Source organism: Marinobacter salexigens, assembly GCF_002806945.1.
Classification (GTDB): Bacteria; Pseudomonadota; Gammaproteobacteria; order Pseudomonadales; family Oleiphilaceae; genus Marinobacter; species Marinobacter salexigens.
Map to the genome: position 1 here is coordinate 230,687 of NZ_NIHC01000004.1, position 57,671 is coordinate 288,357.

Annotated in this window: 49 protein-coding genes and 4 tRNA genes (1 of these 53 cut by a window edge); 36 read left to right on the forward strand and 17 right to left on the reverse strand. The window is 53.4% G+C overall.

Translation table 11 applies throughout. The annotated features are described in order from the left end of the window. Positions 1–2,028, forward strand: the 3' portion of a protein-coding gene (gene ppsA, locus CDH47_RS08980; protein ID WP_100639547.1) for a phosphoenolpyruvate synthase. Its footprint begins 345 nt before the window's first position; the window shows 2,028 of its 2,373 coding nt (coding positions 346–2,373); its start codon lies off the left edge, out of view; the stop codon is at positions 2,026–2,028. Between the two features lie 32 nt (positions 2,029–2,060). Further along, positions 2,061–2,540: a ribonuclease E activity regulator RraA gene (gene rraA / locus CDH47_RS08985; protein ID WP_100639548.1), complete on the forward strand. Its 480-nt coding sequence runs from the start codon at positions 2,061–2,063 to the stop codon at positions 2,538–2,540. 16 nt (positions 2,541–2,556) lie between these two features. Here rraA and CDH47_RS08990 read toward each other — a convergent pair whose 3' ends face one another. The 3 genes from CDH47_RS08990 to CDH47_RS09000 all read right to left on the reverse strand — a co-directional run bounded on the left by CDH47_RS08990 (position 2,557) and on the right by CDH47_RS09000 (position 3,949). After that, a complete protein-coding gene (locus CDH47_RS08990; RefSeq protein WP_100639549.1) occupies positions 2,557–2,847 on the reverse strand; it encodes a PilZ domain-containing protein in 291 nt (96 codons plus the stop codon). Positions 2,848–2,852: 5 nt separating this feature from the next. After that, the gene (locus tag CDH47_RS08995; RefSeq protein ID WP_100639550.1) at positions 2,853–3,524 is read right to left on the reverse strand and encodes a TIGR04211 family SH3 domain-containing protein; all 672 of its coding nucleotides are present in this window, start codon (positions 3,522–3,524) and stop codon (positions 2,853–2,855) included. A gap of 125 nt (positions 3,525–3,649) precedes the next feature. Continuing rightward, positions 3,650–3,949, reverse strand: coding sequence for a YciI family protein (locus CDH47_RS09000; RefSeq protein ID WP_100639775.1), 300 nt, complete (start codon positions 3,947–3,949; stop codon positions 3,650–3,652). A gap of 140 nt (positions 3,950–4,089) precedes the next feature. Here CDH47_RS09000 and CDH47_RS09005 point away from each other — a divergent pair, with 140 nt between their 5' ends. Beyond that, positions 4,090–4,968: a PHP domain-containing protein gene (locus CDH47_RS09005; RefSeq protein ID WP_100639551.1), complete on the forward strand. Its 879-nt coding sequence runs from the start codon at positions 4,090–4,092 to the stop codon at positions 4,966–4,968. Here the strand turns inward: CDH47_RS09005 and CDH47_RS09010 are convergent. Both CDH47_RS09010 and rne read right to left on the reverse strand, forming a co-directional pair. Next, complete coding sequence (locus CDH47_RS09010; protein ID WP_100639552.1) at positions 4,965–5,507, reverse strand: YecA/YgfB family protein; 543 nt, start codon at positions 5,505–5,507, stop codon at positions 4,965–4,967. The genes CDH47_RS09005 and CDH47_RS09010 overlap by 4 nt on opposite strands. A gap of 3 nt (positions 5,508–5,510) precedes the next feature. Next, positions 5,511–8,795: a ribonuclease E gene (gene rne, locus CDH47_RS09015; protein WP_100639553.1), complete on the reverse strand. Its 3,285-nt coding sequence runs from the start codon at positions 8,793–8,795 to the stop codon at positions 5,511–5,513. 610 nt (positions 8,796–9,405) lie between these two features. Between rne and rluC the strand changes: the two genes are divergently transcribed. The 3 genes from rluC to CDH47_RS09030 are packed head-to-tail and all read left to right on the forward strand — an operon-like array spanning position 9,406 to position 12,182. Next, positions 9,406–10,470 (forward strand): 23S rRNA pseudouridine(955/2504/2580) synthase RluC, encoded by a 1,065-nt coding sequence (gene rluC, locus CDH47_RS09020; protein WP_100639554.1) that lies wholly within the window; start codon positions 9,406–9,408, stop codon positions 10,468–10,470. Beyond that, complete coding sequence (locus CDH47_RS09025; RefSeq protein ID WP_100639555.1) at positions 10,470–11,117, forward strand: HAD family hydrolase; 648 nt, start codon at positions 10,470–10,472, stop codon at positions 11,115–11,117. The genes rluC and CDH47_RS09025 overlap by 1 nt, the downstream gene beginning before the upstream one ends. A gap of 39 nt (positions 11,118–11,156) precedes the next feature. Beyond that, on the forward strand, positions 11,157–12,182 hold the full coding sequence (locus tag CDH47_RS09030) for a S49 family peptidase (RefSeq protein ID WP_100639556.1): 1,026 nt from the start codon (positions 11,157–11,159) through the stop codon (positions 12,180–12,182). 24 nt (positions 12,183–12,206) lie between these two features. Here CDH47_RS09030 and CDH47_RS09035 read toward each other — a convergent pair whose 3' ends face one another. Then, positions 12,207–12,803 carry a Maf family protein gene (locus CDH47_RS09035; protein WP_100639557.1) on the reverse strand — a complete coding sequence of 199 codons (597 nt, stop codon included), beginning with the start codon at positions 12,801–12,803 and terminating at the stop codon, positions 12,207–12,209. Between the two features lie 137 nt (positions 12,804–12,940). Between CDH47_RS09035 and CDH47_RS09040 the strand changes: the two genes are divergently transcribed. From CDH47_RS09040 to CDH47_RS09100, 13 genes are all read left to right on the forward strand, one after another. Then, on the forward strand, positions 12,941–13,495 hold the full coding sequence (locus CDH47_RS09040; protein ID WP_100639558.1) for a YceD family protein: 555 nt from the start codon (positions 12,941–12,943) through the stop codon (positions 13,493–13,495). A gap of 104 nt (positions 13,496–13,599) precedes the next feature. Beyond that, on the forward strand, positions 13,600–13,779 hold the full coding sequence (gene rpmF, locus CDH47_RS09045; protein ID WP_100639559.1) for a 50S ribosomal protein L32: 180 nt from the start codon (positions 13,600–13,602) through the stop codon (positions 13,777–13,779). A gap of 43 nt (positions 13,780–13,822) precedes the next feature. Beyond that, positions 13,823–14,824 carry a phosphate acyltransferase PlsX gene (plsX, locus tag CDH47_RS09050; RefSeq protein WP_100639560.1) on the forward strand — a complete coding sequence of 334 codons (1,002 nt, stop codon included), beginning with the start codon at positions 13,823–13,825 and terminating at the stop codon, positions 14,822–14,824. 126 nt (positions 14,825–14,950) lie between these two features. Then, positions 14,951–15,889 carry an ACP S-malonyltransferase gene (gene fabD, locus CDH47_RS09055; protein ID WP_100639561.1) on the forward strand — a complete coding sequence of 313 codons (939 nt, stop codon included), beginning with the start codon at positions 14,951–14,953 and terminating at the stop codon, positions 15,887–15,889. A 17-nt stretch (positions 15,890–15,906) separates the two neighbouring features. Then, entirely contained in the window at positions 15,907–16,650 is a 744-nt protein-coding gene (fabG, locus tag CDH47_RS09060; RefSeq protein ID WP_100639562.1) for a 3-oxoacyl-ACP reductase FabG, read from the forward strand. Positions 16,651–16,787: 137 nt separating this feature from the next. Next, positions 16,788–17,021 (forward strand): acyl carrier protein, encoded by a 234-nt coding sequence (gene acpP / locus CDH47_RS09065; RefSeq protein ID WP_012136033.1) that lies wholly within the window; start codon positions 16,788–16,790, stop codon positions 17,019–17,021. A 139-nt stretch (positions 17,022–17,160) separates the two neighbouring features. Continuing rightward, positions 17,161–18,408, forward strand: coding sequence for a beta-ketoacyl-ACP synthase II (gene fabF, locus CDH47_RS09070; RefSeq protein WP_100639563.1), 1,248 nt, complete (start codon positions 17,161–17,163; stop codon positions 18,406–18,408). A gap of 5 nt (positions 18,409–18,413) precedes the next feature. Then, positions 18,414–19,244: an aminotransferase class IV gene (locus CDH47_RS09075; protein ID WP_100639564.1), complete on the forward strand. Its 831-nt coding sequence runs from the start codon at positions 18,414–18,416 to the stop codon at positions 19,242–19,244. Positions 19,245–19,249: 5 nt separating this feature from the next. Beyond that, entirely contained in the window at positions 19,250–20,302 is a 1,053-nt protein-coding gene (mltG, locus tag CDH47_RS09080; protein ID WP_193601624.1) for an endolytic transglycosylase MltG, read from the forward strand. Continuing rightward, complete coding sequence (gene tmk, locus CDH47_RS09085; RefSeq protein WP_100639566.1) at positions 20,299–20,937, forward strand: dTMP kinase; 639 nt, start codon at positions 20,299–20,301, stop codon at positions 20,935–20,937. Before mltG ends, tmk begins: the two co-directional genes overlap by 4 nt. A gap of 37 nt (positions 20,938–20,974) precedes the next feature. After that, on the forward strand, positions 20,975–21,754 hold the full coding sequence (locus CDH47_RS09090; protein WP_100639567.1) for a helix-turn-helix domain-containing protein: 780 nt from the start codon (positions 20,975–20,977) through the stop codon (positions 21,752–21,754). Between the two features lie 301 nt (positions 21,755–22,055). Beyond that, positions 22,056–23,549, forward strand: a complete 1,494-nt coding sequence (gene putP, locus CDH47_RS09095) for a sodium/proline symporter PutP (RefSeq protein WP_100639568.1) — start codon at positions 22,056–22,058, stop codon at positions 23,547–23,549. 134 nt (positions 23,550–23,683) lie between these two features. Beyond that, complete coding sequence (locus CDH47_RS09100; protein ID WP_100639569.1) at positions 23,684–24,676, forward strand: zinc-dependent alcohol dehydrogenase family protein; 993 nt, start codon at positions 23,684–23,686, stop codon at positions 24,674–24,676. A 95-nt stretch (positions 24,677–24,771) separates the two neighbouring features. Here the strand turns inward: CDH47_RS09100 and CDH47_RS09105 are convergent, their stop codons facing one another. Then, positions 24,772–27,366 (reverse strand): bifunctional aconitate hydratase 2/2-methylisocitrate dehydratase, encoded by a 2,595-nt coding sequence (locus tag CDH47_RS09105; protein ID WP_100639776.1) that lies wholly within the window; start codon positions 27,364–27,366, stop codon positions 24,772–24,774. A gap of 192 nt (positions 27,367–27,558) precedes the next feature. Between CDH47_RS09105 and CDH47_RS09110 the strand changes: the two genes are divergently transcribed. Continuing rightward, a complete protein-coding gene (locus CDH47_RS09110) occupies positions 27,559–28,185 on the forward strand; it encodes a MiaE family protein (protein ID WP_193601626.1) in 627 nt (208 codons plus the stop codon). 4 nt (positions 28,186–28,189) lie between these two features. Here CDH47_RS09110 and CDH47_RS09115 read toward each other — a convergent pair whose 3' ends face one another. Further along, entirely contained in the window at positions 28,190–29,074 is an 885-nt protein-coding gene (locus CDH47_RS09115) for a LysR family transcriptional regulator (protein ID WP_100639570.1), read from the reverse strand. Between the two features lie 144 nt (positions 29,075–29,218). On the opposite strand from CDH47_RS09115, the gene CDH47_RS09120 reads away from it, so the two are divergent. Next, positions 29,219–29,989, forward strand: coding sequence for a ferredoxin--NADP reductase (locus tag CDH47_RS09120; protein ID WP_100639571.1), 771 nt, complete (start codon positions 29,219–29,221; stop codon positions 29,987–29,989). Between the two features lie 141 nt (positions 29,990–30,130). On the opposite strand, the gene CDH47_RS09125 is transcribed toward CDH47_RS09120, so the two are convergent. Genes CDH47_RS09125 through CDH47_RS09140 form a run of 4 tightly spaced genes read right to left on the reverse strand, consistent with a single transcriptional unit; the run spans position 30,131 to position 35,509 of the window. Then, positions 30,131–31,552 carry an NAD-dependent succinate-semialdehyde dehydrogenase gene (locus CDH47_RS09125; RefSeq protein ID WP_100639572.1) on the reverse strand — a complete coding sequence of 474 codons (1,422 nt, stop codon included), beginning with the start codon at positions 31,550–31,552 and terminating at the stop codon, positions 30,131–30,133. Between the two features lie 23 nt (positions 31,553–31,575). After that, complete coding sequence (locus CDH47_RS09130) at positions 31,576–33,354, reverse strand: acyl-CoA dehydrogenase family protein (protein ID WP_100639573.1); 1,779 nt, start codon at positions 33,352–33,354, stop codon at positions 31,576–31,578. 11 nt (positions 33,355–33,365) lie between these two features. Further along, positions 33,366–34,115, reverse strand: a complete 750-nt coding sequence (phbB, locus tag CDH47_RS09135; protein ID WP_100639574.1) for an acetoacetyl-CoA reductase — start codon at positions 34,113–34,115, stop codon at positions 33,366–33,368. 26 nt (positions 34,116–34,141) lie between these two features. After that, positions 34,142–35,509, reverse strand: coding sequence for a malonyl-CoA decarboxylase (locus CDH47_RS09140; protein ID WP_100639575.1), 1,368 nt, complete (start codon positions 35,507–35,509; stop codon positions 34,142–34,144). A gap of 149 nt (positions 35,510–35,658) precedes the next feature. Between CDH47_RS09140 and CDH47_RS09145 the strand changes: the two genes are divergently transcribed. From CDH47_RS09145 to CDH47_RS09160, 4 genes are all read left to right on the forward strand, one after another. Further along, positions 35,659–36,090, forward strand: a complete 432-nt coding sequence (locus tag CDH47_RS09145) for a MaoC family dehydratase (RefSeq protein ID WP_100639576.1) — start codon at positions 35,659–35,661, stop codon at positions 36,088–36,090. A gap of 14 nt (positions 36,091–36,104) precedes the next feature. After that, on the forward strand, positions 36,105–36,650 hold the full coding sequence (locus CDH47_RS09150) for an isochorismatase family protein (RefSeq protein WP_100639577.1): 546 nt from the start codon (positions 36,105–36,107) through the stop codon (positions 36,648–36,650). Positions 36,651–36,753: 103 nt separating this feature from the next. Then, positions 36,754–38,280, forward strand: a complete 1,527-nt coding sequence (locus CDH47_RS09155; RefSeq protein ID WP_100639578.1) for a PAS domain-containing sensor histidine kinase — start codon at positions 36,754–36,756, stop codon at positions 38,278–38,280. Between the two features lie 6 nt (positions 38,281–38,286). Next, the gene (locus tag CDH47_RS09160) at positions 38,287–38,925 is read left to right on the forward strand and encodes a response regulator transcription factor (RefSeq protein ID WP_100639579.1); all 639 of its coding nucleotides are present in this window, start codon (positions 38,287–38,289) and stop codon (positions 38,923–38,925) included. Positions 38,926–38,943: 18 nt separating this feature from the next. Here CDH47_RS09160 and CDH47_RS09165 read toward each other — a convergent pair whose 3' ends face one another. Next, positions 38,944–39,369: an acyl-CoA thioesterase gene (locus CDH47_RS09165; RefSeq protein WP_100639580.1), complete on the reverse strand. Its 426-nt coding sequence runs from the start codon at positions 39,367–39,369 to the stop codon at positions 38,944–38,946. A 252-nt stretch (positions 39,370–39,621) separates the two neighbouring features. Here CDH47_RS09165 and CDH47_RS09170 point away from each other — a divergent pair, with 252 nt between their 5' ends. From CDH47_RS09170 to CDH47_RS09185, 4 genes are all read left to right on the forward strand, one after another. Continuing rightward, positions 39,622–41,964 carry a molybdopterin-dependent oxidoreductase gene (locus tag CDH47_RS09170; protein WP_100639581.1) on the forward strand — a complete coding sequence of 781 codons (2,343 nt, stop codon included), beginning with the start codon at positions 39,622–39,624 and terminating at the stop codon, positions 41,962–41,964. Between the two features lie 198 nt (positions 41,965–42,162). Continuing rightward, the gene (locus CDH47_RS09175) at positions 42,163–43,566 is read left to right on the forward strand and encodes a hypothetical protein (protein ID WP_100639582.1); all 1,404 of its coding nucleotides are present in this window, start codon (positions 42,163–42,165) and stop codon (positions 43,564–43,566) included. 48 nt (positions 43,567–43,614) lie between these two features. Then, entirely contained in the window at positions 43,615–45,240 is a 1,626-nt protein-coding gene (locus CDH47_RS09180; RefSeq protein ID WP_100639583.1) for an AMP-binding protein, read from the forward strand. Between the two features lie 186 nt (positions 45,241–45,426). Next, positions 45,427–46,371 carry a hypothetical protein gene (locus CDH47_RS09185; RefSeq protein WP_100639778.1) on the forward strand — a complete coding sequence of 315 codons (945 nt, stop codon included), beginning with the start codon at positions 45,427–45,429 and terminating at the stop codon, positions 46,369–46,371. A 19-nt stretch (positions 46,372–46,390) separates the two neighbouring features. Here CDH47_RS09185 and CDH47_RS09190 read toward each other — a convergent pair whose 3' ends face one another. The 3 genes from CDH47_RS09190 to CDH47_RS09200 all read right to left on the reverse strand — a co-directional run bounded on the left by CDH47_RS09190 (position 46,391) and on the right by CDH47_RS09200 (position 50,374). Next, on the reverse strand, positions 46,391–49,072 hold the full coding sequence (locus CDH47_RS09190) for a mechanosensitive ion channel domain-containing protein (RefSeq protein ID WP_100639584.1): 2,682 nt from the start codon (positions 49,070–49,072) through the stop codon (positions 46,391–46,393). Positions 49,073–49,133: 61 nt separating this feature from the next. Continuing rightward, positions 49,134–49,868, reverse strand: coding sequence for a UDP-2,3-diacylglucosamine diphosphatase (locus CDH47_RS09195; protein ID WP_100639585.1), 735 nt, complete (start codon positions 49,866–49,868; stop codon positions 49,134–49,136). Continuing rightward, the gene (locus tag CDH47_RS09200) at positions 49,865–50,374 is read right to left on the reverse strand and encodes a peptidylprolyl isomerase (RefSeq protein WP_100639586.1); all 510 of its coding nucleotides are present in this window, start codon (positions 50,372–50,374) and stop codon (positions 49,865–49,867) included. The genes CDH47_RS09195 and CDH47_RS09200 overlap by 4 nt, the downstream gene beginning before the upstream one ends. 136 nt (positions 50,375–50,510) lie before the next feature. On the opposite strand from CDH47_RS09200, the gene CDH47_RS09205 reads away from it, so the two are divergent. The 3 genes from CDH47_RS09205 (at position 50,511) to CDH47_RS09215 (ending at position 55,922) form a co-directional block, all read left to right on the forward strand. Continuing rightward, the gene (locus CDH47_RS09205; RefSeq protein WP_100639587.1) at positions 50,511–52,181 is read left to right on the forward strand and encodes a glutamine--tRNA ligase/YqeY domain fusion protein; all 1,671 of its coding nucleotides are present in this window, start codon (positions 50,511–50,513) and stop codon (positions 52,179–52,181) included. 35 nt (positions 52,182–52,216) lie between these two features. After that, positions 52,217–53,605 carry a cysteine--tRNA ligase gene (gene cysS, locus CDH47_RS09210; RefSeq protein WP_100639588.1) on the forward strand — a complete coding sequence of 463 codons (1,389 nt, stop codon included), beginning with the start codon at positions 52,217–52,219 and terminating at the stop codon, positions 53,603–53,605. A 136-nt stretch (positions 53,606–53,741) separates the two neighbouring features. Further along, positions 53,742–55,922 carry a malate synthase G gene (locus CDH47_RS09215; protein ID WP_100639589.1) on the forward strand — a complete coding sequence of 727 codons (2,181 nt, stop codon included), beginning with the start codon at positions 53,742–53,744 and terminating at the stop codon, positions 55,920–55,922. A gap of 84 nt (positions 55,923–56,006) precedes the next feature. Here the strand turns inward: CDH47_RS09215 and folD are convergent, their stop codons facing one another. Continuing rightward, entirely contained in the window at positions 56,007–56,864 is an 858-nt protein-coding gene (folD, locus tag CDH47_RS09220) for a bifunctional methylenetetrahydrofolate dehydrogenase/methenyltetrahydrofolate cyclohydrolase FolD (RefSeq protein ID WP_100639590.1), read from the reverse strand. A gap of 226 nt (positions 56,865–57,090) precedes the next feature. Here folD and CDH47_RS09225 point away from each other — a divergent pair. From CDH47_RS09225 to CDH47_RS09240, 4 genes are all read left to right on the forward strand, one after another. Next, positions 57,091–57,167 (forward strand) — tRNA-Pro (locus CDH47_RS09225). 33 nt (positions 57,168–57,200) lie between these two features. Beyond that, positions 57,201–57,277: transfer RNA gene (locus CDH47_RS09230), tRNA-Arg, on the forward strand. A 125-nt stretch (positions 57,278–57,402) separates the two neighbouring features. Continuing rightward, positions 57,403–57,478 (forward strand) — tRNA-His (locus tag CDH47_RS09235). A 107-nt stretch (positions 57,479–57,585) separates the two neighbouring features. Beyond that, positions 57,586–57,670: transfer RNA gene (locus CDH47_RS09240), tRNA-Leu, on the forward strand. Position 57,671 lies beyond the last annotated feature (1 nt).

Genomic DNA, 57,671 nt, shown 5'->3' on the forward strand with positions numbered 1-57,671 from the left:
AATATGGCCGTAGCAGTGCGTTCTTCTGCAACGGCCGAAGATCTGCCAGATGCATCCTTCGCGGGCCAGCAGGAAACTTTCCTGAACGTGGTTGGTCTGGAGCAGGTACGTACGTCCGTAAAAGAAGTGTTTGCCTCGTTGTTTAACGATCGTGCTATTTCATATCGTGTGCACCACGGCTTCGATCACAAATTGGTGGCTTTGTCTGCCGGCATTCAAAAAATGGTGCGCAGTGAAACCGCATCGAGCGGCGTGATGTTTACTCTGGATACCGAGTCGGGTTTCCGTGACGTTGTGTTTATCACCGGCTCTTATGGCCTGGGTGAAACGGTGGTTCAGGGCGCGGTTAACCCCGATGAGTTTTATGTGCACAAGCCCACGCTTGCTGCAGGCAGGCCAGCTGTGTTGCGGCGCAACCTGGGCAGCAAGGCCATCAAGATGATTTACCACTCAGAGCCGAGCAGTGGCCAGCTTGTAGAAACCGTTAAGGTGGACCCGGAAGAGCGCGGATTGTTCTGTATTGCTGATGCAGAAGTAGAAGAGTTGGCCAAGCAGGCCATGATCATTGAGAAGCACTATCAGCGGCCCATGGATATCGAATGGGCTAAAGACGGTGATGATGGCAAGATCTACATTGTTCAGGCGCGTCCTGAAACGGTTAAAAGCCGGGCGTCTGCAAACGTGATGGAGCGCTACCTGCTCAACGAAACAGGCACAGTGCTGGTGGAAGGCCGGAGTATTGGTCACAAGATTGGCGCCGGCCCGGTGAAGATTATTACCAGTATCAAGGAAATGGACCGCGTTCAGGACGGTGATGTACTGGTAACAGACATGACAGACCCGGACTGGGAGCCTGTTATGAAGCGGGCTTCTGCAATTATTACCGATCGTGGCGGCCGCACTTGCCACGCGGCTATCATAGCTCGTGAACTGGGTATTCCGGCGGTTGTAGGCTGCGGCGATGCAACAGAGGTTTTGAAAGACGGCCAGGAAGTAACTGTTTCCTGCGCCGAAGGCGACACCGGCCTTATTTACGAAGGCGCACTGGACTTTGAGCTGCGGGAAAATACCGTCGATTCCATGCCTAATATTCCGTTCAAAATCATGATGAACGTGGGCAACCCGGATCGCGCGTTTGATTTCCAGTCGCTGCCTAATGAAGGCGTTGGCCTGGCGCGCCTTGAGTTCATTATTAATCGTATGATTGGTGTGCACCCCAAGGCTCTTCTTAATTTTGAAGGCCTGCCCCGGGACATCAAACAGACTGTAGAGAAGCGCATCTCTGGCTACAGTTCGCCGGTTGATTTTTATGTGGACAAACTGGTTGAAGGGATTTCTACCCTGGCCGCCGCGTTTTCACCAAAGAAGGTGATTGTGCGCTTGTCTGACTTTAAATCCAACGAATACGCCAACCTGATTGGCGGTACGTTGTATGAGCCAGACGAAGAAAACCCCATGTTGGGCTTTCGTGGCGCTTCCCGCTATATCTCTGAAACCTTCCGTGACTGTTTCGAGCTGGAGTGCCGTGCGCTCAAGCGAGTGCGCAATGAAATGGGTCTGACCAACGTAGAGATCATGGTGCCCTTCGTGCGTACCGTGGGTGAAGCCGAGCAGGTGGTCAAGTTGCTGGCTGAAAACGGCCTTAAGCGCGGCGAGAACGGCCTGCGTGTGATCATGATGTGTGAGCTTCCGGGCAATGCGTTGTTGGCTGATCAGTTCCTTGAGCACTTTGATGGTTTCTCTATTGGCTCCAACGATCTTACCCAGCTGACCCTTGGCCTGGATCGTGACTCGGGCATTATCGCGCATCTGTTCGATGAGCGGGACGAGGCCGTTAAAGTACTTCTGTCCAACGCTATCCAGGCATGCAGGAAGGCAGGTAAATACATCGGTATCTGTGGTCAAGGTCCATCTGATCATCCGGATCTGGCGAAATGGCTGATGGATCAGGGCATCGATAGCGTATCCCTGAACCCCGATTCGGTTCTGGATACCTGGTTCTTCCTGGCGGACGAGAAAATCGACTGAGTATATTCCAACACCTAAGGAGAGCGACGAAGGTGGCAACGATAATTACCCCGGATTTGTGTGATGACTTCCCGGAAGTCGAAGTGGCTGCACCCGGCTTTAACAACTATGGCGGAATCAGGGCCTTCGGTGGCGAGATCGTCACAGTAAAGTGCTTTGAGGATAACTCGGTGGTCAAGGAACAGGTTGGCTTGCCGGGTAAAGGCCGTGTGATGGTGGTGGATGGTGGTGGCTCGATGCGCCACGCACTGCTAGGCGACATGTTGGCCGAGAAGGCTGCCAGTAACGGTTGGGCTGGGCTGATCATCTATGGCTGCGTGCGGGATGTGGACGAGATCGGTAAAACGAACTTGGGGGTTCAGGCGTTGGCTACCTATCCCCGTAAAAGTGAAAAGCGTGGCCTCGGTGATCTGGATGTGCCGGTGACCTTCCATGGCGTGACGTTCCGCCCGGGCCATTACGTGTACGCTGACAACAACGGTATTCTTGTGTCAGAAAAGCCCCTGGTCTAGAGCCAGGGGGGTGAACCTAACGGGTGACTTCGCTGATGTTGGCCCCCAACAAAAAGCCGTCGCCCTCCGGTTCGCACCGGATGATTTCACAGATTGTCTCCAGTGGAGGGAACTGATCGTTGCTCGGATGCAGCACTGTGCTCAGTTCTTCTCCAATGGCCACTGGCTCCCGTACAAGTAGCTGCATCCCTGTGGCGCTAAGATTCCGGCAGGTACCCGCAAAGGTGTTGCCTTTGCTGTCAGTGATTTCAATTTCTGATTCAACTTGCATGCGATGAAAATCGCGCTTCTCCGAATAGTCCTTCATAAGATTCACGCCCAGTTATCGGTTTTTCTTGTGGGTTTGAGCATCGGTATAATCAGTGCAAGAAGAACACCTCCAAGAACCAGGCCGGCACCGACCAGCATGAAATCAGATTCCTTGCCGGCCTCCAGTCGCTCGTTCTCGGCGGTCAACACTTCCAGATCGTTGCGTAGCTTTTGATTGTCCTCCAGTAGCTCGCGATTCCGGCGCACCAGGTTAATTGAGTCTGAGGCTATGCTTTTGATGCGCCTGAGTTCCTGCTGCAATTCTTCAGAACGAGTAGAGAGAGTCGATTCTGCATTACTCAACGTGTCCCGTTCACTGGATATGTCTTTCAGTTGCTCTTTCAGCGAGGCCAGCTCAGTCTGCGCCTGCTCAAGCTGACGGCTTACTGTTTTCAGCCTGTCAGCGGCTATAGGTGTGTCGCTCAGGTATTGTGTGGACACCCAGCCGTCATTGCCTTTTGGCGTACGCACACGAGTATAGCCGGTATCAGAGGTTTCGATAACTTGCAGGGCGGTCCCGCTGGGTACAGCATTCTCAATAATGCGGTATTGAGTGCCGGCACCGGAACGGACCGGAAGATAGAGTTGGTCATCAACCCAGACGGTTTTCGCCTGAGCCATGGCGATGGAAGACAATACAAAAAGCGCACTGATGGCAAGGCGAAAAAGTGTCACTGGCTGGGTTCCCACGATGTTCGGTTAAAAAACGCGTTAATATCAGGCCCGCAATTTTGTCACAGATATGCGGTGGTTCAAGCGAGCTGTCATTACAATAAGCTCATGGAATTCTATCTATAGCTTCAGGGTAGAGCCACCTTAAACGGCTTAACGGTTACTTTGCTGTAAACGCCGGCGTCCATATAGGGGTCGCTGGCAGCCCAGGTTTCAGCGGCGACAAGAGAGTCGAATTCCGCTACAACGAGGCTACCCGAAAAGCCGGCTTCGCCCGGGTCTGGTGTATCGATAGCCGGATGCGGCCCTGCAATCAACAATCTGCCCTCATTTTTCAGCTTCTGCAGTCGCTCAATGTGCGCCGGCCTTGTGGCCTGGCGCAATGGGAGGCTGTTGTCGACATCTTCACTGATAATTGCGTAATACATCGGGGTCTCCAAATCCTTGGCTGCCTTGTAAAGTAATGCATGGAGTTGCGGGGCTGGTACACTGTGATCTCCAGCCAGCGCAAGCTGACCAGTGCCTGTGTCGTTATTCGCACAGTTACTCATTTTATTTAGGAATTTTTGTGACTATACCGCAAGACCCTGGTTTGTGCATTGATCTGCATTGCCACAGCACCGCTTCAGACGGGGCGCTTTCGCCTACAGAGCTCCTTGCTCGTGCTGCGGAGAACAAGGTCACGCACCTTGCGCTGACGGACCACGATACAATTAGTGGGCTTCCAGAGGCGCATGCTGCCGCCATAGCTAACGGTGTGGTGCTGATTCCCGGTATTGAGCTCTCCTGCTTATGGCGCAGCCGAACAATACACATAGTGGGGCTGGATTTTGATATTGAGAACGGCGGCTTTCTCAAAGCGTTGGAACAGCAGAATCGTAACCGGTGGGACAGGGCCGCTATGATTGCTGACCGCCAGAGCAAGCTTGCAATACCTGATCTGCTTGAGCGCGCTACGGTTGAGGCGGGAGGTGACGTTCCAGGGCGCCCGCATTTTGCTCGGATTATGGTGGAATCAGGTGTGGTCAAGAATGCTGCACAGGCTTTCAAGAGGCATTTGGGGGCTGGGAAGCCCGGCGATGTTAAAGCGTATTGGCCAGAGTTACCGGAAGTTGTGCAGTGGATCAATTCGGCGGGCGGGATTGCCGTGCTGGCGCATCCTCGTAAATACCAGCTTACGGCGACCAAATTACGGGAACTGACTGCGGATTTTCGCCGTGCCGGTGGGCAGGCTATTGAGGTGGTAACCTCAGGGCAATCCAGTGGGGATCTCGGTTTTTTGGCTGAACTCTGTGTGCGGGAAAAGCTACTGGCATCTCAGGGTAGCGATTTTCACTTCCCCGGTGCGCCTTGGTGTGAGCTGGGGCGGATTATGAAAATGCCAGACGGGCTGGAGCCGGTCTGGCATCATTTCAAGCAGGTTCCTGGCGCTAACGCACTGGTTTAATCCGGTGCGTGGAACAACAGGTACAGATCAGTCAGGGAGTCGGGGATAGCATCCGCCATCTGGCCTGATAACTTTTCACTGTTTCGAACGTTCTGGAAGTCCTCATCATCGAATAACCCTGACAGTGTCAGCATTGGCACCATCAGGTCAGCGGTTTCCTCTTCGCTTGCCGCGTCCATCCACTTGTCTTCATGCTCCAGAAAGCAGTCCACAAAGCCCGCACACCAGTTTTCCAGTGCATTCATGGGGTCACCGTCTTCCGGTTCCGGAAGCTCGAGAGCCTGACCCATGTCGAGCGCTTTGGTCATGTCTCCCGCCAATTGCGTAACGCACTGGCGGAAGGTTTCCGGAATTCCGCCGCCGGGTGTCTGATCGGTGCCTGTCACAAGGCGGAAAATCGCTTCCATATTTAGTGTGACAGGCCCGACGACGCTGGCACATACAACGCCGTGAAAGCCAAAGAAATCCAGGGCCTCGTCACCCCATGGCTCCGCGAACAGTATGTCTTCCAGTGCTTCGATGTCGGAATTAGACAGCATGGATTAATTGCTCCCCGGCTTTTTAGCGGCTTCGGCTGCTCGTTGGCGCTTGCGCACTTCGCGAGGGTCGTTGTAAGCGCGTCCAGGTGTAACCGGAAGGCCTGTTTCAGCGGCTGATTTGTCTTCGGTCTTCGGTGTCGAAGCGCTCTCTGAAGCCTCTGGCTTTTCTGCAGTTGCTTTGTCCACAGGCTTGTTTGCCGCAGGAGCTTTGGCACGACTTCTGGCAGGAGTCTGTCTCGGTTTCCTGGCAGGTGTTTCCTGGCTTGACTCCTCAGGTGAGGCTGGCTCACCGCTGGCTACAGGGGCTTCTGCAGATGCTGGCGTTTTAGCGTCTTTGTTTGCAGGCTTATCTGTTTTAGCAGCAGGCTCTTCAACTTCTTTCGCAGAAGGCTGTTTAGTTTCCTTGGTAGAGGGCTCTTTAGCCTCTTTGGCCGAAGGTTCTTTAATCTCCTTGGTTGAAGGCTCTTTAACATCCTTCGTTGAGGGCTCTTTAACATCCTTGGCTGCTGGCTCTCTAGCTTCTTTAGCTGAGGGCTCTCTAACCTCTTTAGCCGAGGGCTCTTTATCTTCTTTAACCAAAGCTTCTTTGCTTTCCTTGGCTGAGGGTGCTGCATCTACTTTGACAGCGCTGTCGGCGGGCGTTTGCTCTGCCTTGGGGGCAGCGGATGCGATGCTCAGCTCAGCTTCAGGCGTTGAGGCTTTTGGTTTTGCAGCAGGAGCTACTGCTTTCCCTGTTGCTTCATCTGTAGCCTGGGGCTTTTGAGCCACCAGAGGCATCTGCTCTTTCTGTTCCGGAGTAGGAGCTTCTTCAGTCTTCTTGGCGACCGGCTCCATTTTCTCTGGGGCAGAAGGCGTTTTCTGGGCTGCCTTGGTCTCGGCTACGGCCTTATGCTCAGGCTGTTTCTGTTCACTTTGTTGAGCCGCTGAAGCTTTGGTAGCAGCCTCATCTGCGCTCTTTACAGCTACAGCTGCAGCTTTTACATCAGTGTTGTCGCTATTAGCTTCCGGCTGAGTATCCTTCTGGTGCCTCTCGTTGCGAGCATTCTTGCGGGCAGCTGGAGTAGATGCAGGGCTTTCGGAAGGCGAGCCGTCCCGGTTGCGTGGGCGGCGCGGCTTACGGCGACTGTCGTCAGAGCTCGGCTTTTCAGCAGATGTCTTTTGCTGAGTAGTGTCTTTTTGATCGGCAGTGTTTCTGTTGTCGCGCTGGGGGCGATTGCGATTCTGGCCGCGACTCTGGCCGTCTTTGCGATTGTCCCGGCGACTATCTGCCTTTTTACTGTCAGCGCCGTTGTTCTCTGTGCCTTTTTCGGCCGTTTGACGATTCTGTGCCTGTGGCGGGCGGCTTTGATCGTCGTTGCGGTTGCGGCCTCTTGAGCGATTGTCGTCGGCCCGGCTTTTCTGGTTGTTGCTTTGGCGGCGTTCGCTGCCGTTGCGATTGCTGCGGCTCGCGTTTTGGTCTTCGCGGGCAACACGTGTTTTGCGCCGATCCTGCCGAACCTGATTGCGTTGATCTTCGCGCTTGGCACCTGCCTTTGACGTGTCGCGGCTTTCGCTCTGGGGCTCTTCTTCGCCGCCAAAGAAAAATGCAATCTTGCGACCGATCCGGCGGAACAGGCCATCATCCTGCTCAGCTGCATGCTGAGTCTCAGCGGCCTTCGGAGCTGCAGTGGGCGCGGGGGCTCTCGGGCGGACAGCCCTTACTGCGGCCTGTTCGCGAACTGGTTTGTCAGCAGCTGGAGTTTCAAACACCTCTTCTTCACGCTCGCTGTATTCCTGAGCTACCTGGTGGCTGGATACATGTTCTGGTGTGGTTTCGTCATCCCGCATGCGCAGGATTTCAAAGTGTGGCGTTTCCATATGTGGAACCGGCACGACCACAATTGTCACTTCCTGGCTGGCTTCAATATCTGCCAGCTGCTTACGCTTTTCGTTAAGCAGGAAGGTGGCTACTGACACCGGGACTACGGCGCGAACCTCGCCAGTTTTATCCTTGGACGATTCTTCGTAAATCAGGCGCATGATGCTCAGTGCCAGGGATTCGATGCCGCGGATAGTGCCTTGACCTTCGCAGCGGGGGCAGACTTCACTTCGGGTTTCGCCAAGGGAAGGGCGCAGCCGTTGGCGGGACATTTCAAGAAGGCCAAAGCGTGAGATTTTGCCAACTTGAACTCGTGCCCTGTCGATTTCCAGGGCTTCGCGCATTTTTTGCTCAACTTCGCGCTGATGCCTGGCCGGTGTCATGTCGATAAAGTCGATGACGATGAGGCCGCCCATGTCCCGCAAGCGGAGCTGACGGGCAATTTCTTCTGCCGCTTCCAGGTTTGTCTGGTACGCGGTTTCTTCGATATCCTGGCCCTTGGTGGCGCGGGATGAGTTGATGTCAATGGACACCAGCGCCTCAGTAGGGTCAATAACAATAGAGCCGCCAGAGGGGAGTTTGACTTCCCGCTGGAACGCGGTCTCGATCTGGCCTTCAATCTGATACCGGCTGAACAGGGGGATTTCGTCCTTGTACAGCTTGATCTTGTTCTCGAACGTGGGCATAACGGCGCGCACGAAGTTCAATACGTCCTCGTAAACACCTTCCGCGTCGATCAGCACCTCGCCGATATCCTGACGAAGATAGTCACGGACGGCACGGATAATAACGTTGCTTTCCTGGTGAATCAGGAAGGGGGCTTTGCGCTCGCCGGCGGCCTGGGTAATGGCTTCCCAGAATTGCACCAGGTAGTCGAGATCCCACTGCAGCTCCTCAGCAGTGCGCCCAATACCGGCCGTGCGGACGATAATGCCCATGGACTTGGGCACTTGCACGTCGTTCATGGCATCTTTCAGTTGCGCCCGTTCTTCACCTTCAATGCGGCGGGAAATGCCGCCAGCACGGGGGTTGTTGGGCATCAAAACAAGATATCGACCGGCAAGGGAGATAAACGTTGTAAGGGCGGCGCCTTTGTTGCCACGTTCTTCCTTGTCAACCTGAACGATGACTTCCTGGCCTTCGGCAACGACTTCTTTGATATTCACCTTGCCTTCAATCTGGCCTGGTGATTTTTTGAAGTAGTCCCGGGAGATTTCCTTTAACGGAAGAAAGCCGTGGCGGTCGGCGCCAAAGTCAACAAACGCGGCTTCCAGGCTCGGTTCTACACGGGTGATGCGTCCTTTGTAGATGTTGGCTTTTTTCTGCTCGCGGGAGCTGGATTCTATGTCTAGGTCAAACAGGCGTTGGCCGTCAACCAGGGCGACGCGCAACTCTTCTGGGTGAGTTGCATTGATGAGCATTCTTTTCATGGAAAAAAGGTTTTCCTGTCGTTAGATTTTGACAGAAAACCGACAGGCGTCGCATCTGCGAAGCAGGATGTGCGTGCCGCAGGCCCTGAGAAACAAGGGATGTGCGGCGGACAGACGAATCACTCCCTGTCAGGGAGTGGTCCTGTTGATCTGGTTCCACCGACAACGCATCGCCTGCCTGCTGGCAGTGAAAGGTCGTGCAGGGTTCGTGTCTGTAGACGCATATAATCCGTTTTCAGGTTCACTCAAGTGCTTGGGTCTCACGTCGTATTCCTAAGCTGGACGGCCCGGCCTTGCGTGGCAGTGATTCTTCGCGATTTCGCCCGGCGGTTTCCGCGCGGTTTTATTTTTCCTGTTGCCAGCTCCCCGAATCGTTTTACGGGTATGCTCTGGCACTCCGGAAGCATTTCTTACGCCGAGCTCAATAGTAGTTGAACACTCGACGTTCAAACTCTTGAATAGTGTCGGTATACTCTTCTGCCGCTCCGGCTTCTGACTAGAGTAGGTCAGGCCGTAGACAAACGACAAATCACGCTGGAATATAACAGTATTCAAGCAACCGTTCAATGCTGCTTGTGTCGCGCGTTACACCACCCGTTAAAGGAACCTTATGTCCCGCAAAACCGCTACCGGAAAGCCCGCCAAACCACGGGTTAAAAAATCGGTGTCTCGCCCGGCAAGCGAAATCGAGGCCGGGCCAGCTGGCCCGGGTCGAGACGCAATACAGCAGGGGGTTGTGTGGGTGACGGTTGACGAGGATAACCATGGGCAGCGGCTGGATAATTTTTTGTTGGCCCAGCTTCGAGGCGTGCCCAGAAGCATCGTGTATCGCATTGTGCGTAAAGGCGAAGTGCGGGTTAACAAGGGTAGGGTTAAGCCAGATACTCGCCTGGCAACAGGCGATCAGGTGCGCATCCCACCGGTAATCCGTAAGGAGAAAACCCCTCAGACTGCACCTGGTAGTCGTGTCCAGGGTGTTGTGGAGGCAGCCGTAGTATTTGAAAACGAACAGATGTTGGTGGTTAACAAGCCTTCTGGTATTGCAGTGCACGGTGGCAGTGGTCTCAATTTCGGGTTGATTGAAGTGTTGCGTTCAGCGCGCCCGGACGCAAGGTTTCTTGAGCTGGTCCATCGGTTGGACAGGGATACCTCTGGCTTGGTTATGGTGGCAAAGAAGCGGTCCGCTTTGCGTTACCTGCAGGATGAGCTCCGGCAAAGGCGTATTCGTAAGTATTACCATGCTCTGGTGGCCGGAGACTGGCCAGATAAGCTGGGCCGGGTTCACGAGCCATTGCTGCGCTATGAAATGTCTAATGGCGAGCGCAGGGTGCGGGTGGATGAGGCTGGAAAACCTTCCCTGACAACCTTCCGCTGCCTGATGCGCTACAAAGGCTACAGTCTGGTGGAGGCTTCTCCGGTTACGGGTCGAACCCACCAGATTCGTGTGCACAGTCTGTGTGCCGGTCATCCGATAGCCGGGGATGACAAGTATATGGATGATGGAAGTCTCAAGGCTTTCCGGGCTGCTGGCGGCCAGCGGTTAATGCTGCACGCCCGGGCTCTCGAGCTTGCCTTGCCTGTTACAGGGGAGGCGGTTCGATTTGAGGCTCCCTACGATGAAGCGTTCAGTTACGTACTAGCTCGGCTTGAAGTACGTGCAGCGGGAGAGAATTAATGGATGTTAAAGCAGTGATTTTTGATTGGGACGGGACCCTGGTGGATTCCGTAGAGCATATCGCGGAAAGTCTGCACCAGGCTGCAACCGATCTGGGTTATCCGGCGCTGGAGAGGGAAGCTTACCGTGACATCATTGGTCTGGGAATGGTTGAAGCTCTTGGAAAGTTGTACCCGGGTCTTTCTCACGAAGAAATAACCACCATAAGGGAGGGGTATGCTAATTATTTCTTCCGTAAAATAACAACGCCTCAGAATCTGTTTGAAGGTATGGGGGATGTTGTGCTGGATCTTCAAAGTTCCGGTCGTGGGTGTTCAGTGGCAACCGGTAAGAGTCGCAAAGGACTGGATCCGGCGCTGGTTTCCAGTGGGCTGGGGCCATATTTTGATACTACTCGCTGTGCGGACGAAACCCGTTCCAAGCCAGATCCCCGCATGCTCGAAGAGATCCTTCATTTTTACGGGATTAAGCCGTCCGAAGCTGTGATGATCGGAGACACCCGCTACGATCTCGAAATGGCCCAGCGTATTGGGATGCCTTCAATTGGGGTTGAGTGGGGCGTGCACAAACGTGATGTGCTTGGTAACTATGCGCCTCACGCCATCGTCGATACTGTGGCGGATCTTCGCGATGTGCTCGGTTTGTGAGCAAGCTTTTTGTAAAACCATTTCTGACAGGAAAACTGCATGAGTGACTGGGATTCCGATAAAACTCCGGAATGGGGTGACAAGCCTGTTGAATCAGGTTCCAAGCGAAGCAAGCCGCGGCTGCCGCCGGAGTCTGGACGTGATTGGCGGTTGATTGAAAAACTGGTGATGTCTCTGCAGTCTGAACAGCGCCGTAGCCGCCGCTGGGGTATTTTTTTCAAGTTGCTCACGTTTGCTTATCTGTTTGCCTTGCTGGCGATCGTATGGTCGCCGTTCGGTGACAGTTTTGAGGCAACAACGGGCAAGCACACAGCAGTTGTTGAAATTAATGGGCCAATCTCTGCGGATGAGCTTGCCAGTGCCGATAATATTGTCGGCTCCTTGCGCTCTGCCTTTGAGCAGGAGAACGCCGTGGCAGTGATCTTGCGTATCAACAGCCCCGGAGGGAGTCCGGTTCAGTCCGGTTATGTGTACGATGAAATAAAACGGCTGCGAGAAGAGTATCCGCAAAAGAAAGTCTATGCTGTCATTTCAGATATTGGAGCCTCCGGGGCATACTACATCGCAGCTGCCGCTGATGAGATCTACGCAAACCGCGCCAGCCTGGTCGGGTCCATTGGTGTTGTAGCCGGCGGTTTCGGGTTTACAGGCACCATGGACAAGTTGGGGGTTGAGCGCAGGCTTTATACCGCTGGTGATAACAAAGCGTTTCTGGATCCTTTTTCCCCTGAGCAAGAGCGGGAAGTGGAGTTCTGGCAAGGCGTGCTTGAGAGCACTCATCAGCAGTTTATAGAGGCTGTCATGAAGGGACGCGGTGATCGACTGGCCGATGATGAGCGACTGTTCAGTGGTCTGGTTTGGAGCGGTGAGCAGGCTCTGGAGCTTGGGTTGATCGACGGGTTGGGCAGTACCTCCCATGTTGCCCGGCAAATTGTCGGCCAGGAAGATCTGATCGATTACAGTCGTCGCAAAGGGCCGCTGAGGGATCTTGTTGATCAGCTCGGCGTGTCATTTGGTCGCGGTGTCGCCGGGCAGCTTGTCGAGTCCCGTCTGGAGCTGCGATAAGCATTCCGGGGAGATAGAAAGCCGCTAAGGTTCCAGTAGTGGGTTTCTGCCCCAGCTTGTCAGCATGTTGTTAAGGGCAATCAAGGGCAGGCCGATCAGGCTGTTAGGGTCTCGGCCTTGCAGTTCCCGGAAAAGAGTAATGCCCAGGCCTTCCATTTTGAAGCTGCCAGCGCAGTCGTAGGGTTCTTCCTTGTGCAGGTATGCCTCGATTTCCCGGGTATTCAGGTTGCGGAAGTGCACGATAAACAGTTCGCAGCAGGTTTGCATTTCTCCTGAGTCTGCATCGAGAAGGGTGAGCCCGGTGTGGAAGTTGACGCTGCTGTTGCTGCTTTGCTCAAGCTGCCGGAAGGCTTTTGAATAAGTTTCGGGTTTGCTTAGCAAGGTTCCGTCGGGCAGGGTGGCAACTTGGTCTGAGCCGATGATCCAATGGTTCGGGTATGCGGGCGCTAGCGCTTTGGCTTTGCTTTCTGCCAGGCGAATGGCCAGCTCCTCAGGCCTCTCTCCTGCTATGGGGGATTCATCAATATCGGGGCTGGCGCTGGTAAAAGCCAGGCCGAGCCTGGACAAAAGCGCCCTGCGATAGGGGGATGAGGACGCCAGTAGCAAACGTTTTTGGGGCATGTAAGGGCGCTCCTTCGATATTGTTGGTAATTTTTTGTGCGCGTATCGTAGAATACACCTACGAAAACCGGAAGCCTCCGGTAAAAGCCGACGAAGTCTTTGACAGAAGCGAGCTTCGCCCCTAGAATTGCGCGCCTATGTCTAATGCGTCGAGTGCCGAATTACCTAAAATAGTCGACCCTTACAAGTTGGCGGAGCACAACAGCGTGCTGGAAGGGCAAATCCCTCTCAGTGCATTGCCGCGTTTCCGTGAAGCCGTTTTGGGATTTGATGAAGGAGCTGTCTGTCGCGTAAAGCTTTCCTTTTACAAGGATAGTGAGCGCCGCCGCATTGTCTCTGGCGAGCTGGAAGCTCCGGTAAATCTGGAGTGCCAGCGTTGCATGGGGGCCATGAAGTCTGTGTTGGTTTCTCAGTTTTTGCTGGGCCTCGTAACCAGTGACGATCAGGCGCAGGGGTTGCCAAAAGACCTTGAGCCATTTTTGACTGATGATTTCAGCGCGGATCTGTGGTCGATGACAGAGGATGAGTTGCTCTTGGTTTTGGCTCCGTATCCCCTTCATGAGCGGGGCGAATGTCCGGCCAGTGAGGATCTTAAAGCCTATGAGCCAGACAGCTCTTCTGAAAAACCAGAGAAGAAGCCGGGCGACAACCCGTTCAGTGTGCTGGCAGGGCTCAAGAACACAAAGCATTAATCAGGGCGTGGGCGTCCTTATGGGAGCCGGCGCAATTTAACGAAAGCACGTTATTCGTAACCCAGCTCAAGCAAAGTTTACGTTAACAGGTCAGGAGTAGAACCATGGCTGTACAGAAGAACCGCAAGACTCGTTCCAAGCGTGGCATGCGCCGTGCCCACGATGCTCTCAGTGCTACAACTCTGAGCACAGATTCAACAACTGGCGAGGTTCATCGTCGCCACCACGTATCCCCAGACGGATTCTACCGTGGTAAGCAGGTAATCGAAGCTAACGACGAGTAATTTCGTTGTATAACCGCGCAAACCTCAATCGAGTGGGTAAGCGGTGAGCCCGGTTACCATAGCGATTGATGCTATGAGTGGCGATCGCGGCCCTGCAGTGGTAGTTGCTGCGGCCCTCGAAGCACTGCGTGAAAACAAAGCCTTGAGTTTTATTCTGGTGGGAATCCGGAGTGAGCTTGAGGCTTTGTTGCATGAGGATCACCCACGAATCCGCATTGTTGAGGCTGCGGATGTTGTGCGCATGAATGAGCGTCCCTCTCATGTGCTGCGACGAAAAAAAAACTCGTCGATGGCGATTGCTCTTGGTCTGGTTCGTGATGGCGAAGCCCAGGGGTGTGTCAGTGCGGGTAATACTGGTGCCTTGATGGCGTTTGGTCGCTCTATTATTCGTATGTATCCGGGTATTGAGCGACCTGCAATCGCTAAACTTATCCCTTCACTTCGGGGGCGCTGCCATGTTCTGGATCTTGGCGCCAACGTAGACTCCAGCGCTGAAAACCTTTACCAGTACGCTCTGATGGGCTCTCTTATGGCGTCAGCCATCTGTCGTCAGAGCGAGCCGCGCGTGGCCTTGCTGAACGTGGGCGAAGAGGAAATAAAGGGCAACGAGCAGGTTCGGCTGGCCTCTCACATGCTTGCACAGTGCGACTCCATTAATTATATCGGCTATGTGGAAGGCAGTGATTTGTTCCGCGATGTTGCCGATGTGGTGGTTTGCGATGGTTTTGTGGGCAATATTGCGCTGAAAACCGGTGAGGGTGTTGCAGGGTTGCTGATTGAGCTTCTTGAGCAGGCATTCACCCGGACTCTATATGGTCGCTTTGTGGGCTTTCTTGCCCGGCCCATTCTGGGGCGGCTTCTTCTGCTGATGGATCCGTCCCGTCACAATGGCGCCAGTCTTCTTGGGCTTCAGGGCGTGGTCATTAAAAGTCACGGCAATGCCAATGAGCGCGCTATGCTGGCTGCTATTCGCCAAGCTGTTCGTGAGGTTGAGCTGGACGTGCCGATGCGTATCAATGAGCGCCTGGACGATCTGATGCTTTGATCATCTGATCTTTTGCCTTTAGATATTCAACAGACTTCAAATTATTTGGCTTGCTCGCGCTAAATTACTTCAGCTTGTACTATTGGCTAATCTCCTGAAACCCTTAATGACGATAAGATCCCGCTTATGAAATCAGCATTTATTTTTCCCGGACAGGGTTCCCAATCGGTTGGCATGCTTGCGGCTGCCGCCGAAACTTGGCCCATGATCAATAAAACCTTTGCCGAGGCCAGCAATGTGCTTGGCTATGACCTATGGCACCTGTGTCAGAAAGGACCGGCAGAAGAACTTAATCAAACCATGATTACCCAGCCTGCAATGCTGACAGCAAGCATCGCCCTGTGGCGGGAGTGGTGTGTGGCCGGCGGGCCGCGGCCCGATTTTCTGGCGGGTCATAGCCTGGGTGAGTACAGTGCGCTTGTTGCTGCTGAAAGCCTCGACTTTGTAGAGGCCGTTAAGTTGGTGCGCCTGCGCGGCGAGCTGATGCAAGAGGCGGTTCCTGCTGGTGAAGGCAAAATGGCGGCAATTCTTGGTTTGGAAGACACTGATGTTGTCGCAGCCTGCGAAGAGGCGGCTAACGGCGATGTCGTGGCTGCTGTAAATTTCAATGCTCCCGGCCAGGTAGTTATTGCCGGTTCAGTTGCAGCGGTTGATCGCGCGATTGAGGCCTGTAAAGCCAGAGGTGCCCGTAAAGCCATGCCTCTGCCGGTTAGTGTTCCTTCCCACTGTGCACTGATGAAGGGCGCGGCGGCAGAACTGGCTGAAGCTCTGGATGAAGTACGCTTTAACGATGCTGTCGTCCCGGTTATACAGAATGTTAACGCTGCAGCGGAGACAGATTCGGCTACACTGAAGGCAAATCTTCTCAAGCAGCTATACTCACCGGTGTATTGGGCGGATTCAGTTCGCACTTTGGTGAGTAGTGAGGTTAGTGTTGCTGTTGAGTGCGGTACTGGCAAAGTGCTTGCCGGATTGGCTAAGCGAATTGATCGGGGGCTTGCTGTTCATGGCATCGAAGACCCCGAGGCATTGGCTGCTGCACTTGCGGCATTTGAACCGTCTTGATGTAAAGGGAGTTGTGCATGTCTCTGGAAGGTAAAACAGCGCTGGTAACTGGTGCTACCCGTGGAATCGGAAAAGCTATCGCTCTGGCACTCGCAAAGCAGGGTGTAGAGGTTGTAGGTACAGCCACAACCGCAGAGGGGGCGGCAACCATTACCGGTAATCTCCAGGCGGCGGATGCAAACGGCTATGGCATAGTGATGAATGTGGCCGATGCTGAAAGCATCGAAGCTGGACTTAAAGAGATAGCCAGTAAATCTTCTGCGCCTCTGATTCTTGTTAATAATGCTGGCATAACCCGTGATAATCTGCTGATGCGGTTGAAAGATGATGATTGGGCGGCAGTTCTCGAAACCAATCTCTCAAGCGTGTACCGTACCACTAAAGCTGTGTTACGCGGCATGGCCAAGGCTCGCTGGGGGCGCGTTATTAACGTGAGTTCTGTGGTGGCCAGTATGGGCAATGCCGGCCAGGCGAATTATTGTGCAGCAAAGGCTGGTGTTGAGGGGTTTACCCGTAGCCTGGCCAAAGAGATGTCGAATCGCGGTATCACAGCGAATTGTGTGGCGCCCGGATTTATCGACACAGATATGACGAAAAAACTGGACGACAAGCAGCGTGAAGCTATGCTGGAAATCATACCCGCGGGTCGTTTGGGGGAGCCGGAAGAGGTGGCAGCGCTTGTTGCTTTCCTGGCATCGGATGTTGCCGGTTACGTGACAGGGGAAACCATTCATGTGAACGGCGGAATGTACATGGGATAAGCTCCATTTCAGGAGCTCATGCGCAACTCATTGTCGCGCAACATGTTTGACCGGATCCCTGCTTGTTTGCAGGTGGGGTTTACACTAAACTGGCAGCACTTGAGTTGCTTGGTAGATACACAATAAGTGAGGACATTATGAGTACAGTTGAAGAGCGCGTTAAGAAGATCGTTTGTGAACAGTTGGGCGTTAAAGAGTCCGAGGTTCAGAACTCATCTTCGTTTGTAGAGGATCTTGGCGCTGACTCACTGGACACCGTTGAGCTGGTGATGGCACTGGAAGAGGAATTTGAAACTGAAATTCCTGATGAAGAAGCCGAGAAGCTGGCCAGTGTTCAGGACGCGATCGACTACATTGTCGCGCATACCTGATACTCTGCATTGTAGTTAGCCAGGCTAAAAGCCGTCCTTGTCATTCAGTGAAGGACGGCTTTTTTATTGGCTGAAAAAGGCCCGAGCTTCGGGGACATTCAGTAACACTGACCTATGACATGATCAGGTGAGCGCAGTTATGAGTAAACGACGGGTTGTTATCACTGGTATGGGAATGTTGTCGCCATTGGGAAACGATGTGGCAACGTCCTGGGAGGCGATTCTGGCCGGGCGCAGCGGAATCGGGATGATCGATCGTTTTGACGCATCCGGGTACAACACCCGCATCGGTGGTGCAATCAAGGATCTGGATCTGGACTCCTATCTTTCCACCAAGGAAGCCAGAAAGCTTGATGCGTTTATTCATTATGGCCTGATTGCAGCCCAGCAAGCCGTGGATGACAGTGGGCTCGCCGAATATGGAGCACTGGATCGAGATCGGGTTGGTGTTGCTATCGGCTCCGGTATTGGTGGTCTGGAGTATATCGAAAAGAGTGTGCTGACTATGGATAAGTCTGGCCCGCGTAAAGTGTCGCCATTCTTTGTTCCGGCATCGGTAATCAACATGATCTCCGGTAACGCAGCCATTCGCTTCGGATATCGTGGGCCGAATATTGCCATTGTGACCGCCTGCACCACGGGTACTCATAATATCGGCTATGCTGCCCGCACCATTGCCTATGGTGATGCGGATGTCATGCTTGCCGGTGGCTCTGAAATGGCAACAACCCGCACGGCTGTTGCAGCCTTCTCGTCCGCTCGGGCGCTTTCAACCCGCAATGATGAACCGGGGAAAGCCAGCCGCCCCTGGGATAAGGATCGGGATGGCTTTGTGCTCAGCGACGGAGCCGGAGTTGTGGTGATGGAAGAGCTGGAGCATGCCAAAAAGCGTGGTGCGACTATTTATGGCGAGCTGGTGGGCTTTGGCATGAGTGATGACGCCCATCACATTACAGCGCCGCCAGAGAACGGTGAGGGTGCTGCACGGTCAATGCAAAATGCTCTGCGCGACGCGGGCCTGACGCCAGAGGCTGTTGACTACATCAATGCCCATGGAACCTCAACGCAAGTGGGCGATGTCGCAGAAGTGGCTGCTGCCAAGCGTGTTTTTGGTAGCCACGCCAGCAAGCTGGCCATAAGCAGCACAAAATCCATGACCGGGCATTTGCTCGGGGCCGCCGGTGCCGTTGAGGCTATTTTTTCGTTGCTTGCCATCCGCGATGGAGTGCTACCGCCAACTATTAACCTGGATAACCCGGATGAAGGCTGCGATCTGGATCTGGTGCCCAACATCTGTCGCAAGTCGGATGTTCGCGTGGCCTTGTCCAACTCCTTCGGTTTTGGTGGTACCAACGGCACCCTGATTCTGAGCCGCTACGAAGGCTGAGGGACATGTTCAACCTGTATTGGGCTGATGAGGGAGGCCTTCCTGCCGGAGACCGGGGTGCTGCATACGGTGACGGCCTGTTCGAAACCATAAGGATGTACGGAGGGCGGGGAGTGCTTATATCCCGCCACCTTGATCGAATGGCTCGTGATGCGGGCAGGCTGGGCATTCCCATTACGCTGATGGAGCTTCGCAAGGCATGCACTGCAGCTGTCAGTCGTTACGCCCGCCGTTATGCCACCAAGGAGCGCGACGGTAGCTGGGTGCTCAAGCTTACCCTTACCCGAGGCGAGGGTGGTCGCGGTTACCAGCCAAGTGCAGGCATCCGTCCGAACCTGATAGTGTCTGCCAGCCCCATGCCTGCACCACCGGCAAGCTCGGGTGTTGTTGCCGATTTTTCCCGGGTTCCGCTTACAGTTAACCCACTGCTTACCGGTATTAAATCACTGAACCGTTTGGAGCAGGTTATGGCCGCCAGGGAAATTGAGGGCGAACTCTTTGAAGTTATCATGGCTGACAGCACCGGCAATCTGGTTGAAGGTACCCGCACCAACTTGCTTGTCAAAGTGCTTGATGGCTGGGTAACACCGCCCGTCAAGAGTCTGGCCGTTGCCGGAATACTGCGTCAGTGGCTGCTTGAAAGGCTCCGGGCCAGAGGCGAACCTGTGGTGGAGCGTGCCGTGAGTATTGGGGATGTCATGGGTTCTGATTGCCGGGGGTTATACCTTCTGAACAGCGTTATCGGTATTGTTCCTGTGGGGCGCCTTGCCGGTCAGGATTTACCTGTAGATAATGGACTTGCGACAATCTTTAATCCTCTCGAGCTGCTGGAATAATTCATTTGTTCAAGAAACTGTTAATTGCAGGAATATGCACTGCCGTGCTCGTTGGTGCCGGCACCGGGCTGTGGGTCTGGCAAGGGCTGGGGTCACTTTCAAAGCCGGTCGCCATGGCGGAGCCGGTACTGTTTGATGTTCCGGGTGGCACAGCTTTCAATGATCTTGCCAGGCAGTTGCAGGTCCGTGGGCTGGTGGAAAATAGCCTTTGGGTGCGGGTCTATGGCCGCTTGTTTCCAGATCAGGCGAGGATCAAGGCAGGAGAGTACGAATTTACGAACGGCATGAGTGCTGAATCCATGCTTGCGAAAATGGTCGCAGGTGATACCAAACACTGGGCGGTGCAGTTTATTGAGGGCTGGACTTTCCGCGATATGCGCGCGGCCCTTGCAGCCACTGACCGCCTTGAAAAGCTTACATCGGATTGGTCAGACGCCCAAATCATGAAGGCCGTCGGTGCAGAAGGTGAGCATCCCGAAGGGCGGTTTTTCCCGGATACCTACCTTTTTACCAGCAATGAGTCGGATCTTGACCTGCTCCGGCGTTCATTCCGGCGCATGGAGACTGTTCTCGCTGAAGAGTGGGGAAGTCGGGCAGAGGGTCTTCCGTACGATAACACCTATGAAGCTCTGATAATGGCCTCCATTGTTGAGCGGGAAACTGGCGCCCCCCATGAGCGGGACCAGGTGGCAGGGGTGTTTGTCCGGCGCTTGCAAAAAGGCATGAGATTACAGACAGACCCGACTGTCATTTACGGTATGGGTGACAAGTACAAAGGCCGCATCGGCAGTCGGGATCTGCGTACCCACACTCCGTATAACACATACCGCATTAGCGGGTTGCCGCCCACGCCCATCGCTTTGCCCGGTCGTGAGGCGATACACGCATCCCTGCATCCTGCCACCGGAAAGGCTCTGTATTTTGTAGCTCGCGGTGACGGCACCCACAAGTTCTCCAATACGCTGGCGGAGCACCAGAAGGCGGTCCGGGCTTTTCAGCTGAATCGTCGGTCGGATTACCGCTCTTCACCTGCTCCCGACAAGGATTATAAAGAATGACTGTTGTCCGTGGTCGGTTTATTACCTTTGAGGGAACCGAGGGAGTGGGTAAATCCACCCAGATCGCCAATGCTGCTGAAACCCTGAAAGACTTGGGCATAGATTGCATTGTTACCCGTGAACCCGGTGGAACGCCCATGGCCGAGAGCATTCGCGAGCTGCTTTTGGCGCCAAGGGACGAACCGGTGAGCGAAATTACTGAGTTACTCCTGATGTTTGCCGCCCGTGCGCAACACCTGCACACGCTCATTCTTCCTGCGCTGGAGAAAGGGCAGTGGGTGCTTTGTGATCGTTTTACCGATGCGACTTTTGCTTACCAAGGGGGTGGGCGTGGGGTTCCGGTTGAGAGGATTGCATTGCTGGAAAACCTGGTTCAGGGCGAGGTGCGCCCGGATCATGTAGTTCTGCTGGATGCGCCTGTTGAAACCGGGATGACCCGGGCCAGGCATCGCGGGCAGTTGGACCGTTTTGAGCAGGAGGCGGTGGCTTTTTTCCAGCGCATCCGCGATACCTACCTGGCTCGCGCCGAGGCTGCGCCTTCCCGCTACAGCATTGTGAATGCAGCTGACTCGCTTGAGCACGTGAGCGCTCATATTCGCGAACTTATGTGCAAGTTCCAGTCAGATCTGCTTTAATTGAGTTACATTCTCATTATAGGTTGCGGTTACGTCTATGCTGGATACCCGCCTGCTTAAACTGCCAATGTCAGCTCACCAACATCGTCATGAGCATCACCAGATTGTAATTGGCGTTCAGGGTGAGGCAGATTTGAGCGTTGACGGAACCGACTCCCATCTGGACACCTGGAAAGCCTGCCTTGTGCCAACAGATGCAAGGCACGACTATTGCGGTGACCATCAGAATCACGTGATGGTCATTAATCTTGACCCCTCCACTCCCGCTATCTCTACACCAAACCATGCTGACTACGAGCGCATGGTGCGGGTGTTCGAAAAACCCCGTACCGTTCACATGGATAGCCGTATGCAGGGGCTGGTCCAGTTTGCTGCCGGCGAGTTTGACCGGTCGCCGAGCAATCTGGCCATGCATGGCCATCTTGCCGCCAGCATACTCTATTGCATGGCTGACAGAGTGGTCCAGAGGAAGGTAAGGGCGCTTAATCGTAATAGCCTCAGCCCGGACGCCATGCAGCGCTATGTCCGGGCCAACCTGCACCGCAAAATCAGCGTGCAGGATCTGGCCAGTGAGGCCTGCCTGAGCGTGAGCCGCTTTCATGAAGTATTTCGTGAGGTGGTTGGAACCACGCCCCACCAGTTTTTGTTACAAGCTCGCCTTGATCAGGCTATTAATCTTCTGGCCTCGACCACTCTTTCAGTGTCGGAAATCAGCTACCGGGTCGGTTTCTCTTCCCAGAGCGCGTTGACCAATGCACTGCGCAAACACAAGGGGACTACCCCAACGAAGCTGCAGTCTCGTGATAGTTTTGCTTGAACTGCTTTGACGTTGGGCCACTCCCGTAGAATTCCATAAAAAGATCGTAGGATTTTGTAAGCCGATAATACGTAGTAATACTAGGCTGGTTGAGTCGAAGCTCATCCTGACGATCTATGGCTTGATGCAGTCGCAAACTGGGTATTCTTAACTATAGTTAAGCCTGAGTGTGCGATACCGTGTCTTGCCTGGATTCGTAAGGCATACCAGTAAACAAGAAGAATGACACAGTCATCTGGCGCCTGCGCCGAGCTGTGCTTTGCGAGCGGATACTATCCGCTCATTAAACCGGAGGAGCCCCATGGCTATTGGTGTTTGGATTAGTCTAATTGGTTACTTTGCGCTCATGATCGCCATTGGCCTTTATGCGATGCGCACGTCTACGTCTTCATCCGAAGATTATATGCTTGGTGGCAGGGGGCTGAGCCCAAAGGTAGCTGCCTTGTCTGCCGGCGCTTCCGATATGAGCGGGTGGTTGCTTCTGGGCCTACCGGGGGCTATGTATGTATCGGGACTGGCTTCGGCCTGGATCGGTATCGGTCTGTTTGTGGGTGCGTTTATAAACTGGGTTCTCGTTGCTCCCAGGTTGCGCGCGCAAACTGTTCATTACGGTAACGCACTGACTATTCCAGCTTTCCTGGCTAACCGCTTTCCTACGCAGGCATTACCGCTGCGTACCGTGTCTGCAATCGTCATTGTTGTATTCTTCTCGGTATACACGGCTTCAGGCCTGGTAGCGGGCGGCAAGCTATTTGAAAGCGCCTTTGCCGGTATTTTCAACTTCGGTGGCCTGAGCGACTATGGTGTAGGTATTGTTATCACGCTAGGCGTTGTACTGGCTTACACCGTTGTGGGCGGGTTCCTGGCCGTGAGCATGACTGACTTTGTTCAGGGGTGCATCATGATGGTAGCGCTTGTTCTGATGCCAGCGGTTGTGCTGTTTGGCGAAGGCGGTGGTGGTTTTGCGCAAGCGACACAAACGTTGAATGAAGTAGACCCAACTCTGCTTTCCTGGACGGACGGCCTGACAATTATAGGGTGGCTCTCAGCTGTAACCTGGGGTCTGGGTTATTTCGGTCAACCCCACATCATCGTGCGTTTTATGGCGATCCGCTCGGTGAAAGAGGTTCCGGTTGCCCGCAATATCGGTATGTCCTGGATGGGTATTTCCCTGATTGGTGCAATTGGCTTGGGTATTTTCGGGCGGGCTTATGCCGTGAGAAACAACCTGCCGATTGAAGATCCGGAAACCATCTTCATTATTCTGGCAGATTTGCTGTTCCATCCGTTGATTACCGGCTTCCTGTATGCGGCTTTGTTGGCGGCAGTAATGAGTACCATCTCCAGTCAGCTGCTGGTTGCGTCTTCTTCCCTGACCGAGGACTTCTATCGTCTGTTCCTGCGCAAGGAAGCTGGCGACAAGGAGTGCGTTAATGTGGGCCGTGTCTGTGTTGTTATGGTTGGTCTGGTTGCGGCGGTTATCGCCTCGGATCCCGATTCACAGGTTCTCGGCTTGGTCAGTAACGCTTGGGCTGGGTTTGGCTCGGCATTTGGTCCACTGATCATTCTCGGCTTGATGTGGTCGCGCACCAATGGTGCGGGTGCATTGGCAGGTTTGATTGCAGGTGCCGGCACCGCATTGATCTGGGTATCCCTCGGTTGGAACTCGGAGTTCATGGGTGGCCCGGGTGTTTACGAAATAATGCCAGGTTTTGTAGCGTCCTTCATTGCTATCGTCGTGGTGAGCCTTGCTACCTCCGATGCTAATGAGTACCAAGCGGTTGATCATAGTTAATCGCTAACGTGCAAAATGTTTGAAAGACAGAAAAGGGCTCCTGCGGGAGCCTTTTTTTGTATGTTCCTGGTTCTGGCCGGTACGATACTGATTCGCCTTATGATTTATTAATTCGGGACAGGGGGAAAAATACAATGAAAGCCATGGTGATTGAGGAGTTCGGTGGCCCTGAGGTTTTTGTGGAGCGAGAGGTGAAGACTCCGGAACCCGCGGCGGGGCAAGTGCGGATTAAAGTCGTGGCGTCCAGCGTCAACCCAATTGAAGCCAAAATTCGTTCGGGATTGGTAAAGGCTGGGCCTGATATGCCCGCTATTCTGAACGGTGATGTGGCAGGCATTGTGGACAAGGTCGGGCCCGGGGTTACCGATTTTGCTCCGGGAGATGAGGTGTTCGGGTGCCCGGGCGGCACCAAAGGCTGGCAAGGTGCACTGGCAGATTTTATGGTCGCCGATGCCCGTATGCTGGCCAAACGCACACCGTCTATGGGTTTGTCACTGGAGGATTGTGCAGCCCTCCCTCTGGTTTTTCTTACAGCCTGGGCGGCTTTGGTAGAGCGGGCCAACATTCAAGCCGGCGAGCATGTTTTGATTCATGCGGGTACGGGTGGTGTTGGTCATGTTGCTATTCAGATAGCGAAGCATCTGGGTGCCCGTGTGGCCACCACGGTGTCGACCCCTGAAAAAGCAGAGTTGGCAAAGCAGCTAGGGGCCGACGATGTTATTTTTTACCGTGACGAGTCGGTTGATGCCTATAAGCAGCGACTGACCAACGGGCAAGGCTTCAGCCTGGTATTTGATACCGTAGGGCAAGAGAATCTGGATCTGGCCATTGAGGCAACAGCCATTTCAGGGCGGCTCTGCTCCATCAATACCCGCTCTACCCATGACCTTAGTCTGCTGCATGCCAAAGGTCTGACTCTGCATGTGATTTTTCGCGCAATCCCGCTGCTCCACGGTGTCGGTATGGATGACCAGCCGCGATTGGTCTCGGCCATGAGCGAGATGCTGGAAAAGGGAGCCGTGCGGCCATTACTGGATAATAAACGCTACCCGTTTGTTCAGGTTGCCGAGGCTCATCGCCGCCTTGAGTCCGGTCTTGCAGTGGGCAAAATCCTGTTGCTGAGATAACACCAAAGCACCATCAAGTGGGACTTACGGCCATAAAAAAAACGCCAACCCTAAGGTTGGCGTTTTTCGTGGAGCTAAACCTTCAATCTCAGTGCTTAAGCGACTGTCGCTTCAGCAGCCTTCTTGGTGTAGTTCTCCATCTGATCAAAGTTCAGATACTTGTAGATCTCAGCAGACATGCTGTCCAGATCCTTGGCGTATTCCATGTACTCCTCAGGAGTTGGAAGCTTGCCCAGAATCGCACCCACAGCAGCCAGTTCCGCAGAGGTCAGGTACACGTTGGCACCATCACCCAAACGGTTCGGGAAGTTACGGGTAGAGGTAGACAGAACGGTAGACTTGGGAGCTACACGCGCCTGGTTACCCATGCACAGGGAACAGCCCGGCATCTCGGTGCGAACACCGGCGGTACCGTAGATGTTGAAGTAACCTTCTTCCATCAACTGCGCCTGATCCATCTTGGTAGGTGGAGACATCCACAGACGGGTGTTGAGACCGCCTTTGTGCTGCTCAAGCAGTTTACCAGCGGCACGGAAGTGGCCGATGTTGGTCATGCAAGAGCCGATGAACACTTCGTCTACCTTGTCGCCAGCCACTTCAGACAGGAATCGGGCGTCGTCAGGATCATTCGGGCAGCACACGATTGGCTCTTTGATGTCTGCCAGATCGATTTCAATCACGTGGGCGTACTCGGCGTCTTTGTCGGCACGCATCAGCTTCGGATCAGCCAGCCATGCTTCCATCTGCTGGGCACGGCGCTCCAGAGTACGGGCATCGCCGTAACCTTCGGCAATCATCCAGCGCAGCATGGTGATGTTAGAGCTCAGGTACTCAGCAACCGAATCTTCCGACAGGTTGATGGTGCAACCGGCAGCAGAGCGCTCGGCAGATGCGTCTGACAGTTCGAATGCCTGCTCAACAGTCAGTTGCTCGAGGCCTTCAATCTCAAGGATGCGACCAGAGAATTCGTTGATTTTTCCTTTCTTTTCTACGGTCAGAAGACCCTGCTTGATGCCGTACAGCGGAATGGCGTGTACCAGATCGCGCAGGGTGATGCCTGGCTGCATTTCGCCTTTGAAGCGAACCAGAACAGATTCAGGCATATCCAGTGGCATAACACCGGTAGCCGCAGCAAACGCAACCAGACCAGAACCGGCCGGGAAGGAGATGCCCATCGGGAAACGGGTGTGAGAGTCACCACCAGTACCAACAGTGTCGGGCAGCAGCATGCGGTTCAACCAGGAGTGGATGATACCGTCGCCTGGGCGCAGGGATACACCACCGCGGTTGCGGATAAAGTCTGGCATGGTGTGCTGCATTTCAACGTCAACCGGCTTTGGGTAAGCCGCAGTGTGACAGAAAGACTGCATAACCAGATCAGCCTGGAAGCCCAGGCAAGCCAGATCCTTCAGTTCATCCCGGGTCATAGGGCCAGTGGTGTCCTGAGAACCCACAGTTGTCATGTGAGGCTCACAGTAGGTACCGGGGCGAACGCCTTGGCCTTCTTCCAGCCCGCATGCCTTACCAACCATCTTCTGACCCAGGGTGAAGCCCTTGGTGCCAGCAGCAGGATCGTTTGGCAGACGGAACAGATCCGTTGCGCCCAGATTCAGAGCAGTGCGGGCCTTGGCAGTCAAACCACGGCCGATGATCAGAGGAATACGGCCGCCAGCCTGAACTTCGTCCAGGATAACGTCAGACTTGAATTCAAACTCAGAGATGGTCTCTCCGGCTTCGTTCAGAATCTTGCCTTCGTATGGGCGGATTTCGATTACGTCACCCATGTTCATGTTGTCTACAGGTGCTTCGAATACCAAAGCGCCGGCATCTTCCATGGTGTTGAAGAAGATTGGAGCAACCTTGCTACCGATACACACACCGCCGGCACGCTTGTTTGGTACGCCCGGGATATCGTCACCGAAGAACCAAAGTACAGAGTTGGTGGCAGATTTACGTGAAGAGCCGGTACCAACTACGTCGCCAACAAAAGCAACAGGTAAGCCTTTTGCCTTGATTTCGTCAATTTGGCTCATTGGGCCAGTTACGCCAGGCTCTTCCGGGTTCAGACCATCGCGTTCCATTTTATAGGCAGCGCGGGCGTGCAGCGGAATGTCAGGGCGTGACCATGCATCGGGTGCAGGAGAAAGATCATCAGTGTTGGTTTCGCCGGTAACCTTGAAAACCACCATCTTGGTGCTTTCAGGAACCTTGTCTTTCTTGGTGAACCACTCAGCATTGGCCCAGGACTCAACAACAGACTTGGCCACGGCATTGCCGGCGTCCATCTTGTCTTTAACGTCGTTGAATGCGTCGAACATCAGCAGAGTGTGCTTCAGCTGTTCGCCAGCCAGTTCTGCCAGGTCGCTGTCGTCGAGCAGATCTACCAGAGTTTCAATGTTGTAGCCGCCTTGCATCATACCCAGCAGTTGAACGGCTTTAGGCTTGTCCAGCAGGGGGGATTGTGCGTCGCCCTTAACAATGGCGGTCAGGAACGCAGCTTTAACATATGCAGCTTCATCTACGCCTGGTGGGATGCGGTTCTCGAGCAGGTCAACCAGAGTTTCCTCTTCGCCTGCAGGTGGGTTCTTCAGCAACTCAACCAGCGCTGCAGTTTGCTCAGCGTTCAGTGGCTTTGGGGGAATATTCAGAGCCGCACGTTCTGCAACGTGTTCGCGATAGGCTTCTAACACTATTTGTACCCTCATCAGTTGGTGTGTCCCGCGCCTTTAGCACACGCCTGGCGGGAGTTTTATGGCGGATGGACTTTAAGTTGGCGCTGTATTCTATAGGAAACCCCCTATAAAGTTAAGCTGGCCAGTGGTCGGAGAACGCTGATAGCTGCGCTATAATGCCCCATCCTTTGAATTGACCTGTTGCCTGACATGAACCAAAAATCAGATTCCATAGACCAAGCCTTGCAAGAGATTCACGACTTTCTACCCTGCGCAACGCCCAAGCAGTGGATTGATAATGCGTTAGCTAATCAGGACTTGATGCTTATTGATCACGCTCACTGCGAGAAAAAAGCAGCATCGACTGCGCTAAGCCTGATGTACCGCTATGTAGACAACAGCGATCTGCTCAACAAAATGTCCCGATTGGCCAGGGAAGAGTTGCGCCATTTCGAGCAGGTGTTGGCCATAATTGATAAGCGCAACATCACATATTGCCACCTTACCCCGGCCCGTTATGCGGCTGGGCTGCGAAAAGAAGTACGTACCGATGATCCGGGTCGGCTGGTCGATGTGATGGTTGTGGGCGCGATCATTGAAGCCCGCTCGTGCGAACGGTTTGCTGCCGTGGTGCCCTATCTGGATAAAGAGCTGGCGGGCTTTTACAGCAGCCTTCTAAAGTCGGAAGCACGTCATTATCGAGACTACCTGGCGCTGGCGGTTCAGGCTAATCAGGGGCCGGTTGATGATCGGGTCGCCGATTTTCTAACTATTGAAAAGCAACTGATCCTCGAGCCAGACAGTGAATTCCGTTTCCACAGTGGGCCTGTAGTCTGAGCGCTCAGGTTAGCGCTCGGCACAGGTCAATCCAGGCATCGATTCCCGCACTGCGGTACTTCTGTTTGTGCAAAATGAAGTAAAACTGGCGCTCAAAGCTTCGGTTCCTCGGTACTTTCAGCGGAACCAGGCTGCCTCGTTTGAACGCATCCTCCAGAACCACCTCCGACAGGCACCCTATGCCCAGGTCGGCTTCCACCGCGCGCTTGATGGCTTCGGTGTGTTCCAGTTCCAGCAGCACGTTAATTTCGGGCAGCAAGCCGTGCATACCGCGTTCAAAACTTTGCCGGGTTCCAGACCCTTGCTCTCTCATTATCCAGGTGGCATCCCGAAGATCCTCGTCTGTCAGAGAGCCTTTTTTGGCGAGCGGGTGTGTAGGTGAGCAAAACACAACCAGTTGGTCCCCGCGCCAGGGAATAACTTCAAGCTCTGAAGATTGCAGTTCGCCTTCAATGAGCCCGATATCCAGCTCGTAATCCTTGACTCTGCGCACGATGGTGCTGGTATTTGCCACTTCCAGCGACACACGGGGCCGTGTAGGGGTATTCATGTATTGGGCCATTACGCCTACGGCCAGATAGTTCCCTATAGTAAGTGTGGCACCAACTTTGAGAGCACCTATTTCAGAATTTTTGCTGAAAGCCTGTTCCAGCTCCGTTGCCTGAGCGAGAACAGCTTCCACCTTGGGGCGGTAGAGGCGCCCGAGCTCATTCAGTTGCAGACGTTTGCCAACGCGGTCGAACAGCTGGATGTCGAACTGGTTTTCCAGTTCCTTGAGCGCGCTGCTCGCAGCAGATTGAGACATCGCCAGTGATTCTGCGGCACGGGTAATGTTCTGAAAATGTGCAGCCGCCAGGAAGACTTCAAGTTGCCTGAAACTGTATTTCATAACAGAAGGTTCTTAATCGATGTAGTCGAATAGGGTTATGGGAATATCCCGTTTCATCGATAGGTTAGCGTTGGAGTAAACTTTAGGCAATCCATATTTGCAACATTCGCTGTAGATAGCGATCCAGGTAGGCAAGAGGTTTCAATGAGCAATCTTATAAAAGAAACAGTCACCAGCGTACATCACTGGAACGATACCCTGTTTAGCTTCAAAACCAGTCGTGACCCTGGTTTTCGCTTCAAGAATGGTCATTTTGTGATGATTGGATTGGAGTCTGAAGGCAAGCCTTTAATGCGAGCCTACAGTATTGCCAGCGCAAACTATGAAGAAGAGCTGGAGTTCTTCTCCATCAAGGTTCAGGACGGTCCGCTGACATCCCGCCTGCAGAAAATTCAGGTGGGTGATGAGATTCTGGTAAGTCGTAAGCCCACAGGAACCCTGATTCTGGATAACCTGCTACCCGGGAAGAACCTTTGGCTGATCAGTACCGGCACCGGGCTGGCGCCGTTCATGAGCATTATCAAGGATCCTGAGGTTTACGAAGCTTTTGACAAGGTTATCCTGACTCATGGGGTGCGCTATGTGTCTGAGCTTGCCTATCAGCATGAGATTGAAGAGTTACCGGAAAACGAGTTCTTCGGCGAGATGGTTAAAGGCAAACTTGAATACTACCCAACGGTTACCCGTGAGCCTTTCCGCAACGAGGGCCGGCTTACCCGTGCCATGCAGAGCGGCAAGATAACCCGTGAGTTCGGCTTGCCCGACTTAAATCCGGAAGATGATCGGTTCATGATCTGCGGTAGCCCAAGCATGCTTAAAGACACCTGTGCAATTCTTGATAGCATGGGGTTCAAGGAGGCACGGGGTGGCGATATGGGCCATTATGTGATTGAGCGGGCATTTGTTGAGAAGTAGGGAGAAGACTCGGTAGGTAGATTTTCGGTGGCAGCTAAGTGTGTTCATCTCCTTCGAGCTGCCAGGTTGGGGCTAAAGCCTCTCCTGGCAGTTTCCAGAAGAGGCCTGCCTTTGTGCTGGTCACCTAATTACAGCTTTTTATCAGACGGCGAAACCGCCCAGCTTGGTTTCCAGATATTCGTTAATGCCCTCTTGGGCACCTTCTCGACCAAGACCACTATTCTTCATTCCGCCAAAGGGAGCTGCCGCGCTGGTCGGGTTGATGTCGTTAATGCCAACAATGCCGAAGTCCAGAGCTTCAAAGGCACGAATGGATGTCGTTAAGTTGTTGCTGTAAATGTAAGCGGCCAATCCGAACTCGGTATCGTTGGCCATGGCAATCACATCATCTTCTGACCGATAGGTGATCACAGGAGCGACCGGTCCAAAGGTTTCTTCCCGGTAGATTTTCATGGCCGGCGTTATGCCGGAGATTACGGTTGGTGCATAAAAGTAACCGTTTGAAAGGCCGTTTTCTATCAAACGCTGGCCGCCTGTTTCCACCTTTGCGCCCTGAGCAATCGCGTCTTGAACCTGGCTATCGACCTTCTGGATGGCCTGCTCATTGATCAGCGGGCCTATACCAACGCCTTCAGACATGCCATTGCCTGCTACCAGACGGTTCGCCCGACTGGTTAGTTCCGCAATAAACGGCTGCAAATGGTCTTCGTGCACAAATATACGGTTGGGGCTAATGCAGGCCTGGCCTGTATTGAGAAACTTTACCAGCGACAGCCCTTTCGCTGCGTGCACGGGATCAGCATCGGGGAACACAATGGCGGGTGCATGGCCGCCAAGCTCCATTGACACTCGTTTCATGTTAGCGGCCGCCAGCCCGTTCAGCTTTTTGCCGACGGGGGTGGAGCCTGTAAAGGTCAGTTTGCGAACTCTTGAGTCTGTACAAAATGCATCGCCGACCCGGGATGGGTCCTGCACGGTGAGCATATTGACAACACCGGCCGGAAACCCTGCTTCGGCAAAGATCTCCATCATGGCTTTGGCACATAAAGGTGTGCTTTCAGCAGGTTTGAGGATTACGGTGCAGCCGGCAGCCAATGCCGGGGCCAGTTTGCGGGTAATCATTGAGATAGGGTAGTTCCAGGGTGTTATTGCGCCAACCACACCGACCGGGGATTTCTGGACAAGAAAGCGCTGATTTTCACGGGCCGAGGGGATGCTTTGCCCGTATACACGCTTGGCTTCTTCAGCAAACCACAGCAGAAAATCTGCGCCGTACTGTACCTCATTGAGAGATGCTTTCAGGGGCTTTCCCTGTTCGCGAGTCATCAATTCAGCCAATTCACGCTTCTGCCGAATCATCAATTCCCAAGCTCGGTAAAGCAGCTGAGAGCGGTAATAAGCAGTGGTCTTCTTCCATTCTTTGAATGCGCAATCTGCGGCCGAGATGGCCGCCTCAATGTCCTGGTCCGTGCAGCTCGCCACGTGCCCGATGATCTCACCCGTTGCCGGGTTGGTCACCGAGAGCTCTGGGCGCCCGGTTAACCACTCTCCGTTAATGTACATGAGGCTTTACCTCCTGACTGAAATTAAAACTCTGTCTCTGGCAGTGCCATTATGGCGTCGTCGCCGGATCGAATCGCGCTCAGGTGCGCGGAACAGCGCGGCAAAATATAATCAATGAAAAAGTTGGTTGTCGCCAGCTTGTTAGCCGCAAAAGCACCCTGGTCAGCATGACTGCGTGCGGCTACCGTTGCAGCTTTTAGCATCAACCAACCCGCGGTCACCGTGGAACCAAGCATAAGGTAGTCGAATGCCACGGCGCCAGTAAACCGATCGTCATCTGCACGCTCCAAAATCACGCTGGTGGCATCTTCAAGGAACGCCAGTGCCTGGTCAAATTTAGCTTGGCGCTCGGCTGTCAGTACGGACTTGCTTTGCAATGGGCCTGTGAGCGACCGGATGTCTTCAATCAGTTCAGCCATAGCCCGGCCCTGATCCCGGACAGTTTTCCGGCCAATCAAGTCCAGTGCCTGAATGCCATTAGTGCCTTCATAAATCGGCAGAATCCGGGCGTCACGATAGTGCTGTGCAGCACCGGTCTCTTCGATAAACCCCATGCCGCCATAGCACTGGATACCCAGTGAGGTAACTTCCTGAGCGATTTCTGTGCACCAGCCCTTAACCAGGGGTGTCAACAAATCGACTCGGCGCTTGTAGCGTGCCCTGACGTCGTCTGGCAGGTTTTCAGCATTGGCATAATCAACGGCTACACAGCCAGTATACGCAAGCCCACGGGCCGCTTCGGTCAGGGTTTTCATGATCATCAGCATTCGGCGTACGTCCGGATGCTTGATAATCGGTGACACGCCTTGTTCGCCCGGAGCCGTTCCCTGAGTGCGCTCCAGGGTATAATCCCGGGCCTGCTGATACGCCCGTTCAGAAATAGAAACGCCCTGTAAGCCGACAGTCAGGCGGGCATTATTCATCATGGTGAACATGCAGGCTAAACCACGGTTTTCCTCGCCCACGAGATAACCGATGGCGCCTTCATTGTCGCCATAGCTCATCACGCAGGTGGGGCTGGCGTGGATGCCGAGCTTGTGTTCCAGCGAAACCGCCTGGCAGTCGTTTCTTTCTCCGGGTTCTCCGGAAGCATCCGGGAGATATTTGGGTACGGCAAACAGTGAGATGCCTTTCACCCCGGGAGGGGCGTCCGGCAAACGAGCGAGCACAAGGTGGACAATGTTCTCCGCCATGTCGTGCTCACCCCAGGTGATGAAGATCTTTTGACCCTTTATCCGGTAGGCATCGCCATCCGGGCGAGCCTGGGTGCGAATGCTTGACAAATCCGACCCGGACTGTGGCTCGGTAAGGTTCATGGTTCCGGTCCAATGCCCGGAAATCATTTTCGGCAGCAACTGCTGTTTCAGAATGTCACTGCCATTCTCTGACAGAGCTTCAACTGCGCCCTGAGATAACAGCGGGCAGAGTCCCCACGCCATGTTTGCGGCATGCCACATTTCCTGAACAGGAATAGCCAGTGAGAATGGCAGGCCCTGGCCGCCAAACTCCGGGTCAAACTGCAGGCTGGCCCAGCCACTCTCGGCATACTGCTGGTACGCGTCGCGGAAGCCGTCAGGCGTGACTACCGCGTGGTCTGAATCCAGGCGCACACCGGTTTGGTCTCCTGTGATGTTGGTTGGTGCGATGACGGAACCAGCAAAGCGCGCGGCTTCTTCCAAAATAGCTGCGACAACATCCTCGGAAGCGTCTTCATAGCCGCAGGCGTTGGCCATTTCTGAAAATCCTGCGACGTTCTGCAGGGTGAACGCCATCTCGCGGGTGGGTGCTCTGAACGCTGTCATGATTTACTCCCTTAGCTCATGTACTGGCCGCCGTTGACCGACATGTTAGTGCCGGTCACGAAGCTTGCTTCATCAGCTGTCAGATAGACAACCGCTCTGGCGATGTCTTCAGGGTTGCCAAGGTGGCCAACAGGAATGCCTGCCACAATGTTATTCAGTATTTTTTCAGGTACCTGGCGAACCATTGGGGTGTCGATGTAACCGGGGGAAACCGAGTTGGCCGTTACGCCTTTGCGGGCGCCCTCCTGAGCAATGGATTTGGTGAAGCCATAGATGCCTGCTTTGGTAGCGGCATAGTTGCTCTGGCCGAACTGACCTTTTTCGCCGTTCAGGGACGAAATATTAACGATGCGGCCAAAACCGCGCTCACACATGTTTTCGAACACTTGCTGACACATGTTAAACATGGAAGTGAGGTTGACGTTGATGACCTGGTTCCACTGCTCCGGCCGCATCCGCTTAAGGGGTGCGTCGTTGGTGATACCGGCGTTGTTGACCAGGATGTCGATAGGGCCCAGATCTTTCTCCACAGCGGCCGCAAATGCTTTACAGGCTTCAAAGTCGGTCACGTCCAGCGGATAGATCGCGACGTCTACACCCTCCTCACGCAGCTTGGCCTGCCAGTCTTTTGCTTGTGCTGTGAACTCTTCACCGGGCAGGTGAGTGCCTACCACTTTACGACCCTGAGCTGCCAGCGCTTTGCACATGGCGGTACCCAGACCACCAGCGGCTCCGGTAACAACTGCGATACGATTTGTCATGGTGTTCTCCTTACGTTTACGGGTGATTATCTCAAGAGTTTCTTGATGTTCGATGACTGGGAAATGATTCCCTGGGATGTGTACTGGTTACTGCGATGAACAATTTTTGGAAGTTCATACAAATAATTCACCATCAGCCCGGCGGATTGCTTGAGGCCTTTGTCTGAGGTGTCTGCCATCCAGTTGAGTCGCGCAACCTGAGCGCCATTGCTCAAATGGAAGTTGGCTACAGGATCGTTTGCACGCGACGTGCCGGGCTTGGTGGAGCTTACATAGGTTGCTGCCAGTTTCATGATGGCATCTTGCTGGCTTCCTGTGGCGTCCCCCTGACTTGCCTTCACTGGATCACGGGGCGGTGGGGTGCTAAGCCACTGCTCGCCTCCGGGTAAGTGCATGAGTTGGTCGGCGGGGGTGTTTTCCAGCCAGCGGCGGAACCCTGGAATGGGCGACAACGTTGCAAACTGCTTTAGCTGGGGGAACTCAACCTGTAATTTGCTGACCACCTGCTTGATCAGGAAGTTGCCGAAGCTGATTCCAGCCAAACCTTGTTGGGCGTTGGAAATCGAGTAGAAAATAGCGGTGTCGGCTTTATCAATATCTTCAGTTGGCGCGTGTTCGTCAAGAAGCCTTTGAACGTTGTCGGCGAGGCCATTCACCAGAGCTACTTCCACAAAGATCAGTGGCTCATCAGGCATGTTGGGGTGAATAAACGCGAAGCAACGACGGTCGAAGTCCAGCCGGTTCTTCAGGTCACTCCAGCTTTTGATGGCGTGTACGGCTTCATAGGCAATCAGCTTTTCGAGCATGGCACCGCTAGAGTTCCAACTGATTTCTTCCAGTTGTAGTAAGCCAACGTCGAACCAGGTAGACAGCAGATCACGAAGGTCGCTTTCGAGTGGTTTCAGTTGGGGGTAGTCGTTGCGCAGGCGCAGTAATTCTTCCCGCATATCTACCAGAAATTTCACCCCGGAAGGTACGCCGTTGAACTGTTTCAAAAGCGCCCTGCGGCTGGGTATCAGCGCTTTGCGTAAAGCTTGGGCAGCCTCGGTTTTTTCATTGGGCTTGGCATTGTGCCATTGATCGATAGCACTCTCGACGGAGGCTTCGTTAACACCATAATGCTCCGCAAGCAGGCCCAGAAAACGGGTTCTTCCGGTCGGCGATAGCTTGAGATACGCACGGCCCAGCATGGCTGCCCGCTTGCGTGCTTCCACCTGACCTCCACTCTCGGAAAGACAGTCGTCTATCCACTCCCTTACGGTTGCAATGTCAGATTCCGGGAGGTCTTCCGCAATGTTCATTATGTCTGAACCACGGCGGCCTACGGATTCCAGTCCGCCGGGAACCAACTTCTTGAAGGCTCTTTCAAAAATGCTTACGGGTTGCCTCTGCATAACCGCGACTCCCTCTGTACAAAGCGGTGTTGTCTTTAGTGGTGAGCAAAGGCTACCAGAGCATTTTAAAAAAACCAAGTAAAAGTACTTGGTTTGATGGATGTAAACCAGTAGTGTAGTAGGTGAATGGATCAACAAGAGGAAATGAAATGCAGGAACTACACGGTTATTACCTGGAAGATTTGGAAGTGGGAATGGAGGCTTTTTACGCCAAGACAATTACAGAAGCAGATGTGGTTTTGTTTGCCGGCATCAGTGGTGATGACAACCCGGTTCATATTAATTCCGAGTACGCAAAGACCACGCCGTTTAAAGAGCGAATCGTTCACGGCATGTTCAGTGCGGCGTTGATTTCTGCCGTACTGGGCACCCGCATGCCTGGTCCGGGAGCTATCTACATAGATCAGCAGCTCAAGTTCAAAGCACCGGTTCACATTGGTGACACAGTGGTTGCATCTGCCAAAGTGATCGAGATTAATGAAGAGCGCCGCCGGGTGAGGCTGGAAACCATCTGCAAGGTGGGTGATAAGGTGGTTGCGGAAGGTATAGCGACCAACATGGTTGATCGCCGGCCGGCGTAAGTCTGGAGACTGTTATGTTAATGGATCAAGAGAAGTCAATCGTTGCTGTTATTGATGTTCAGGCTCGCCTGTTGCCCGGTGTGCATAACAACCAGAAGCTTGTGAGTAATTGCAACTGGCTTGTTCGCCTCGCTAGGCTGATGAACGTGCCGGTGGTTGGGTCAGAACAATATCCGGATGGCTTGGGTCATACCGAAGAGGGTCTGCAAGAATTGGTAGGGCCGGACAATATTTACGGCAAGGATTTTTTTTCGTGCATTGACGACCCGGGTTTCGAAAAGGCCTTTCAGGCATACGATCGTAAACAGGCCATTCTGTGCGGAATGGAGTCTCAAGCGTGTGTGATGCAATCCGCGATCAGGTTGCTCGAGAGCGGCATGGACGTGTTTGTGGTGGCAGATGCCATTTCCGCTCGTGACCCTTACGACACTGAAGTGGCGTTGCGCCGGATGGAGCAAGCCGGAGCCAGAATTGTCACAAAAGAAATGGTCGGGTTCGAGTGGATACGACGATCTGATGCGGCTCAATTCAAGGCTTTCAGTAAAGAGTTTCTGCGCTAGTAAGTTGTGGGGGCCCTTGATAGCCTGCCTATGGCCAAGGGCCCTGTAGACCATTCAGAATGGAGGCTGACAAGACCACACGAGCTCCGAGAGCCTGTTATCTATGAAAAACCGTACTCCGGAAGAGGGGCTTACCGCCCTAACCGACGACGCTGAACGCAACCGTCTGTTGGCAGAAATGGCCGAGCAGTCCACTGATATGATCTCCCGACACACACCGGAGGATTGGCGGTTTATATATGCGTCCCCGGCGGTCACGCACCTGTTGGGCTATACGGTTGAGGAGATTGTCGGTATATCAGCGTACGATCTTTACCATCCTGACGATGTTGAAGACTTTCGGTTGCGCGCACCTACGGTGAATTACGACCGGGGCTTGTATACCCATACCTATCGCTTTCGCTGTAAAGACGGACACTACACCTGGCTGGAAAGCACAAGCCGAACTATTCGCGATCCGGAATCCAATGATATTCGGGAAATACTGGTGGTGTCTCGAGATGCAACTCACAGAATCATGGCAGATAAGGCCAGCCGTCGTTTGGCGCGAGTTCTGGAGAGCACTCAGGATCTGGTCATATTTGCCAATCTGGACTTTACCGTTTCCCACTTGAACGAGGCTGCCCGAAAAGCTCTTGAAGTGGAGTGCGTGGATTACAGCTCTTTTCCTCTATCCTGGCTTTTGACCGAAAGGGGGCTTGCGACTTTGATGGAGGATGGGTTTCCTGCCGCAAAAGAAACAGGGTATTGGCGCGGCGAATTGACCATGCAGAGTCTGAAAGCGTCCCGCATACCGGTCATGCTCGAACTCTTGGCTCACCGTTCCTTGCATGGGGACATCGAGTATTTCTCTCTGGTTGCCCATGATCTCACGGAAAAAAAGGCTGCCGAAGAGCAACTCAAGCAATACCAAGGCGAAATTGACCATGCAAGCCGGTTGGTAACCATGGGAGAGCTGGCGTCGAGTCTGGCCCATGAGTTGAACCAACCGCTATCAGCCATGGTGAATTATCTCCGGGGCATTGAGCGACGTTTTGCGGACAAACCCACGCTCTCATGGAGCGACGTGGAACTGCCGATAACCAGAAGTATCCGGACAGCGTTGAGAGCGGGTGAAATTATCCATCGGATGATGGATTTCACCAGAAAGCAGGAACCAGTCATAACTTCGCTCAATTTACCGGATTTGATCGGTGAGATGATCGACTTCTGTGAGAATATGGCCGAAAGGCACAATGTGCACGTAGCTTTTGAGCCTGACCCAGATTTGCCTGCAGTCAGAGGGGACCAGGTGCAGCTGGAGCAAGTGGTGTTGAACCTGATCGTCAATGCTATTGAAGCGAGCGCGAGCGCTTCGCCAGGCCATAAAGACTCTGCCATTGTGCGAATCAATGTCGTGCCTCATGAAAGTCGGCAGTTACGAGTAGAGGTTGAAGATCAGGGCCGGGGTATCTCTGAGGTAGATATGCCCCGCCTTTTTGATAGATTTTTCTCCACCAAGGAGACCGGCCTTGGAATGGGGCTAGCCATCAGCCGTTCATTGGTAGAGAATCTTGGAGGCGAACTCTGGGCAGAAAACCTTGTTGCTGGCGGTGCTCGTTTTTCATTTACTCTCAATATTACTGACTGAACTTTCATGACAATCAAAGACAACGCACAAACAGTTTTCGTTATTGATGACGACATGGACGTAAGAGACTCGTTGAAGTGGCTGCTTGAGTCTGTAGGCCTCAACGTTCAAACCTACGAGAATGCGCTGGCCTTCTTTGAAGCGTTTGATACAAGCGCAAGTGGTTGTATCATCATGGATGTGAGAATGCCGGGGCTGAGCGGCATTAATGCTCAAAAAAGGCTGTCAGAATACAATATTGAGCTGCCGGTGATCATGATTTCGGCCCACGGCAATGTGGATATGGCGGTGACGGCCCTGACCCAGGGCGCCGTCACATTTATCGAAAAGCCGTTTGATGATCAGTTGTTGATCGACCATGTACACAGTGCTTTGGAAAGAGACCGGGATCGATTTGCCCAACGCTGCTCACAGTCTCGCATACGAGACTGTTATGATCGTTTGACTCGACGAGAACGCCAGGTTCTGGAGTTGATCGTCAAGGGTTTGTCCAATCAGGAAGCGGCGGACGAGCTCGGCATCAACAGGAAAACAGTTGAAGGTCATCGGGCAAATATGACAGCAAAAATGAAAGTGGATTCGTTTGCGGAACTGGTACAGGTGGCTATCGCACTTGGGTTGGTTCAGGGCATTGGGAAGTCATAAGTCCAGTTTTCTGGCGGTTCATAGTTGGGCGAGATTATGCCTGGCAGAGTCCGGTAACCTGGTTGGTCTTTGAGTGTTGTCGTCAACGCAAACAATTACTGTTTCCGCAGTCGCGCAACACACGCCATCTTGAAAAACCCCTTGATATAGCTGTATAGAGCTGTTGCCAACACGTGTGACGGCTGTTCCAATATCTACAGTTCCCGGCCAGCGAATTTCAGCGCGAAGCTGCAGGTTCAGATTGACGATTACGAAGGATGTGTCAGCAGAGGTGAGTGGCGCTTCTGAATCGTAGATCAGTTCAACCCGCCCCGTTTCAATAAACGTCGAAAATACAGCATTGTTCACATGGCCCTGTCGATCTGTGTCCGCGTAACGCAGTTTGTCATATGTACGATATGGAAACTGTTCCAGAGTCCAGTCTTTATTCACGTCAACTGCCATTACTGATTCTTCCTTCCTGCAGACTTGTTGATTCGGAGCATTGCGTACGGCAGTGAGTATGTCAAATTCGCTTTCCGTTCCCGCTTCTTCGTTCCGCCTTGAGTATGAATGCACCTTTCTTTTGTGTTTTTAAGTATACGCCCTCGAGAGGCAGGTATTAATAATTGATTTAATTTGTTGATACCGGGTACATATACCTGATTTTGGTCTATGCTGTTTGTTCCGAATGACAAAATCAAGAGGGCTCGACCTATGACATCTGAGCATGCGACAAAAGGAACGCTTACCAGTAGCCATTGGGGAACCTATCGAGTTCATGCAAGGAACGGAAGAGTTACCGCTCTAGAAGGATTCGAGAGGGATGACGATCCGTCCCCCATTGGACAAGGCATCGTTGATGTTCTTGGCGGGCCGATGCGTATCAAAAAACCTATGGTTCGGCGCGGGTGGCTGGAAAACGGTCCGGGAAATGTAGAAGGCGGCCGCGGAACCGATGAGTTCGTCGAAGTGTCATGGCCCAGGGCAATCAAGCTGGTGGTAGAAGAGTTAAGTCGTGTCCGCGGCCAGTATGGTAATCAGGCGATATATGGTGGCTCATACGGCTGGTCCAGCGCAGGGAGGTTTCACCATGCTCAGAGCCAGCTGAAGAGGTTTCTTAACTCGATTGGTGGGTACACCTCTTCGCTGAACACATACAGCTATGCAGCGGCTGAGGTCACTTTGCCGCATGTCCTTGGAGACTTCTATTCCATGGTAAATGGTGCCACCAGCTGGGACGTTATCAAGGATCATACGAGCCTGTTAGTAGCTTTTGGTGGGGTGCCCGCCAAGAATGGCCAGGTAACCAATGGGGGGGTTGGTCGCCATATACAGAAGCAAGGAATGCTGGATGCTGCTGCAAATGGGGTTAAGGTCGTTAATATAAGTCCCTTGCGTTCAGATGTGCTGGATGAAATGGATGCAGACTGGGTCGCTATCTACCCGGGCAGTGACGTGGCACTTCTGTTGGGCATTGCCCACACTCTCCATGCCGAGAACCTTGTAGACACCGAGTTTTTATCGACCTATACCGTGGGTTACGAGCGTTTTCAGCAGTATTTCCTCGGCGAGACCGACGGTGTTGCTAAAAATAGCGCCTGGGCCGAGCTCAAGACAGGTATACCCGCTGCCCGCATCCGGGAGTTGGCGCGGGATATGGCTCGCCAACGTACTTTGATTTCTGTGAGTTGGTCACTTACTCGCCAGGATAACGGTGAGCAACCCTACTGGGCGGCGATCGCGGTCGCTTCCATGCTGGGGCAGTTGGGCCTGCCTGGTGGTGGTATCGGCTTTGGCTACAGCGCCTTGAATGCTATCGGTGCTAACTATGAGGGTATTCCCGGTGCGTCTCTGCCCCAGGGCAAAAACCCGATAAAAAGCTTTATTCCCGTCGCCAGAGTTACAGATCTGCTGCTTCACCCTGGTAAGCGTTTTGACTACAACGGAGTGACTGGCATCTACCCGGAGATCAAGCTGGTTTACTGGGCTGGCGGGAACCCTTTTCATCACCACCAGGATCTCGTTCGCATGCGGAGCGCATGGCAGAGGCCCGACACCGTTATTGTTCATGAATGGTGTTGGAATGCCCAGGCAAAACATGCAGATATAGTGCTGCCTGCAGCAACCTTTTTGGAGCGCAATGATATCGCTTCATCCAGCAGGGACCCTTTCCTTGTGTATATGCAAAAAGCGGCTGAGCCTGTTGGGCAGAGTTTGACCGACTATGAGATTTTCAGCGAGTTAGCGGAAGAGCTGGGCGCAAAGGAAGCCTTCACAGAAGGTCGCGATGAAGAACAGTGGCTGCAAGTGATTTATGACGAAACCCGCATAAAGGCAGGTAAGAGTGGTATTGATTTACCAGACTTTGAGGATTTTAAAGCCAAAGGCTGGTTTGAAAACCCGGTTCCAAAAAAGCCCCGGATTTTGCTGAAAGATTTCCGCGAGAATCCTGTGGCGAATGCCCTTGGAACGCCAAGTGGAAAAATAGAGATTTTTTCTGAAACTGTTGCGGGCTTTGGCTATCAAGAATGCCCGGGCTTTCCATTCTGGAGTGACCCCAAGGAGTGGTTGGGGCAAGGCGCCTCTGCATATCCGTTGCACCTGATTTCCAATCAACCGAAAAATAAGCTGCATTCTCAGTTGGATCATGGCCCATATAGCCGAAAATCGAAGATAAATGGACGCGAACCCGTTGTTATTCACCCGGATGATGCAAAGCTCAGGAGCATTGTAGACGGAAGCTTGGTTCGCATCTTCAACGGGCGTGGCGCCTGTTTGTGCTCTGCCGTGGTGAGCGACGAAGTGCGTCCCAGAGTGTTGCAGCTGAGCACGGGATCCTGGTTTGATCCGCCACAGTCAGAGGCTGCAGAGGTATCGTGTCGGCACGGTAACCCGAATGTTCTTACCCGGGATGAAGGAACATCCCGCTTGGCTCAGGGACCGAGTGCATTGTCATGCCTCGTGGAAATTGAATTATTTAACGGCGAAGCATCGGATATGCCGATGGGCGCTTTTTCACCACCCGTAATTCATAGCGAGCCCGTTATGGGCTCATAGACCCTCTTCTTATTGGCTGCACAACACCTGTCCAGGGAAAAACATGGATTTACTATTAGAGAGCATCCGGAAATAAGCGCTTTGCCCGTTTAATCAAGTAAATACCCTTGATAGACCGGGTGTTTGTTATTAGTATGCAGGTTGGGATGGTTTCTTCCCTATGCATTTCTAAATTCAGTTGGATGGAGAACAACAACAATGTCCTTAAAAAAGAGATCAACTGGCGGAGAGCAACCGTCAGCGCTGGGTGCGCTAAACCTCCGTGTACCTTTTGTTCATTACAAAATAGAGATTCCGGATATTCTGCAAGGTGCGATTTTGTGTGTCGTTCCGCTGAGTATTACCGCACTGATGACATCTGTTCTTGGGATTCCATTTGAAATTGCGGTTGCTTTTGTCCTCCTTAACAACATTCTTTATCTGGTACACACGCACTTTGGAGATCCAACGGTTGCCGGTTGGATTACAGCTGGAATTCCCTTGTATGTAGCCTTCTTGTCGAGCTATCCAGAGGGGGATGCCAGAATACTGGCGTTAATTGCCTTACAGCTAACCGTCTCAGCTATTTTCCTTGGTCTCGGGGTGTTCAAGGGGGCAGATGCGTTGGTGCGGAAAATGCCTGCGTCACTGAAATCCGGCATTCTGATTGGTGCGGGCATTTCTGCAATTATGGGTGAGTTTGGCGCAGATGGCCGTGTATGGACGATGCCAATCACCATCTTGACCGGTGCTGTGCTGGGGTTTTTTATGTTGTTTTCGGAAACAGCAAGCCCACTTCGTGCTCGATACGGTTTCTTTCGCTTTGTAGCTCAATACGGCATAGCGGTACCTTTTCTGATCGCCTATGTTCTCGGCATTGTTATTGGAGAGGTTGATGCACCCGTCATCGAGTGGGGCTTCACCACCATTCCCTTGGGTACGATTGTACGAGAGTACAGTGTGTTTGGGCTGGGAATGCCGCCCCTACAGTACTTCCTTGATGCAATCCCGCTTGCGTTGGCGGCGTACATTATTGCCTTTGGCGACATCCTGGTTATGGACTCTTTGTTCAAGAATGCCGACGCTGTTCGCAAGGATGAAAAACTGATTTTCAGCCCGCGCCGCAACAGCATCATTGTGGGGATTCGTAACTTGGTGCATGGGATCATTGCCCCCTTCATCAGCTTGTCTGGCCCAGCCTGGACCGGTGGCCAAGCGTTGGTGATTAACCGCTACATGAATAACCCGCGTTCTGTGATGGACAGTTATTGGGGCGGTGCGACCAGTCTGTATTGGGGCATGACGATTGCTGTTGTGCTTGTGCCTGTGGTGACACTTTTCAAACCAGGCCTGAATATCGGTATGGCGCTGACGCTATTGATTCAGGGCTATCTGTGTGGGTACCTGGCAATCGAAATGCTGGATCGCCAGACCAACCTTGAGCGTGGCATCGCCGTTATTGTCGGCTCAGTGCTTGCTGTACAGGGTGCAGCTTGGGGTTTGGGGGTTGGTCTTGTGCTCTGGTTCTTCCTGGAGAAGAACTGGTTTGCGGATGCTTACGTTGCAACCCATCACCATCACGATGAAAAAACGGCGGACGATTCAGCAACCGATCAGCGTTAGTTGACGTCGGCAAAGCTTGTCTAAAAGAACAACTAAAGGTTTAACACAATGGAAAATATGTTTGAGCTTGGGCTCGATAAAACAGAGGCTAACCACACGCCTCTCACGCCGATTTCTTTTATTCAGAGAACCGCCTTGGCGCACCCGACCCGCACTGCGGTTATCCACGGCAGTATCCGTCGGACATGGGCAGAAACCTATCAGCGGTGTCTGAAGATGGCATCTGCCCTGCGCAAGCTTGGCGTGCGGAAAGGGGATACAGTGGCAGCACTGTTACCAAATATTCCGGAAATGTTGGAATTGCATTTTGCCGTGCCAATGATTGGAGCTGTTCTGAACGCCCAGAATACCCGGCTTGATTCCAAAACCATGACCTTCATGCTCAATCATGGTCGTGCAAAGGTGTTTTTTACTGATATCGAATACAGTGATCGGGCCCGCGAAGCTCTTAACGGTTGTGACGCCAAGCCGATAGTTATTGATGTTGATGATCCTAATTTCGCTGGTGGAGAATTGATCGGCAAGATGACCTACGAGGATTTGCTGGCCACAGGTGATGACGATTTCGCGTGGGATACGCCTGACGATGAGTGGCAGGCAATTGCTTTGAATTACACCTCGGGTACTACCGGAAACCCGAAAGGAGTGGTTTATCATCATCGTGGGGCGCACTTGAATGCCTTGAGCAATATCATTGGCTTTGGATTGCCATCAGGTGCGGTTTATCTCTGGACTCTGCCGATGTTTCATTGCAACGGTTGGTGTTATCCATGGGCGGTAACCGCTGTGGCAGGCACTCATGTGTGCCTGCGCTCTCCGCAACCGCAGCCAATATACGATGCCATTTCCGAACACGGAGTAACGCACCTTTGCGCGGCACCGGTTGTACTGAACATGCTTATCAACGCCCCCGAAGACGATAAAAAGCCATTCAGCCAGCATGTCACTGCCGCTACCGGTGGTGCGGCACCTCCCGCGGCAACGATCGCAGCTATGGAATCCATGGGGGTGAAAGTAGTGCATCTGTATGGTTTGACCGAAACCTATGGCCCCAGCCTGATCTGTGAGTTCCAGGATGAATGGCATTCCCTCGATGGCAAGGGCAAAGCTGCAAAAATGGCTCGCCAAGGGATACTGTCATTGTCCATGGCAGACATGATGGTGGCAGATCCTGTGACTCTGGAGCCAGTCGAGAAAAACGGTGAGGCTATCGGCGAGCTGTTTGTTCGAGGTAACTCGGTTATGAAGGGCTACCTGAACAACCCGGAGGAAACCAGCAAATCCTTTAGCGGAGGCTGGTTCCATACTGGAGATTTGGGGGTGTGGCACGCTGATGGTTACGTAGAAATAAAAGATCGTTCCAAAGATATCATAATTTCTGGAGGGGAGAATATTTCGACCCTTGAGGTGGAAAGTGCGCTCTACGATCACCCTGCGATATTGGAAGCAGCGGTTGTTGCAGCGCCTGATGATCACTGGGGTGAAATTCCCTGTGCGTTCATCACGTTGAAATCCGGTAATTATGACCTGACAGAAGCCGATATTGAAGCTTATTGCCGAGCAAACCTCGCCAGTTTTAAAGTACCCAAGAAAATAGTTTTTATGGATAATTTGCCGAAGACATCGACCGGAAAGTTGCAAAAGCATGTGCTGAGAAGTCAGCTTACGGAGTAAGAGAGTTTGTTTTAACCCAACGATTACATTTCCCCGGCTGATGCCGGGGTTTTTTATAGTGGTGCCTGGGTATGGGGGGAGGACTGGTGGAAGTGGGGAAAGGCAGTTGCTAGCAACGCTGTTATAGTAGATATGTTTTCTTCATACTGCTGGCGGGGTTTTCTGCCTTTTCCGGTGAGGGACAAGATGGTGTACAGGGCGCTCGGATTACTGAATCTAATGGTTATCGTGGTGCTTTCAGGTTGTAATTCCGAAAACAAAACTAAAGCCACAAGTGGCACTTTGGTTGATGAGGCTAACGCGGCTTCTGTGATGCTGGCTAGCGATATTTCTCTCGCGCTGAAGCCTGCCCAACTGGACTGGGTAGGCCAGAAAATATTTCAGAATGAGTGTGCTGGTCAGTATGAGTGCCTTGTTCACTGGAACGAATCGGAGGCCTTTCCCTCGCTGGGTATTGGGCATTTTATATGGTATCCGGAAGGCGTTAACGAGCGGTTTGTTGAGAGTTTTCCTGCGCTTTATGAGTATATGGAGCAGCGCCAGCGCGATATTCCAGAGTGGCTGCGTGAGCTTGAGCCTTTTGATGCTCCCTGGCCGGACCGGGAAACCTTTCTGAAGGTGGCTGATTCTCCTGAAATGTCGGAGTTGAGGGAGTTCCTGGCGGGCACTCAGGGTGTTCAAGCGGAATTTATCTTTCGCCGCGCGAAGGATTCTCTGGCGAAAATAATTGAAGCCGCGCCTGAGCCTCGTCAGGCCGATGTAAAAAGGCGTTTGCAGACGTTGAGCCAGACGCCGGGCGGCGTTTACGCGATTATGGATTATGTGAACTTCAAAGGTGAGGGCTTGTCTCCCGATGAGCGGTATAACGGTGAGGGCTGGGGGTTATTGCAAGTACTTCTGGCCATGCCCGCTGTAAGCGCATCGGTTGATTCAGATGCAGTTGACCCAGATAGCGCTGTGCCGGGCACTCTGGCTGAGTTTCGCAAGGCCGCGGGTGATGTGCTGGCGCGCCGGGCCCGGAATGCTGCCAATCCGGTTGAGCAGGATCGCTGGCTGGCAGGTTGGCTCAAGCGCCTGGATACCTATCGGGAGCCTATTGATATGTATTCAGTCCCGGGCGTATCCAACTGACAGGAGCGGCCGGCCTGCCTTAGCCTCTCTGCTGGGATTCTGGCAGGGTGCGGACATGAATGTCCCGTTGCGGGAAGGGGATGTTGATACCCGCTTCCATTAGGGCGCGTGTGATTGCTGCGTGTATTTCATGGGACAGCGGCATGATGTCCAGAAGGTCTTTAACAAACACCCGAACTTCAAAGTTAATGCTGCTGTCTGCAAGGCCAACACAGAAGACAGCGGGTGCCGGGTCGTCCACCACCCGAGCGTTGTCATGGGCGACCTGGGTGAGTATTTCCTGAACCTTGTCCACATCCGTGCCATAGGCAACGCCCACGCGGAGTATTACACGGGTAATCGGGTCCGAGAGTGTCCAGTTGGTCAGATCCTGGGTAACGAAGGTTTTGTTGGGAATGATTTGTTCTTTGTTATCCCAATCCACCAGCGTGGTGGCGCGAATGCGTATGCGCGAGACGGTACCGGTAATGCCATCAATGGTGACTGTATCGCCCACCCGGATAGGGCGTTCAAAAAGAAGAATGATCCCGGATACAAAGTTGGCAACAATTTCCTGTAGCCCGAAGCCAAGGCCCACACCGAGCGCTGCAATCAGCCACTGGAGTTTGGACCACTGAACACCTATCACACCAAGACAGATCACCACGCCCAGGAATACGAGAACGTAGGTCGTAATGGTTGTGATGGCGTAGCCAGTGCCCGGTTCGAGATGCATTCGGCTCAGTAACGTGACCTCCAGGGTTCCCGGCAGGTTTTTTGCCGCAAGAACAGTGCCGGCTGCCACGAGCAGGGCGAGCAGGGCGTCTGCAAGGGTTATGGGGAGCGGGTCGCCACCCTGAAGGTCCGTGGCAATCGTCCAGAGGGTGATGTCGTTAAATAACTGCAGGGCTGGGATAACGCTAGCCCATAGAAACAACAGGCCGGTGATAGCGAGAGCCGAGACGATTATCCTCAATAGCGAAGAACTTTGTTGGCTGATGTCCTGCAAATTCATTTCGGGCATGTCGAGGTTTTGCAGCACGCCTTCACCGGGAGTGTCGGCAGCCTCTCGGGCTTCCGCTGCCCTGCGCTCAGCGGCGCGCTGCTCCTGAAGGCGTTCAAGGGTGAGCCTGCGTTCACGCACAGAGAGCGCCCGTAAGCCCATGTAGTAAACCAGCGTATTAAAAGCCAGCCAGCAGATGGTGATAAACAGGTTGCGCTCCAGTTGCAGGGCCGTGTAGTGGTAGCCAATAAGGGATGCTCCAGCTAAAACGAGAGGGCCGGCTACGGCGATTACATGAAGCACCAGCAAAAGGTTACTTTGGGTGTTGCTCGCTCTCACTGCCTTCATGATGTGGTGTGCGAACACCGCCAGCACAATAGATACTACTGTAAAGAGCAGGCGGCCAAGGCTGTCGTCGAACCGGGCACCCTCGGGTGTCGAACTTGTCGATGTGGTGATCACTGCCACCGGAATAACAAACGCCATGAGCACGGGTAATTCGCGGCGGATAGCCAGCAGCGTGTTGGCGTTCCAGTGGAAATGACTTTCCCCAAGCCCGTTTTTGCGGGCAACATTGCGAACAAAAGCGAGTAAAAACATAATGAAGGCAGCGGCGGTAAAACCTTTTGACAGGGCGGCATAAAAGGCATTGCCTTCCATCAATACCAGGGCTGCAAGGGAAAATAGCAGCACACCCGGCAATGCCAGCAGAACGCTGTTGCTCAGTGCCTGCAGGGTGAAAGCGGTTCGGTCATGGCCCACATTGCCAATGTGGCGGCTATTATCCAGAAGATTGGTCATGATGGCCCTGCGCTTCACCAGCAATATAATGAGCGCCAGCGCTACAAGCCCGATACGTATGCCGCGTTCGCCCACAGAGCGAGTAATGGCGTCGCTCAAGGCATCAAGGCGCAGTTGCGAGATGAACCATTTGGCAGATTGGTACAGCTCCCCGGCGGTATCAGCGCTTACCACCGCAGCACTGGGAAGCCAGAAAAGTCTTTGCTGCAGGAGCTCCTGGTACTCCTTAACCTGATCCTGAAGGGTGGTCACCGTGCTGTAGTACTCATTGAGCACATCTATGTGTTCGGTAACGGCCTTGTGTAATTCGCGCAGCAAGCGCGAGCGACGGCTCTGCAGTTGGCCGCGGGCATCGTCTCCAGGGTCTGCAATGGCTTCAAACTCTTCCAGCCTTAGCTGCTCTTCCCGTGCTGTGGCAAGTTTGTCCTCAATGCCTTCAATCAGATCCGTGGCAATACTTTGTCTTTGCAGGCGCTCAAGCCTTTGTTTCAAAAGCTCGGCATAGCTGGCGGTTAGGTTCAGACCCGCCTTCTCCAGCCTCAGTTCAAAACTTTTATACTCATCTTGCAGGCGGGACAGGATGGATTCGGCGTAGGTCAGCCGTTCCCGACTTTCTTTAACGGCCGCCTGACGCTGTTCCAGGGAAATTTGCAGAGCACGGACCTGTTGCTGAATGTCGGCGTTAACTGTATCCGGCAGGTTGATCTCGGGGGGTGCTTCGTTATCGGCTTCCAGCTCTGGTTGCACGGCAGGTCGTGCTTCCTCCGGTTTCTCATCACCTTGCTGGGTGTTTGCATCCGCTTGCTGGGTGGAGCCTTCGGAGTCTTTGGCCTGGGCCGGAAGGACCAGCAGGTAGAGCAGAAACAAGCCGGCCAGGCATGTTTTCAGAGCTGTGTAGCGGTCAGGGCGATGCTTCATGTGCTGCGGTCCTCGCGTGGGCGCTCCCGGGCAACGGCTCTGTGCCATAAAGCAGGCATTGTCAGGGGGTGGTGAGCGGCATCTTGTGCAGCTCTGGCTCTTTACCGGGCTCCGCGGCCAGCCACCAGATATTTTTATCCCAGTCGCCCAGTACAATCCGTTTTGCCGGTTTGCCGTTTACCTCAAGGTTATGCTCAGCAGGCCTGTGAGTATGGCCATGGATCAGCAAAGGCACATCTTGGGCTTCCATAACGCGCACCACCTCTTCCGGCGTCACATCCATAATCTCTTCAGCTTTGCCACGGTTGGTGGACATGCTCATTTCCCGCAGTTGCCGCGCCATTTGCTGGCGGTCGTCAAGAGGGCGGGCGAGAATCATTTTTTGCATTTGCGGATCGCGCATTTTTGCGCGAAATTTTTGGTATTCCACATCGGCTGTGCAAAGACTATCGCCGTGCATTAGCAAGGCAGGGGTGCCGTAGAGATCGATTAGTGTTGGGTCATCCAGCAAGGTGGCTCCAGACCGAGCACAGAAGTCTTCCCCTATCAGAAAATCCCGATTCCCGTGCATAAGGAAAATACGGGTGCCACTATCGCTCAGGGCGCGAAGGGCAGTAGCTGCCTGATCTTGCAGAGGGGTGCGTTCGTCATCGCCTATCCAGGCTTCGAAGAAGTCACCCAGAATGTAGAGGCTCTCTGCACCTGGGGCTTTCTCTTTCAGGAAGCCAAGAAACGCCCCGGTAATGTCGGGGCGAGACTCTTCCAGGTGGAGATCGGAAATAAACAGCGTGGTCACGCTGCGTCTCCATCCTCGATAACGCTGGCCTTCTCAATGACTACATCCTCATAAGGAACGTCTTGATGTCCAGCATTCATGGTGGTGCGCACGGCGCGGATTGCGTTAACGGTTTCCATGCCTTCTACTACCTTGCCAAATACGCAGTAGCCCCAGCCTTCGGTAGTTTTGGCGGAGTGATCCAGAAACCCGTTGTCTTCCACGTTGATGAAGAACTGTGCGGAGGCAGAGTGTGGGTCCATGGTGCGTGCCATGGCAACGGTGCCTTTCATGTTGCTCAGGCCGTTATCTGCTTCATTTTTGATGGGGTCGCGGGTTTTACGTGCGGCCATGCCTGGTTCAAAGCCGCCGCCCTGTACCATGAAGTTGCTGATAACGCGGTGGAAGATAAGGCCATCATAAAAGCCGTCGCGAACATATTGCTCAAAGTTCTTTGCAGTTTCAGGGGCTTTTTCGTAGTCGAGTTCGAGCTTGATATCGCCGTGATTGGTTGTCAGCAGAATCATCAGGGTTTCCTGTTCTTGGGGTTTGAAAACGTTAAAGCGGGTATTGTACTCAAGAGTTTCCGGGGATGCATGAGTCCCACCAGGATTTATGAGTATAATAGACGGTTTACGACCCACTTCTTTTAATAGAGATTGTATGAGCGCCGAGCCGAAGAAAGCCCATAACTTTATTCAGAACCTGATTGAAGACGCCCTTGCCAAAGGCGAGCATACCGGTCAGGTGGTTACCCGCTTCCCGCCGGAGCCAAATGGATATCTGCACGTTGGTCATGCGAAATCCATTTGTCTTAACTTTGGCATCGCCGATACGTTTTCTGGTGTGTGCAACCTGCGGTTTGATGATACCAACCCGGAAAAGGAGAGTCAGGAGTACATTGATGCCATCAAGGAAGACGTAAAGTGGCTTGGTTACACCTGGGATGGGGAGGTACGTTATGCCTCTGATTATTTTGATGCCCTCTATCTTTTTGCCGAAGAACTGATCGAGAGAGGCAAAGCGTATGTGTGCGCCCTGACGGCAGAAGAAATGGTTGAGTACCGCGGCACGCTGACAGAACCGGGTAAAAACAGCCCTTATCGCGACCGCCCTGTAGAGGAAAGCCTTAAGCTGTTCCGGGAGATGCGAGACGGAAAATTCGAAAACGGCGAGTTGGTGTTGCGGGCGAAGATTGATATGGCTTCTCCGAACATCAATATGCGTGATCCGATTCTTTACCGCATTCGTTTCGCAGAGCATCACCAGACGGGCAATAAATGGTGCATCTACCCGATGTACGATTACACCCACCCAATCTCTGATGCCATGGAGGGGATTACCCACTCTCTGTGCACGCTCGAATTTGAAGACCACCGCCCCCTCTATGAGTGGGTGCTGGAAAACATCACTGCACCATGCGAGCCACGTCAGATTGAGTTCGCTCGCCTGAACCTGAACTACACCATTACCAGTAAACGTAAGCTTAAACGCCTGGTTGACGAGAATCTGGTGGATGGCTGGAATGACCCGCGTATGCCGACGATTTCGGGAATGCGTCGCCGGGGCTATACGCCGGAATCGCTGCGCGCCTTCTGCGACATGATTGGCGTGAACAAAGCTGGCGGAACCGTTGATATGGGGATGCTTGAGTTCGCTATCCGAGAGGATTTGAACGCCCGCTCTCCCCGTGCCATGTGCGTGATGCGTCCTTTGAAGGTAACTCTGACCAATTACCCGGCTGACAAGACCGAAACTCTGTCTTTACCCGTACACCCGCAGAATCCGGACATGGGGCAGCGTGAAGTGACCTGGAGTCAGACGCTGTTTATTGATCGGGAAGACTTTGTGGAAGAGGCACCGCGCAAGTGGAAGCGCCTGGCGCCGGATCAGGCGGTTCGCCTTCGCGGCGGATATGTGATGACCTGTAAAGAAGTTGTGCGGGACGCCAGTGGCGAAATTGTTGAGCTGCGCTGTGAGTATGACCCAGCTACTTTGGGTGTTAACCCTGAAGGCTACAAGCCCAACGGCGTTATTCACTGGGTGTCTGAGGCCGACAGCGTAGATTGCGACATTAACCTTTACGACAGGTTGTTCAATCACGAATTCCCGGATAGCGACAAGGAAGGTGACTTCCTGGATCACGTTAACCCCCAATCGCTCGTAGTTCTGAAAGGAGCGCGGGCAGAGAAAGGCTTGGCAACGCCGCTTGCAGACTTGCCATACCAGTTTGAGCGGGAAGGTTATTTCTTCTGTGATCAGGAGTTGACAGCCAAGGCCGGTAAACCGGTATTCAATCGTACAGTTACCTTGCGAGATTCCTGGGGTAAATAGATAGCAATTAAAGGTAAGCATTCGGGAGACCAGCTTTGATCAGGATTTACAATACGCTCACCCAGCAAAAAGAAGCCTTTACGCCTATCGAGCCTGGGAAGGTTCGTATGTACGTGTGCGGGATGACGGTTTATGACTACTGCCACCTGGGTCATGCCCGGGTGCTGGTGGCGTTTGATGTGATCACCCGTTACATGCGAAGCCGTGGCTACGATGTAACCTATGTTCGCAACATCACCGATATTGACGACAAGATTCTTCGCAGAGCAGAAGAAAACGGCGAGCCGTTTACCGAACTGACCGAGCGCATGATTGCGGCGATGCATGAGGATGAGGCGCGCCTTGGCGTGCTGTCACCCAGCGAAGAGCCAAGGGCTACGGATTATATTGCTGAGATCATTTCCATGATCAATACGCTGATTGAGTCCGACCATGCCTATGCCGCCGACAATGGCGATGTTTATTTTTCTGTAGCGTCATTCAAGGACTACGGGAAGCTCAGCAAGAAAAAACTCGAAGACCTGCTGGCGGGTGCACGTATTGATGTGCAGGAAGCCAAGCGCAGCCCGGCAGACTTTGCGCTATGGAAATCAGCCGGCGAAGGCGAGGTTAGTTGGCCCTCGCCTTGGGGTAATGGGCGCCCGGGTTGGCATATTGAGTGCTCCGCCATGTCTACCCATTGTCTGGGTAACACCTTCGATATTCATGGTGGCGGGCCGGACTTGCTGTTCCCTCACCATGAAAACGAAATTGCCCAGTCTGAGTGCGCTACCGGACACACCTTCGTAAACACCTGGATGCATGCGGGAGCTATCCGCGTAAACAAGGAAAAAATGTCCAAGTCCTTGGGCAACTTTTTCACGATTCGGGAGATACTGGAGACGTATCCGCCAGAAGTGGTGCGTTTTTTCCTGGTGTCCAGTCACTACCGCAGCCAGGTTGATTACTCTGAGGACAATCTTGCTGAAGCGGGTCGTTCTCTGGCCCGGTTATACCATGCACTGCGTGGTATAGAGCCCATGAGCTCAACCGATGTGCCTGAAACTGAACAGGATCAGCGTTTCGTTGAGTTGATGAACGACGACTTCAATTGCCCTGGTGCAATATCGGTATTGCATGCGCTGGCTAATGATATAAATCAACATCGTCGCGAGGGCCGTGAAGACGAAGCAAGGAAAGCGGCAACTGTGATGATCAGACTTGGCGATGTTCTAGGGATCTTGCAGCAGAACCCGGATGCTTTTTTCCAGGCTGATTCCGGCGGAGAACTGACAGCAGAGGGTATTGAGGCAAAAATCCAGGCTCGTGCTGATGCCCGCAAAGCCAAGGATTTTGCCGGTGCCGACCGCATTCGTGACGAACTGGCAGAGCAGGGTATTATTCTGGACGATTCCCGCGAGGGAACAAGTTGGCGGCGTAGTTAACGCTGATACCAAGGTCGCGTTGTACCCGGGGAAATGACCTTGTAAGGAACTTCCCGTATAATGCGCCCTTCGATTTTTCGAGCCCGGCTGCTCAACGGCTGTCGGGACAGGGCTAACCCACTGAGGCTAATTAACGATGACAGATCGCGTACAACTCGGCGGCATTCAGGTCGCAAAGAACTTGTATGACTTCGTAACTAACGAAGCAATTCCGGGCACTGGGCTGGATGCAGATAAATTCTGGGCGGAGTTTGACAAGATCGTAAACGATCTGGCGCCGAGAAATCGTGAGCTGCTGGCCAAGCGCGGTGCCATCCAGGAGAAGCTGAATAGCTGGAATAGCGAGCACAAGGGCCAAAAGCTCGACATGGCTGCTTACAAAAGCTTTTTGAAAGAAATTGGCTACCTGGTAGAAGAGCCTGCAGATTTTCGCATCTCTACTGCTAACGTTGACCCTGAAGTGGCAACCATGGCTGGCCCGCAGTTGGTAGTGCCAATCATGAATGCCCGCTTTGCACTGAACGCTGCAAACGCACGCTGGGGCAGCCTCTATGATGCCCTCTATGGTACCGACGCTATTTCTGAAGAGAATGGTGCTGAAAAAGGTCGCGGGTACAACCCGGTTCGTGGTGCCAAGGTTATTGAGTTTGCACGTAACCTGCTGGACAGCTCAGCACCCTTGGCGGCAGGCAGCCATAAAGATGCAGCTCTTTACCAGGTTGCTGACGGCAAGCTTGTGGTCAAACTGCAAAATGGCGAAACAACCGGCCTTAATGACGAATCCGGTTTTGTGGGATACACGGGCGCAGCTGATGCACCTACCGGCATTCTGCTGGTTAAGAATGGAATGCACTTCGAAATCCAGATTGATGCCGGCCACCCGATTGGCAAGGACGACGGAGCTCACGTTAAAGACGTACTGATGGAGTCTGCACTGACCACCATCATGGACTGCGAAGACTCTGTTGCTGCTGTAGATGCGGATGATAAAACTCTGGCATACAGCAACTGGCTCGGCCTGATGAAGGGCGATCTTGAAGAGACCTTTGAAAAAGGCGGCGAGCGCCTGACCCGTAAGATGAACCCGGATCGCGAATACACCGCAGCCGACGGTAGCCAGATCAAACTGAAAGGCCGCAGCCTGATGTTTGTTCGTAACGTTGGCCACCTGATGACCAACCCGGCTATTCTGCTAAAAGATGGCAGTGAAGTGCCTGAGGGGTTGATGGACGGCATTCTTACCTCCCTGATCGCCATTCATGATCTGAAAGGTGAGGGCAAGTTCCAGAATACCGCAACTGGCTCTGTGTACATTGTTAAGCCAAAGATGCACGGCCCTGAAGAAGTTGCGTTTACCAACGAATTCTTTGGTCGTGTCGAAGATACGCTTGGTCTGCCGCGTTTCACTCTGAAAGTCGGCATTATGGACGAAGAGCGTCGCACCACCGTTAACCTGAAGGCTTGTATCCACGCAGCCAAAGAGCGTGCCGTGTTCATCAACACCGGCTTCCTGGATCGCACCGGTGATGAAATGCACACTTCTATGGAGCTTGGTCCGTTCATCCGCAAGGGTGAAATGAAGCAGGCAGCATGGATTGGCGCATACGAACAGTGGAACGTAGATGTAGGTCTGGAAACAGGCTTCCGTGGCGTTGCACAGATTGGTAAGGGAATGTGGGCAATGCCAGACCTGATGGCGGCTATGCTTGAGCAAAAGATTGGTCACCCGAAATCTGGTGCCAACACTGCTTGGGTTCCTTCGCCAACAGCTGCGACTCTGCACGCGACTCACTACCACCAGGTGTCTGTTGCTGATGTTCAGAAAGAGCTGGAAAGCCGCGCTCGCGCAAGCTTGGACGACATTCTCACTGTGCCAGTAATGGAAGACCCTTCCAAGCTGACAGCCGAAGATATCCAGCAGGAGTTGGACAACAACGCTCAGGGTATTCTGGGTTATGTTGTGCGCTGGATTGATAGTGGTGTGGGTTGCTCCAAGGTTCCCGACATCAACGATATAGGTCTGATGGAAGACCGCGCGACTCTGCGTATTTCATCCCAGCATCTGGCTAACTGGCTGTACCACGGCATTTGCACCGACGCGCAGGTTGAAGAAACCATGAAGCGTATGGCGCAGGTTGTGGACAGTCAGAATGCCAATGACCCAAGTTACCGCCCTATGGCGCCAAACTTTGCCGACAGCATTGCGTTCCAGGCCGCTATGGATCTGGTTCTCAAGGGTCGCGAACAGCCAAGTGGTTACACTGAGCCACTGCTGCACGCATACCGCCTCAAGGCAAAAGAAAAGTTCGGCCAGTAATATCGGCTGATACAAAAAAACCCGCTTCGGCGGGTTTTTTTGTGCTTACTCTGATGTTCCGGCCTAATCTGGCGCGCAGCGCCGCTAGTCTTTACGCAGTTCGTTTGCGGAGTACAGAGTGTTTTGCAGGAGTGTCGCAATGGTCATGGGTCCAACGCCACCTGGTACCGGAGTGATATAGGCTGCGCGGGCGGAGGCAGTTTCAAAGTCCACGTCACCCTGCAATTTTCCGTTCTCCATGCGATTGATGCCAACATCAATTACCGTTGCACCGGGTTTTACCCACTCGCCTTTGATCAGGCCGGGTTTGCCTACAGCGGCAATGAGAATGTCGGCGTCACGAACATATCTTTCCAGGTCGGGCGTGAAACGGTGGCATACAGTTGTCGTAGCGCCTTTAAGCAGTAATTCCATGGTCATGGGGCGCCCTACAATGTTGGATGCGCCCACAATCACCGCGTGCTGCCCTTTATAGGGGGTGTTAATGCTATCCAGCAGGGTAATCACACCAGCAGGCGTGCAGGGCCGCAGCGCAGGCTTGCGCTGTACCAGGCGCCCTATGTTGTAGGGGTGGAAGCCGTCCACATCTTTGTCAGGGCGGATCTTCAGCAGAATCGGGTCTGCATCCAGGTGGCTAGGCAGAGGTAGCTGTACCAATATCCCGTCAACTAAAGGGTTTTCGTTCAGTTCGTCAACCAAGGCTTCCAGAGCTTGCTGGGTGGTGTCTGTAGGCAAGTCATAGGAGAGGGAGATAATGCCGGCGGCATCACAGGCTTTTCGCTTGTTGCCCACATACACTTCAGAGGCTGGGTCGTTACCCACCAGAACCACAGCCAGGCCCGGAGCCCGTAGGCCATTCCGGATGCGGGTCTCTACGCCGGCAGCGACTTCTTGTCTAACCGCGGCGGCAATTTCTTTTCCATTAATCAGTTTGGCGCTCATGTTTCGTCTTGTCGGTTGGCTTTTGCAAATAAAAGGGGCAGTATTGTCGCACGCTTGTCGCCTAACTCCAATTAGGAGGGTGCTGCGCTTTGTCGCAGTAAGCAGGGGATGCGCAGTGTCAAAATTACTGATTTAAGAGAGAATTTGATTTTCCTTGTTGACGAAGCGATTTTGCGACGGTAATATGCGCGCCAACTTTGCTGAAGCACGAATTGATCAGTTTAAACGGGGTATAGCGCAGTCTGGTAGCGCGCCTGCTTTGGGAGCAGGATGTCGGGAGTTCGAATCTCTCTACCCCGACCACTTTTCTGAATGTTCAGCTAGGCCAGGGGTCAAGCGCCCGTAGCTCAGCTGGATAGAGCATCGGCCTTCTAAGCCGAGGGTCGCAGGTTCGAGTCCTGCCGGGCGCGCCATTCAGGTCGTCGGCTTGAGCGGAAACGAACTGCTTCTTGCAGCAAAGTGTTGGGTGCAAACGCCCGGAAGTGATGTAGTAGCTTAGTTATGTTATCGAATATGCTGAAAGGCATGTCCTGATGTGGTGGACGTAGCTCAGTTGGTAGAGCTCAGGATTGTGACTCCTGCGGTCGAGGGTTCGATCCCCTTCGTCCACCCCACTTTTCCATGAAGTGTTTCCGTTATACTAAGCCTCCCTTTTCCGCATTTGAGTTTCAGGCTCGCTGGTTTTGAGGTTAAGTAAAGCGGGATAAGTATTTTAAAGTTTCGGGTTGTGGCGAAATTGGTAGACGCGCCAGATTTAGGTTCTGGTTCCGAGAGGAGTGGGAGTTCGATTCTCCCCAACCCGACCAA

What these genes read in the sequence shown, in the direction of transcription:
- CDH47_RS09125 (WP_100639572.1), bottom strand. Translation starts at nt 31,552, where the DNA reads ATGTACATTAACGGAGAGTGGTTAACCGGGCGCCCAGAGCTCTCGGTG.
- CDH47_RS09190 (WP_100639584.1), bottom strand. Translation starts at nt 49,072, where the DNA reads ATGAAGCATCGCCCTGACCGCTACACAGCTCTGAAAACATGCCTGGCC.
- CDH47_RS09155 (WP_100639578.1), top strand. Translation starts at nt 36,754, where the DNA reads ATGAAAAACCGTACTCCGGAAGAGGGGCTTACCGCCCTAACCGACGAC.
- CDH47_RS09185 (WP_100639778.1), top strand. Translation starts at nt 45,427, where the DNA reads ATGGTGTACAGGGCGCTCGGATTACTGAATCTAATGGTTATCGTGGTG.
- CDH47_RS09110 (WP_193601626.1), top strand. Translation starts at nt 27,559, where the DNA reads ATGAACCAAAAATCAGATTCCATAGACCAAGCCTTGCAAGAGATTCAC.
- CDH47_RS09205 (WP_100639587.1), top strand. Translation starts at nt 50,511, where the DNA reads ATGAGCGCCGAGCCGAAGAAAGCCCATAACTTTATTCAGAACCTGATT.
- CDH47_RS09075 (WP_100639564.1), top strand. Translation starts at nt 18,414, where the DNA reads ATGTTCAACCTGTATTGGGCTGATGAGGGAGGCCTTCCTGCCGGAGAC.
- CDH47_RS09115 (WP_100639570.1), bottom strand. Translation starts at nt 29,074, where the DNA reads ATGAAATACAGTTTCAGGCAACTTGAAGTCTTCCTGGCGGCTGCACAT.
- CDH47_RS09120 (WP_100639571.1), top strand. Translation starts at nt 29,219, where the DNA reads ATGAGCAATCTTATAAAAGAAACAGTCACCAGCGTACATCACTGGAAC.
- CDH47_RS09130 (WP_100639573.1), bottom strand. Translation starts at nt 33,354, where the DNA reads ATGACAGCGTTCAGAGCACCCACCCGCGAGATGGCGTTCACCCTGCAG.
- rpmF (WP_100639559.1), top strand. Translation starts at nt 13,600, where the DNA reads ATGGCTGTACAGAAGAACCGCAAGACTCGTTCCAAGCGTGGCATGCGC.
- putP (WP_100639568.1), top strand. Translation starts at nt 22,056, where the DNA reads ATGGCTATTGGTGTTTGGATTAGTCTAATTGGTTACTTTGCGCTCATG.
- CDH47_RS09035 (WP_100639557.1), bottom strand. Translation starts at nt 12,803, where the DNA reads ATGCCCCAAAAACGTTTGCTACTGGCGTCCTCATCCCCCTATCGCAGG.
- CDH47_RS09215 (WP_100639589.1), top strand. Translation starts at nt 53,742, where the DNA reads ATGACAGATCGCGTACAACTCGGCGGCATTCAGGTCGCAAAGAACTTG.
- fabD (WP_100639561.1), top strand. Translation starts at nt 14,951, where the DNA reads ATGAAATCAGCATTTATTTTTCCCGGACAGGGTTCCCAATCGGTTGGC.
- acpP (WP_012136033.1), top strand. Translation starts at nt 16,788, where the DNA reads ATGAGTACAGTTGAAGAGCGCGTTAAGAAGATCGTTTGTGAACAGTTG.
- tmk (WP_100639566.1), top strand. Translation starts at nt 20,299, where the DNA reads ATGACTGTTGTCCGTGGTCGGTTTATTACCTTTGAGGGAACCGAGGGA.
- phbB (WP_100639574.1), bottom strand. Translation starts at nt 34,115, where the DNA reads ATGACAAATCGTATCGCAGTTGTTACCGGAGCCGCTGGTGGTCTGGGT.
- CDH47_RS09010 (WP_100639552.1), bottom strand. Translation starts at nt 5,507, where the DNA reads ATGCTGTCTAATTCCGACATCGAAGCACTGGAAGACATACTGTTCGCG.
- CDH47_RS09200 (WP_100639586.1), bottom strand. Translation starts at nt 50,374, where the DNA reads ATGATTCTGCTGACAACCAATCACGGCGATATCAAGCTCGAACTCGAC.
- CDH47_RS09180 (WP_100639583.1), top strand. Translation starts at nt 43,615, where the DNA reads ATGGAAAATATGTTTGAGCTTGGGCTCGATAAAACAGAGGCTAACCAC.
- rne (WP_100639553.1), bottom strand. Translation starts at nt 8,795, where the DNA reads ATGAAAAGAATGCTCATCAATGCAACTCACCCAGAAGAGTTGCGCGTC.
- CDH47_RS09160 (WP_100639579.1), top strand. Translation starts at nt 38,287, where the DNA reads ATGACAATCAAAGACAACGCACAAACAGTTTTCGTTATTGATGACGAC.
- CDH47_RS09150 (WP_100639577.1), top strand. Translation starts at nt 36,105, where the DNA reads ATGTTAATGGATCAAGAGAAGTCAATCGTTGCTGTTATTGATGTTCAG.
- CDH47_RS09140 (WP_100639575.1), bottom strand. Translation starts at nt 35,509, where the DNA reads ATGCAGAGGCAACCCGTAAGCATTTTTGAAAGAGCCTTCAAGAAGTTG.
- CDH47_RS09165 (WP_100639580.1), bottom strand. Translation starts at nt 39,369, where the DNA reads ATGGCAGTTGACGTGAATAAAGACTGGACTCTGGAACAGTTTCCATAT.
- CDH47_RS08990 (WP_100639549.1), bottom strand. Translation starts at nt 2,847, where the DNA reads ATGAAGGACTATTCGGAGAAGCGCGATTTTCATCGCATGCAAGTTGAA.
- CDH47_RS09145 (WP_100639576.1), top strand. Translation starts at nt 35,659, where the DNA reads ATGCAGGAACTACACGGTTATTACCTGGAAGATTTGGAAGTGGGAATG.
- CDH47_RS09175 (WP_100639582.1), top strand. Translation starts at nt 42,163, where the DNA reads ATGTCCTTAAAAAAGAGATCAACTGGCGGAGAGCAACCGTCAGCGCTG.
- fabG (WP_100639562.1), top strand. Translation starts at nt 15,907, where the DNA reads ATGTCTCTGGAAGGTAAAACAGCGCTGGTAACTGGTGCTACCCGTGGA.
- CDH47_RS09030 (WP_100639556.1), top strand. Translation starts at nt 11,157, where the DNA reads ATGAGTGACTGGGATTCCGATAAAACTCCGGAATGGGGTGACAAGCCT.
- CDH47_RS09040 (WP_100639558.1), top strand. Translation starts at nt 12,941, where the DNA reads ATGTCTAATGCGTCGAGTGCCGAATTACCTAAAATAGTCGACCCTTAC.
- CDH47_RS09025 (WP_100639555.1), top strand. Translation starts at nt 10,470, where the DNA reads ATGGATGTTAAAGCAGTGATTTTTGATTGGGACGGGACCCTGGTGGAT.
- rluC (WP_100639554.1), top strand. Translation starts at nt 9,406, where the DNA reads ATGTCCCGCAAAACCGCTACCGGAAAGCCCGCCAAACCACGGGTTAAA.
- CDH47_RS09100 (WP_100639569.1), top strand. Translation starts at nt 23,684, where the DNA reads ATGAAAGCCATGGTGATTGAGGAGTTCGGTGGCCCTGAGGTTTTTGTG.
- CDH47_RS09000 (WP_100639775.1), bottom strand. Translation starts at nt 3,949, where the DNA reads ATGTATTACGCAATTATCAGTGAAGATGTCGACAACAGCCTCCCATTG.
- CDH47_RS09170 (WP_100639581.1), top strand. Translation starts at nt 39,622, where the DNA reads ATGACATCTGAGCATGCGACAAAAGGAACGCTTACCAGTAGCCATTGG.
- CDH47_RS09090 (WP_100639567.1), top strand. Translation starts at nt 20,975, where the DNA reads ATGCTGGATACCCGCCTGCTTAAACTGCCAATGTCAGCTCACCAACAT.
- fabF (WP_100639563.1), top strand. Translation starts at nt 17,161, where the DNA reads ATGAGTAAACGACGGGTTGTTATCACTGGTATGGGAATGTTGTCGCCA.
- folD (WP_100639590.1), bottom strand. Translation starts at nt 56,864, where the DNA reads ATGAGCGCCAAACTGATTAATGGAAAAGAAATTGCCGCCGCGGTTAGA.